Source organism: Pseudomonas sp. S4_EA_1b (genome assembly GCF_016307435.1).
In the GTDB taxonomy this organism is placed as follows: Bacteria; Pseudomonadota; Gammaproteobacteria; order Pseudomonadales; family Pseudomonadaceae; genus Aquipseudomonas; species Aquipseudomonas rhodesiae.
The window spans coordinates 1-50197 of sequence record NZ_JAEILC010000040.1; the positions used below are offsets into that span (position 1 = coordinate 1).

Annotated in this window: 41 protein-coding genes, 2 tRNA genes and 1 other RNA gene; 14 read left to right on the plus strand and 30 right to left on the minus strand. The window is 56.4% G+C overall.

The features are described from left to right. The 15 genes from pnp to rlmE form a co-directional block, all read right to left on the minus strand. On the minus strand, positions 1-1931 hold a 1931-nt coding region (gene pnp, locus YA0848_RS14045), incomplete at its 3' end, for a polyribonucleotide nucleotidyltransferase (RefSeq protein WP_198731341.1). A gap of 193 nt (positions 1932-2124) precedes the next feature. Then, positions 2125-2394: a 30S ribosomal protein S15 gene (rpsO, locus tag YA0848_RS14050; protein ID WP_003177875.1), complete on the minus strand. Its 270-nt coding sequence runs from the start codon at positions 2392-2394 to the stop codon at positions 2125-2127. A gap of 115 nt (positions 2395-2509) precedes the next feature. After that, positions 2510-3427 (minus strand): tRNA pseudouridine(55) synthase TruB, encoded by a 918-nt coding sequence (gene truB, locus YA0848_RS14055; RefSeq protein ID WP_034100709.1) that lies wholly within the window; start codon positions 3425-3427, stop codon positions 2510-2512. Positions 3428-3430: 3 nt separating this feature from the next. Further along, positions 3431-3826, minus strand: a complete 396-nt coding sequence (rbfA, locus tag YA0848_RS14060; protein ID WP_034100712.1) for a 30S ribosome-binding factor RbfA — start codon at positions 3824-3826, stop codon at positions 3431-3433. 159 nt (positions 3827-3985) lie between these two features. Then, positions 3986-6505, minus strand: a complete 2520-nt coding sequence (gene infB, locus YA0848_RS14065) for a translation initiation factor IF-2 (RefSeq protein WP_034100714.1) — start codon at positions 6503-6505, stop codon at positions 3986-3988. Positions 6506-6532: 27 nt separating this feature from the next. Further along, positions 6533-8014, minus strand: coding sequence for a transcription termination factor NusA (gene nusA, locus YA0848_RS14070; protein ID WP_034100716.1), 1482 nt, complete (start codon positions 8012-8014; stop codon positions 6533-6535). Positions 8015-8061: 47 nt separating this feature from the next. Beyond that, complete coding sequence (gene rimP, locus YA0848_RS14075; RefSeq protein WP_034100945.1) at positions 8062-8520, minus strand: ribosome maturation factor RimP; 459 nt, start codon at positions 8518-8520, stop codon at positions 8062-8064. A gap of 140 nt (positions 8521-8660) precedes the next feature. Continuing rightward, positions 8661-8720, minus strand: a tRNA-OTHER gene (locus YA0848_RS14080). A gap of 96 nt (positions 8721-8816) precedes the next feature. Further along, positions 8817-8902, minus strand: a tRNA-Leu gene (locus tag YA0848_RS14085). A gap of 22 nt (positions 8903-8924) precedes the next feature. Further along, complete coding sequence (secG, locus tag YA0848_RS14090; RefSeq protein ID WP_034100718.1) at positions 8925-9308, minus strand: preprotein translocase subunit SecG; 384 nt, start codon at positions 9306-9308, stop codon at positions 8925-8927. Positions 9309-9312: 4 nt separating this feature from the next. Beyond that, positions 9313-10068 carry a triose-phosphate isomerase gene (gene tpiA / locus YA0848_RS14095; protein ID WP_034100720.1) on the minus strand — a complete coding sequence of 252 codons (756 nt, stop codon included), beginning with the start codon at positions 10066-10068 and terminating at the stop codon, positions 9313-9315. A 66-nt stretch (positions 10069-10134) separates the two neighbouring features. Beyond that, positions 10135-11472: a phosphoglucosamine mutase gene (glmM, locus tag YA0848_RS14100; RefSeq protein WP_034100722.1), complete on the minus strand. Its 1338-nt coding sequence runs from the start codon at positions 11470-11472 to the stop codon at positions 10135-10137. A 16-nt stretch (positions 11473-11488) separates the two neighbouring features. Then, positions 11489-12340, minus strand: coding sequence for a dihydropteroate synthase (gene folP, locus YA0848_RS14105; RefSeq protein WP_047882053.1), 852 nt, complete (start codon positions 12338-12340; stop codon positions 11489-11491). Positions 12341-12348: 8 nt separating this feature from the next. Then, the gene (gene ftsH, locus YA0848_RS14110) at positions 12349-14259 is read right to left on the minus strand and encodes an ATP-dependent zinc metalloprotease FtsH (protein WP_034100726.1); all 1911 of its coding nucleotides are present in this window, start codon (positions 14257-14259) and stop codon (positions 12349-12351) included. 200 nt (positions 14260-14459) lie between these two features. Then, the gene (gene rlmE, locus YA0848_RS14115; RefSeq protein ID WP_034100727.1) at positions 14460-15110 is read right to left on the minus strand and encodes a 23S rRNA (uridine(2552)-2'-O)-methyltransferase RlmE; all 651 of its coding nucleotides are present in this window, start codon (positions 15108-15110) and stop codon (positions 14460-14462) included. A gap of 105 nt (positions 15111-15215) precedes the next feature. Here rlmE and YA0848_RS14120 point away from each other — a divergent pair, with 105 nt between their 5' ends. Continuing rightward, a complete protein-coding gene (locus YA0848_RS14120) occupies positions 15216-15524 on the plus strand; it encodes a YhbY family RNA-binding protein (protein WP_010206607.1) in 309 nt (102 codons plus the stop codon). A gap of 8 nt (positions 15525-15532) precedes the next feature. Here the strand turns inward: YA0848_RS14120 and YA0848_RS14125 are convergent, their stop codons facing one another. The 8 genes from YA0848_RS14125 to grpE form a co-directional block, all read right to left on the minus strand. Beyond that, positions 15533-15937 carry a hypothetical protein gene (locus YA0848_RS14125; protein WP_034115105.1) on the minus strand — a complete coding sequence of 135 codons (405 nt, stop codon included), beginning with the start codon at positions 15935-15937 and terminating at the stop codon, positions 15533-15535. Between the two features lie 40 nt (positions 15938-15977). Continuing rightward, positions 15978-16454 carry a transcription elongation factor GreA gene (gene greA, locus YA0848_RS14130; protein ID WP_034100946.1) on the minus strand — a complete coding sequence of 159 codons (477 nt, stop codon included), beginning with the start codon at positions 16452-16454 and terminating at the stop codon, positions 15978-15980. A 2-nt stretch (positions 16455-16456) separates the two neighbouring features. Then, positions 16457-19678 (minus strand): carbamoyl-phosphate synthase large subunit, encoded by a 3222-nt coding sequence (carB, locus tag YA0848_RS14135; RefSeq protein ID WP_034100733.1) that lies wholly within the window; start codon positions 19676-19678, stop codon positions 16457-16459. A gap of 105 nt (positions 19679-19783) precedes the next feature. After that, complete coding sequence (gene carA / locus YA0848_RS14140; protein ID WP_034100735.1) at positions 19784-20920, minus strand: glutamine-hydrolyzing carbamoyl-phosphate synthase small subunit; 1137 nt, start codon at positions 20918-20920, stop codon at positions 19784-19786. A gap of 259 nt (positions 20921-21179) precedes the next feature. After that, entirely contained in the window at positions 21180-21986 is an 807-nt protein-coding gene (dapB, locus tag YA0848_RS14145; protein ID WP_040265425.1) for a 4-hydroxy-tetrahydrodipicolinate reductase, read from the minus strand. Positions 21987-21996: 10 nt separating this feature from the next. Then, positions 21997-23121, minus strand: a complete 1125-nt coding sequence (dnaJ, locus tag YA0848_RS14150) for a molecular chaperone DnaJ (protein ID WP_034139324.1) — start codon at positions 23119-23121, stop codon at positions 21997-21999. A gap of 317 nt (positions 23122-23438) precedes the next feature. Continuing rightward, the gene (dnaK, locus tag YA0848_RS14155; RefSeq protein ID WP_034100742.1) at positions 23439-25361 is read right to left on the minus strand and encodes a molecular chaperone DnaK; all 1923 of its coding nucleotides are present in this window, start codon (positions 25359-25361) and stop codon (positions 23439-23441) included. Positions 25362-25463: 102 nt separating this feature from the next. Next, positions 25464-26117, minus strand: coding sequence for a nucleotide exchange factor GrpE (grpE, locus tag YA0848_RS14160; RefSeq protein WP_262499616.1), 654 nt, complete (start codon positions 26115-26117; stop codon positions 25464-25466). Between the two features lie 162 nt (positions 26118-26279). Here grpE and recN point away from each other — a divergent pair, with 162 nt between their 5' ends. Beyond that, positions 26280-27953, plus strand: a complete 1674-nt coding sequence (recN, locus tag YA0848_RS14165; RefSeq protein ID WP_169903474.1) for a DNA repair protein RecN — start codon at positions 26280-26282, stop codon at positions 27951-27953. An 82-nt stretch (positions 27954-28035) separates the two neighbouring features. Here the strand turns inward: recN and fur are convergent, their stop codons facing one another. Then, positions 28036-28440 carry a ferric iron uptake transcriptional regulator gene (fur, locus tag YA0848_RS14170; protein WP_010562662.1) on the minus strand — a complete coding sequence of 135 codons (405 nt, stop codon included), beginning with the start codon at positions 28438-28440 and terminating at the stop codon, positions 28036-28038. A 98-nt stretch (positions 28441-28538) separates the two neighbouring features. Here fur and YA0848_RS14175 point away from each other — a divergent pair, with 98 nt between their 5' ends. Further along, positions 28539-29066, plus strand: coding sequence for an outer membrane protein assembly factor BamE (locus YA0848_RS14175; protein ID WP_034100750.1), 528 nt, complete (start codon positions 28539-28541; stop codon positions 29064-29066). Between the two features lie 65 nt (positions 29067-29131). Here the strand turns inward: YA0848_RS14175 and YA0848_RS14180 are convergent, their stop codons facing one another. Both YA0848_RS14180 and YA0848_RS14185 read right to left on the minus strand, forming a co-directional pair. Next, a complete protein-coding gene (locus YA0848_RS14180; RefSeq protein ID WP_034115110.1) occupies positions 29132-29434 on the minus strand; it encodes an RnfH family protein in 303 nt (100 codons plus the stop codon). Next, positions 29427-29861, minus strand: a complete 435-nt coding sequence (locus YA0848_RS14185) for a type II toxin-antitoxin system RatA family toxin (RefSeq protein ID WP_034100754.1) — start codon at positions 29859-29861, stop codon at positions 29427-29429. The genes YA0848_RS14180 and YA0848_RS14185 overlap by 8 nt, the downstream gene beginning before the upstream one ends. A 168-nt stretch (positions 29862-30029) precedes the next feature. On the opposite strand from YA0848_RS14185, the gene smpB reads away from it, so the two are divergent. Then, complete coding sequence (gene smpB / locus YA0848_RS14190; RefSeq protein WP_024077453.1) at positions 30030-30512, plus strand: SsrA-binding protein SmpB; 483 nt, start codon at positions 30030-30032, stop codon at positions 30510-30512. Between the two features lie 34 nt (positions 30513-30546). On the opposite strand, the gene YA0848_RS14195 is transcribed toward smpB, so the two are convergent. Further along, the gene (locus tag YA0848_RS14195) at positions 30547-31314 is read right to left on the minus strand and encodes a GntR family transcriptional regulator (RefSeq protein WP_034115111.1); all 768 of its coding nucleotides are present in this window, start codon (positions 31312-31314) and stop codon (positions 30547-30549) included. Between the two features lie 261 nt (positions 31315-31575). Here YA0848_RS14195 and YA0848_RS14200 point away from each other — a divergent pair, with 261 nt between their 5' ends. From YA0848_RS14200 to YA0848_RS14235, 8 genes are all read left to right on the plus strand, one after another. Continuing rightward, on the plus strand, positions 31576-33270 hold the full coding sequence (locus YA0848_RS14200; RefSeq protein WP_169903476.1) for a lactate permease LctP family transporter: 1695 nt from the start codon (positions 31576-31578) through the stop codon (positions 33268-33270). Between the two features lie 70 nt (positions 33271-33340). Next, a complete protein-coding gene (locus YA0848_RS14205) occupies positions 33341-36151 on the plus strand; it encodes an FAD-binding and (Fe-S)-binding domain-containing protein (RefSeq protein ID WP_034100760.1) in 2811 nt (936 codons plus the stop codon). Positions 36152-36286: 135 nt separating this feature from the next. Further along, positions 36287-36565, plus strand: a complete 279-nt coding sequence (locus tag YA0848_RS14210; protein ID WP_040265442.1) for a hypothetical protein — start codon at positions 36287-36289, stop codon at positions 36563-36565. Positions 36566-36659: 94 nt separating this feature from the next. Beyond that, positions 36660-37049, plus strand: a transfer-messenger RNA (tmRNA) gene (gene ssrA, locus YA0848_RS14215). Positions 37050-37222: 173 nt separating this feature from the next. After that, a complete protein-coding gene (locus tag YA0848_RS14220; protein ID WP_023109106.1) occupies positions 37223-38428 on the plus strand; it encodes a tyrosine-type recombinase/integrase in 1206 nt (401 codons plus the stop codon). 140 nt (positions 38429-38568) lie between these two features. Beyond that, positions 38569-43473, plus strand: a complete 4905-nt coding sequence (locus tag YA0848_RS14225) for a DEAD/DEAH box helicase (RefSeq protein WP_032902495.1) — start codon at positions 38569-38571, stop codon at positions 43471-43473. A 483-nt stretch (positions 43474-43956) separates the two neighbouring features. Further along, positions 43957-44166, plus strand: coding sequence for a helix-turn-helix transcriptional regulator (locus tag YA0848_RS14230; RefSeq protein WP_225919174.1), 210 nt, complete (start codon positions 43957-43959; stop codon positions 44164-44166). After that, positions 44166-45221: an AAA family ATPase gene (locus tag YA0848_RS14235; RefSeq protein ID WP_017735525.1), complete on the plus strand. Its 1056-nt coding sequence runs from the start codon at positions 44166-44168 to the stop codon at positions 45219-45221. Before YA0848_RS14230 ends, YA0848_RS14235 begins: the two co-directional genes overlap by 1 nt. A 144-nt stretch (positions 45222-45365) precedes the next feature. Here the strand turns inward: YA0848_RS14235 and YA0848_RS14240 are convergent, their stop codons facing one another. Further along, positions 45366-46199 carry a hypothetical protein gene (locus YA0848_RS14240; RefSeq protein ID WP_023109108.1) on the minus strand — a complete coding sequence of 278 codons (834 nt, stop codon included), beginning with the start codon at positions 46197-46199 and terminating at the stop codon, positions 45366-45368. 128 nt (positions 46200-46327) lie between these two features. Continuing rightward, a complete protein-coding gene (locus YA0848_RS14245) occupies positions 46328-46903 on the minus strand; it encodes a recombinase family protein (RefSeq protein ID WP_017735523.1) in 576 nt (191 codons plus the stop codon). A 227-nt stretch (positions 46904-47130) separates the two neighbouring features. On the opposite strand from YA0848_RS14245, the gene YA0848_RS14250 reads away from it, so the two are divergent. Continuing rightward, positions 47131-48114, plus strand: coding sequence for a hypothetical protein (locus tag YA0848_RS14250; RefSeq protein ID WP_023109109.1), 984 nt, complete (start codon positions 47131-47133; stop codon positions 48112-48114). 527 nt (positions 48115-48641) lie between these two features. After that, a complete protein-coding gene (locus YA0848_RS14255; protein WP_031638081.1) occupies positions 48642-49007 on the plus strand; it encodes a hypothetical protein in 366 nt (121 codons plus the stop codon). A gap of 379 nt (positions 49008-49386) precedes the next feature. Here YA0848_RS14255 and mobI read toward each other — a convergent pair whose 3' ends face one another. Continuing rightward, positions 49387-49848, minus strand: a complete 462-nt coding sequence (gene mobI / locus YA0848_RS14260) for a conjugative transfer protein MobI(A/C) (protein WP_023109112.1) — start codon at positions 49846-49848, stop codon at positions 49387-49389. Positions 49849-50197: the final 349 nt, after the last annotated feature.

A 50197-nucleotide genomic window follows, 5' to 3' on the forward strand; every position in this document is an offset into this window, starting at 1 on the left:
GGCAGGATGTTGACGAATGCGCCGAAGTCGACAATGCGCTCAACCTTACCTACGTAGATTTTGCCGATCTCAGCTTCTGCAGTGATGCCCAGCACGCGCTGACGTGCAGCTTCCGCAGCTTCCTTGGTTTCGCCGAAGATCTTGATCGAACCATCGTCTTCGATATCGATCGAGGCCTTGGTTTCTTCGCAGATCGCACGGATGGTCGCGCCGCCTTTACCGATAACGTCACGGATTTTGTCGGTGTCGATCTTCATCGCGATCATGGTCGGAGCGTTTTCCGACAGTTCGGTACGCGACTGACCAATGATCTGGTTCATCTGGCCGAGGATGTTCAGGCGCGCTTCAAGGGCTTGGCCCAGAGCGATTTCCATGATTTCTTCGGTGATGCCTTTGATCTTGATGTCCATCTGCAGCGCAGTAACACCTTTAGCGGTACCGGCTACTTTGAAGTCCATGTCGCCCAAATGGTCTTCGTCACCCAGGATGTCGGTCAGGACGGCAAACTTCTCGCCTTCCTTCACCAGGCCCATGGCGATACCGGCAACCGGCGCCTTCATCGGCACACCGGCGTCCATCAATGCCAGGGAAGCACCGCACACGGAAGCCATGGAGCTGGAACCGTTGGACTCAGTGATTTCCGATACGACACGGATGGTGTACGGGAACACGTCAGCAGCCGGCAGCATGGCCTGAACCGAACGACGGGCCAGACGGCCGTGACCGATTTCGCGACGACCCGCACCGCCCATGCGACCGCACTCGCCCACCGAGAACGGAGGGAAGTTGTAGTGCAGCATGAAGGGGTCTTTTTTCTCGCCTTCCAGGGTGTCCAGCAGTTGTGCGTCACGGGCAGTGCCCAGGGTCGCAACTACCAGTGCCTGAGTTTCACCACGGGTGAACAGGGCCGAACCGTGAGTCTTCGGCAGAACGCCGACTTCGATGTTCAGCGGGCGCACGGTACGGGTATCGCGGCCGTCGATACGTGGCTTGCCGTTAACGATGTTTTCGCGAACGGTGCGGTATTCGATTTCACCAAATGCAGCTTTGACGTCGCTGGCGGAAGGCTGGCCTTCTTCACCGGACAGCTTAGCCACCACCTGATCCTTCAACTCGCCCAGGCGAGCGTAACGGTCGGCCTTGACGGTGATGGTGTAGGCGTCGGAGATGGCAGCGCCGAACTCAGAACGGATGGTGCCCAGCAGTTCGGTAGCTTCGGCTTGCGGAGCCCAGGTCCAGGTTGGCTTGGCGGCTTCAGCAGCCAGCTCGGTGACCGCTTTGATAACGGCCTGGAATTCGTCATGGGCGAACAGTACAGCGCCCAGCATCTGGTCTTCAGTCAGCTCTTTGGCTTCCGATTCAACCATCAGTACGGCTTCCGAGGTACCGGCAACGACCATGTCCAGGCTCGACGCTTTCAGTTGCTCGTAAGTCGGGTTCAGCAGGTAACCGGTGCTTTCGTGGAACGCAACGCGGGCAGCGCCGATCGGGCCATCGAAAGGAATGCCGGAGATGGCCAGGGCAGCCGAAGTACCGATCATCGCAGCGATGTCCGGATCGGTCTTCTTGCTGGTGGACACGACGGTGCAGACAACCTGCACTTCGTTCATGAAGCCTTCAGGGAACAGCGGACGGATCGGACGGTCGATCAGTCGGGAAGTCAGGGTTTCTTTCTCGGAAGGACGACCTTCGCGCTTGAAGAAACCGCCAGGGATCTTACCGGCAGCGTAAGTCTTTTCCTGGTAGTGAACGGAAAGAGGGAAGAAGCCTTTGCTAGGGTCAGCGGTCTTGGCGCCAACAACGGTCACCAATACGGTAACGTCATCATCAACGGTAACCAGCACTGCGCCGGAGGCTTGACGGGCGATACGGCCTGTCTCGAGGGTAACGGTCGACTGACCGAACTGAAATTTTTTGATAACCGGGTTCACGGTGTCCTACCTTCTTTGTGGCTCTTGGGGAACTTGTCTTCTTGCGAAATTCTTGGGCAATGCCGGGAATCGGCCCGACGCTCGTCCAGGGTAAAACGTGTATCCAGATAAAACTTGAGGCTGGGAGCCTGCCATGGGCCAGCGGGATTCCACTGACACACGGCAGACAACCAACCTCTAGCGCAATCGCTTATTAGCGACGCAGACCCAGGCGACCGATCAGAGTCTGATAACGACCCAGATCTTTGCCTTTCAGGTAGTCCAGCAGCTTACGGCGCTGGTTTACCATGCGGATCAGACCACGACGGGAGTGGTGGTCTTTACCGTTGGCCTTGAAGTGACCTTGCAGCTTGTTGATGTTGTGGGTCAGCAGTGCAACTTGCACTTCTGGCGAACCAGTGTCACCAACAGCTTGCTGATAGTCAGCTACGATTTGTGCTTTTTCTTGAACGTCGAGAGCCATGAGGCAATCCTTTTTTCAGGAAACCACCCAAAGGGAAGTTTCAACAGGCCAGGGACAAATCCCTGTATCTAAAAATGAGTGTTGACCATGCCTGTTAACAGCCACACTCGTTCGGTCATTCTGACCGAATCAGTCGACGCGGCGCGATGCGCCCGTCTTCGCTCACTTCACCGATACCGATAAAGCGACCGTTGTGATCCTGTACTCGCACCATACCGAACTTCGGGGCATCCGGAGCGCGTACCGGTTGGCCGTTGAGCCAGTAGAACGCGCTGTGTTCCGAGAAGTGCAGCAATGGCCAATCCAGCAGCCCACTGTCCGATGGCATCAGGAAGCGATCAACCGCTTCATTACCGCCTTCGGCATGCACCGCTTCCAACTCTTCCAACGTCACCGTCTGGGCCAGACTGAAAGGCCCGGCCTGGGTGCGTCGCAGTTCTGCAACGTAGGCACCGCAACCGAGCTTTTCACCGATATCTTCCACCAGGGTACGGATATAGGTGCCTTTGCTGCAGTCCACGGCCAAACGCGCGGTATCGCCTTCACAGGCGAGCAATTCCAAGCGCGCAATAGTAACAGAACGCGGTTCACGCTCCACTACTTCACCCGCACGCGCCAACTTGTAAAGGGGCTGGCCATCACGCTTGAGCGCCGAGTACATAGGCGGTATCTGGCTGATTTCTCCACGAAAAGCGGGTAAAACAGCCTCGATATCAGCACGACCAACGGTCACGTCACGAACCTGCAGAACATCGCCTTCGGCGTCGGCCGTGGTAGTGGTCTTGCCCAGTTGCATCAGGGTTTCGTAACCCTTGTCGGAGTCGAGCAGGTATTGCGAGAACTTGGTGGCCTCGCCGAAGCACAGCGGCAATACGCCCGTAGCCAGCGGATCGAGACTACCTGTGTGCCCGGCCTTCTCAGCGTTGAGCAACCAGCGGACCTTCTGCAGCGCTGCATTGGAGGTAAAGCCAATGGGTTTGTCGAGCAGAATGATGCCGCTGACGTTACGACGAATACGTTTGACCTGAGCCACCGCTTACTCCTTGGCGTCTTCAGGTGCGGACGGGTGCTGGCTGTCTTCAGCCACGGCGCGCTCAATCAGTGCCGACAGATGCGCACCACGCACCACACTTTCATCGTAGTGGAAGTGCAGTTGGGGAACGCTGCGCAGCTTCATTTCACGGGCCAACTGCATGCGCAGGAAACCTGCTGCAGCGTTGAGCACCTTGATGCTTTGCGCTATTTCTTCGCTGTTATCCTGCCCCATCACGGTGATGAAGATCTTCGCGTGGCCCACGTCACGGCTCACCTCAACAGCGGTGATGGTGACCAGGCCAACGCGCGGGTCTTTGACTTCGCGACGGATCAGTTGAGCCAACTCTCGCTGCATCTGATCGCCGATACGCTGGGTACGGCTGTATTCTTTTGCCATGTCTTGTTACCTGTTACTGCCACACGGTGAAACCCGTGGGGTCTGAAAGCGGCAAACGCCCGGCCTGACAAAAGCCAGACCGGGCGTTGCGTTTAGAGTCCGTACGCGGTGCGGGGCATTTGCATACCCACTCGCCGCGTGGCTCCGGAAGTGCGCGAGTTAGAGGCTGCGAGCAACCTGAACCTTCTCGAAGACTTCGATCTTGTCGCCAACCTTGACGTCGTTGTAGCTCTTGACGCCGATACCGCATTCCATGCCGGCACGCACTTCGGAAGCGTCATCCTTGAAGCGGCGCAGGGATTCCAGCTCGCCTTCGAAGATAACGATGTCTTCACGCAGTACACGGATTGGGCGGTTACGGTACACAGTGCCTTCGACAACCATGCAACCGGCGATCGCACCGAATTTCGGCGAGCGGAACACGTCACGCACCTCGGCGATACCCAGGATGTTCTCCCGGACGTCGCTGCCAAGCATGCCGGTAAGGGCTTTCTTGACGTCTTCAATGATGTCGTAGATGACGTTGTAGTAACGCATGTCCAGGCCTTCCTGCTCGACGATCTTGCGAGCGCCGGCATCGGCACGCACGTTGAAGCCGAACAGTACAGCGTTGGAAGCCAGTGCCAGGTTGGCGTCGGATTCGGTGATACCACCGACACCGCCACCGACAACGCGCACTTGCACTTCGTCGTTACCCAGGCCGTTCAAGGCGCCGTTCAACGCTTCGAGGGAACCACGTACGTCGGATTTGAGGACGATGTTAAGCGTCTTCTTCTCTTCCTGGCCCATGTTCTCGAAGATGTTTTCAAGCTTGCCGGCGTGAGCACGGGCCAGTTTGACTTCGCGGAACTTGCCTTGACGGAACAGAGCCACTTCACGGGCTTTCTTCTCGTCGGCAACCACGCTCATCTCGTCGCCAGCGTCCGGGGTACCGTCCAGGCCGAGAATCTCGACTGGAATGGCCGGACCGGCTTCCTTGATTGGCTTACCGTTCTCGTCGAGCATGGCACGTACACGGCCGTAGTTCGAACCGACCAGAACCATGTCGCCTTGGCGCAGGGTACCGTCTTGAACCAGCACCGTCGCAACCGGGCCACGGCCCTTGTCGAGGCGGGATTCGACCACGACACCGCGGCCAGGAGCCGATGGTGTTGCGGTCAGTTCCAGAACTTCGGCTTGCAACAGAACGGCTTCAAGCAGTTCGTCAACGCCGGTACCCATTTTCGCGGAGACCGGTACGAATGGAGTGTCACCACCCCACTCTTCGGAAGTCACGCCATGAACCGACAGTTCGCTACGGATGCGATCAAGATCGGCGCCCGGCTTGTCGATTTTGTTCACAGCTACAACCAAAGGAACGCCAGCAGCCTTGGCATGCTGAACGGCTTCGATGGTTTGTGGCATCACGCCGTCGTCCGCCGCAACCACCAGGATCACGATGTCGGTCGCCTTGGCACCACGGGCACGCATTGCGGTAAACGCGGCGTGACCAGGGGTGTCAAGGAACGTCACCATGCCACGGTCGGTTTCAACGTGGTAAGCACCAATGTGCTGGGTGATACCACCGGCCTCGCCCGCAGCCACCTTGGCACGACGGATGTAGTCGAGCAGGGAGGTTTTACCGTGGTCAACGTGGCCCATTACGGTCACAACCGGTGCACGGGAAACCGCTTCACCTTCAAACTTCAGGGACTCGGCCAGGGAATCTTCCAGGGCGGTGTCGCTGACCAGGGTCACTTTGTGGCCCAGCTCTTCAGCAACCAGTTGAGCAGTTTCCTGATCCAGTACCTGGTTGATGGTGGCCGGCGTGCCCAGCTTGAACATGAACTTGATAATTTCAGCGGCCTTGACCGACATCTGCTGGGCCAGATCGCCCACAGTGATGGTCTCGCCGATCTTCACTTCGCGCACAACAGGGCCGGTTGGGCTCTGGAAACCGTGGGCGTTGCGTTTCTTCAGCTTGGCCTTGCCGCGACCACCGCGACGGAAGCCATCGCTCTCTTCGTCGGTAGTACGTGGGGCAACGCGTGGAGCAGGCGCTTTCTCTTTGACCGAAGCACGATGCGGAGCGTTTTTACGCTCGCCATCGCCGCCGCCGCGACGATTGTTATCGTCGGCACGTGGTTTGTCCGGACGACGGGGCTCTTCACGCTTACGGTCAGCTGCAGGGGCTGGTGCAGCGGCAACCGGAGCGGCCTCACGCACAGCTTCAACAGGTGCACTTGGCGCGGCAACCGCTTCAGTGGCAGCAGGTTGCGCAGCAGCAGGCTGGCGACGCGCTTCTTCTTCGGCGCGGCGCTTGGCTTCTTCTTCAGCCTTCTGACGTGCAGCATTTTCTACTGCGCGACGTTCTTCCAGTTCACGTTTGCGCTCGGCTTCGATTTCTTCCGGGCTGCGCTGTACGAAGACTTTCTTCTTGCGTACTTCAACGCTGATGCTCTTGCTACCCGCAACACGCAGGGTGCTGGTGGTTTTGCGCTGCAATGTAATCTTGCGCGGTTCTTCCACTTTCGCCTTGTGGCTGCTCTTCAAGTGAGTCAGCAAAGACTGCTTCTCACTATCGCTCACACCTTCATCGGCGGCGGTGTGCGGCAGACCTGCCTCACGCATCTGCTGCAACAGGCGCTCTACCGGTGTTTTGACCTCATCGGCCAGTTGTTTCACCGTGACTTGCGTCATGCACTTCTCTCCTCAGGCCGCGCCTAGTTACTCGAACCAATGGGCTCGGGCGGCCATGATCAACTTGCCGGCACGATCTTCGTCAATGCCGTCGATGTCGAGCAGATCGTCAATAGACTGCTCGGCCAGGTCTTCGCGGGTAATTACGCCGCGCACCGCCAGTTCCATCGCCAAATCCTTGTCCATACCCTCAAGCGAGAGCAGGTCTTCGGCCGGATGGGCGTCTGCCAGCTTTTCCTCAGTAGCGATGGCTTTAGTCAACAAGCGATCCTTGGCCCGAGCGCGAAGCTCGTTGACGATATCTTCGTCAAAGCCGTCGATGTTGAGCATTTCTTCCAACGGTACGTAGGCAATCTCTTCCAGGCTGGTGAAACCTTCATCTACCAGAACCTGTGCCAATTCTTCATCGACTTCCAACTCTTCGATGAAGTTGCGCAGGATGTCGCCGGTTTCAGCTTGCTGCTTAGCCTGGATGTCCGATTCGGTCATCACGTTCAGGGTCCAACCGGTCAGTTGGCTGGCCAGACGCACGTTCTGACCACCACGACCAATGGCCTGAGCCAGATTGTCTGCGCCAACGGCGATGTCCATGGCATGGGCATCTTCGTCAACGATAATTGCCGCCACTTCAGCCGGCGACATGGCGTTGATCACGAACTGCGCCGGGTTATCGTCCCACAGGACGATATCCACACGCTCACCGCCCAACTCACCGGACACCGCCTGAACGCGCGAACCGCGCATACCAATACAAGCGCCCTGCGGGTCGATACGTTTGTCCTTGGAGCGGACCGCGATTTTGGCGCGCGAACCCGGGTCACGGGACGCAGCCATCACTTCGATCAGACCTTCGGCAATTTCCGGCACCTCGATACGGAACAGCTCGATCAGCATTTCCGGTGCGGTACGCGACAGGATCAACTGAGGGCCGCGGTTCTCGGTGCGGATTTCCTTGAGCAGCGCACGCAAGCGCACGCCGACACGGAAGGTTTCGCGAGAGATGATGTCTTCACGGGCCAGCAACGCTTCGGCGTTGTTACCCAGGTCGACGATCACATTGTCGCGAGTTACTTTTTTAACGGTACCGGAGATGATCTCACCCAGGCGTTCGCGATAGGCGTCAACGACTTGAGCGCGCTCGGCTTCGCGAACCTTCTGCACGATGACCTGTTTAGCGGTCTGTGCAGCAATACGGCCGAATTCAATCGATTCGATCTTTTCTTCGACGACATCACCGACCTTTGCGCCAGGGTGCGTTTCAGCAACCTTGCTCGGCCAGGTTTCGATGGCCGGATCATCAAGATCGGCTTCTTCGACGACCGTCCAGCGACGGAAAGTCTCATAGGCACCGGTGTGGCGGTTAATTTCCACACGCAGATCAACTTCGTCTTCAAAACGCTTTTTGGTAGCAGTGGCCAAAGCCAGCTCCAACGCTTCAAAAATCACGTTTGCCGGTACGCCCTTTTCATTGGATACCGACTCAACAACCAGCAGTACTTCTTTGCTCATCGTACGCCTCGCCTTTCGCAAGCCATTGGATCCGCGGGATCCGCGTCTCAGTCAAAACTGGGAATAATGTTGGCCTTGTCGACCATATCGATCGGCAACAGGAACTCATGGTCTTCTACCTGCACCACGACGTCCTGCTCTTCTACACCGCGTAGAAGGCCCTGAAAGTTGCGTCGCCCTTCAAAGGGAGATCGCAGCTTGATCTTCACTTGTTCACCGACATATTTAGCAAACTGCTCGAGAGTGAACAGTGGGCGTTCCATGCCTGGCGAGGAAACTTCGAGGGTGTACTCAACGGAAATTGGATCTTCAACATCCAACACACCACTGATCTGACGGCTGACAATGGCACAATCGTCCACCAGCACGCCGCCCTCTTTATCGATATAAACGCGCAACATTGAGTGGCGACCTTGAGCCGAAAACTCAATACCCCAGCATTCATAGCCTAGGGCCACGACCACCGGGGCCAGCAAGGCCTGCAACTCTTCTAGCTTGCTCGACACCTGAACCCCCTCGTGCATGTATGTGCATGCTGTGCAAAATAAAAAAATGGGCGAAACGCCCATCCTTGAAACGCCGTCGAACAGCGGCGTTGAAAGTGTCCAGCTAACAAAAAGCCCCTTAAAAGGGGCTCCGCTAAAACTGGTTGCGGGGGCCGGATTTGAACCGACGACGACGAGCTACCAGACTGCTCCACCCCGCGACAAAGCTGGGGCGGAAGTATACGACCGATCCTTTACAGGGTCAATGTAACCTTCCACCTACAAGAAAGCCCGCAACAGCGGGCTCTCCTGATAATTGGTACCGAGAAGGGGACTCGAACCCCTACACCCTATGGGCACAACCACCTCAAGGTTGCGTGTCTACCAATTCCACCACCTCGGCAATACAGCGTTTAAAACCCTTCTTACTTCTGCTCTTGAGCTGGAGGTACGTCAGTCGCTGGAGTAGCCGACTTTTGCTCTTGAAGCACCGGGACATCATCAGAAGCCGGTTTTGCTTTAGGTACTTCTAACACTGCGGGATCTGGCAAACCTACTTGAGTCAGCATATGAGCTTTCTCTTTAGCAAAGTAACCTAACCCCAAGCTGGTTATGAAGAAACCGGCGGCAAGTATAGCAGTAAACTTACTAAGAAAGGTAGAGGAACCTTGGCTTCCGAACACAGTATTTGAAGCACCTGCACCGAAAGACGCACCAGCATCCGCACCTTTACCCTGTTGCAACAAAACCAGGGCAACTACGCCCAGGGCAGCCAACAGATGAAAAACGACTACGACTGTTTCCAGCATTTTTTCAGTTTCCCGCGGCGCGACAAATCGCACCGAACTCATCTGCATTCAGGGAAGCTCCACCAATGAGCCCCCCATCGATATCCGGCATGCCGAACAGTTCGACCGCATTGGCCGCCTTCACGCTGCCGCCGTATAGAAGACGCACACCTTGTGCGACTTCAGAATTCTCTGCCGCCAACTGAGCGCGGATGGCTGCGTGCACATCCTGCGCCTGTTGCGGTGTAGCAGTCAGCCCGGTACCAATGGCCCAGACCGGCTCATAAGCAATGACCGCCTTTGCAAACGCGCCAACGCCCAACTCTTCAATGATGCTGCCAAGCTGACGCGAGACAACCTCAAGAGTCTTGCCGGATTCGCGCTGCTCCAGGGTCTCCCCTATACACAACACAGGAACCAAGCCACATGCTTGTGCTGCTGCGAACTTGCGATTGAGGGTGCCATCCCGCTCACCCATCATCTGGCGACGCTCGGAATGCCCAACAAGCACAAATGAACATCCCGCGTCGACCAACTGACTTGGCGCAATCTCGCCAGTCAAAGCACCTTGCATGGCCTCCACTGCAGAATTCTGCGCGCCGACCTGAATCGACTTACCTTTCAAGCCATCAACCACCTGGGTGATATGCAAGCAAGGCGGGAAAACCGCAACATCAACACCGCTAGGCAAAGCCAAGTGACGAAGGCCATTGATCAGCTCAGCGACACTGGCGCGGGTACCGTGCATCTTCCAGTTACCAGCTACCATAGTGCGACGCATGCTGTACCTCGTCGGTCAAAGTGGGCGCAGATGTTACCCAACCACATCATCACTGGCAAGCCGAATTCAGGCGCAAACTTCAGTTACCAGTTTCGCCAGGTCTTCTGCATGGCCACGGACCTGTATTTCATCTTCCCCTTCGACCATGACACGCACCAGAGGCTCGGTCCCGGACTTACGCAACAACACGCGTCCACGGCCAGCCATCGCTTGGGTCACGCGCTCGCACGCTTCCTTAACAGCGGGGTGCTCGATTGGGTTTTCGCCACCGGCAAAGCGCACATTGAGCAGCACCTGCGGGCATTTACGCATGGCCTGACGCGCTTGAGCGAGGCTCTCTTCACGACGCCGCAGCGCAAGCAACACCTGCAATGCAGCGATAATGGCATCACCTGTCGTGGTGTGCTGGAAGCAGACAACATGCCCGGAGTTCTCGCCCCCCACCTGCCAATTTCGCTCCAGGAGCTCAGCAATCACATAACGGTCCCCAACATTCGCGCGAATGAAAGGAATGCCTAATTCCGCCAGAGCCAACTCAAGGCCCAGATTGCTCATCAGTGTCCCAACGACACCGCCCTGTAACTTGTTACGCTCATGCAGATCGCGAGCAATGATGAATAACAGATCATCACCGTCTACTACAGTACCGGTGTGATCCACCATCAACACACGGTCACCGTCGCCATCAAAGGCAATCCCCAGATCGGCATGCTGAGCCAAAACTGCGGCCTGCAATTGCTCCATATGAGTAGAACCGCAATTCTCGTTGATGTTCAAACCGTTAGGCTGGGCCGACAGCACTGTCACATCAGCGCCCAACTCCTTGAATACGCTTGGCGCCACTTTGTAAGTCGCACCGTGAGCGCAATCGACAACGATTTTAAGGCCAGCGAAATTAGTACTGCTTGGCACACTGCTTTTGCAAAATTCGATGTAGCGGCCCGATGCATCATTGATACGTGACACTTTGCCCAACTTACTGGACTCGACCACTGTCATGGGGGCATCCAGCAACTCCTCGATCATTAACTCGATTTCGTCCGGCAGTTTAGTGCCCTGCCCAGAGAAGAATTTGATGCCGTTGTCGTCGTGAGGGTTGTGAGAAGCGCTGATCACAATACCGGCCTCAGCATGAAACGTGCGCGTCAGGTAAGCGATCGCCGGCGTAGGCATTGGCCCCAACAACATCACATCCGCACCTGCAGCTGACAAACCAGCCTCAAGCGCTGATTCAAACATGTAACCGGAAATTCGAGTGTCCTTCCCCACCAGGATGCGGCACGCCCCCATACTGCGGAACGCCATGCCTGCCGCCCACCCCAACTTGAGCATAAAATCAGGAGTAATGGGAAACTCGCCGACCCGACCACGAATACCGTCGGTGCCAAAATATTTTTTAGTCATAAGTGCTCCATCATTCTTATTCGGCTGATTCTACCGCGGCAATCATACGCACCACGTCAACGGTCTCGGCGACATCATGCACGCGCAAAATCCGTGCACCTTTGGTCATGGCAAGCGCCGCCAGTGCAAGGCCGCCATACAGACGTTCGCCAACAGGACGATTCAACGCCAGCCCAATCATGCTCTTGCGCGACACCCCGACCAACAGGGGACGACCAAGGGCATGCAAGGACTCCATGTGTTTGAACAAACTTAAATTGTGCTGCAAAGTCTTGGCGAATCCAAAACCCGGATCCAGGATGAGCTGCTCCGGCGCTATTCCGACTGCCGCGCACTGAGCGATTCGCTCAGCCAGGAAACCCGTTACCTCACCTACCAGATCATCGTAATGGGGGTCGTCCTGCATATTCCCGGGCTCACCGAGCATATGCATCAGGCACACCGGCAATCCTGTAGCCGCAGCCGCATCCAAGGCTCCATCACGCCGTAGAGACCGCACATCATTGATCAATCCAGCCCCAAGTCGCGCGGTTTCGCGCATGACAGCCGGAGTCGATGTATCAACGGAGATGATCACATCCAGCTCACGTGCGATGCGCTCGACAATGGGAGCAACCCGCTCCAACTCCTCAAGTGGAGAAACTATACGAGCACCAGGCCGAGTCGATTCGCCGCCGACATCGATCAAGGTCGCACCAGCCGCCACCATCGCCTCGGCATGACGCAACGCTGCATCCTGCTGACTGAATCGGCCGCCGTCGGAAAAGGAATCGGGGGTTACATTGAGAATGCCCATGACATGCGTATGGGCCAAATCAAGAACCCGGTTGCCGCAAGGCAACCGGGTGGAGGACAACACAGAAGTCATTTCAAACCTTAGTGGTCAGCCGCAGGGCCGCCGATTGGGGTCTCAGGGCGTTCATTCTGAACAACGGGCGGAGTACCCGAGGTACCTGAACCACCCTCCCAGTCACGAGGCTCGCGCGGTGGACGACCCGCCATGATGTCGTCGATCTGATCAGCATCAATGGTTTCGTACTTCATCAGAGCATCGGCCATCGCGTCGAGCTTGTCGCGATTATCCGTGAGGATCTGCTTAGCAGTGCCGTAGCACTGATCAATGATGCTGCGCACCTCGGAATCGATCAGCTTGGCAGTCTCACCGGAGAAACTGGCATTTTGACCGCCACCACCACGCCCCAAGAACACTTCGCCATCTTCCTCGGCATACATAAGAGGGCCGAGTTTTTCGGACAAGCCCCACTTGGTCACCATATTTCGTGCAATCTGGCTGGCGCGCATGATGTCGTTGGAGGCGCCGGTGGTCACACCGTCAAAACCCAAAGTCATCTCTTCGGCAATCCGCCCGCCATACAGCGAACAGATCTGACTGATCAGCGCGCGCTTGGAGAGGCTATAACGGTCTTCCTCAGGCAGGAACATAGTCACGCCAAGTGCCCGGCCTCGTGGAATGATCGACACCTTGTAGACCGGGTCGTGCTCAGGCACAACGCGCCCCACAATAGCGTGACCAGCCTCGTGGTAAGCAGTGTTCTGCTTCTCTTTTTCGGACATAACCATGGATTTGCGCTCGGCGCCCATCATGATCTTGTCTTTTGCCAGCTCGAATTCTTTCATTTCAACAATGCGCTTGCCGGTACGCGCTGCAAACAACGACGCCTCGTTCACCAAGTTGGCAAGGTCGGCACCGGAAAAACCTGGGGTGCCACGAGCAATCACCGCAGGAGCAACGTCGTCGCCCATCGGCACTTTGCGCATATGAACTTTCAGAATCTGCTCGCGTCCACGAATGTCCGGCAGGCCAACCACGACCTGACGGTCGAAACGGCCTGGACGCAGTAACGCGGGGTCAAGCACATCAGGACGGTTGGTTGCGGCGATGACGATAATGCCGTCATTCATCTCGAAACCATCCATCTCCACGAGCAATTGGTTGAGCGTTTGCTCGCGCTCATCGTGACCACCGCCCATGCCCGCACCACGATGACGACCAACGGCGTCAATTTCGTCGATAAAGATAATGCACGGCGCATGCTTCTTAGCTTGCTCGAACATATCGCGAACACGGCTTGCGCCGACACCTACGAACATTTCGACAAAGTCAGAACCGGAAATCGTGAAGAACGGCACCTTGGCTTCACCAGCAATCGCCTTGGCCAGCAAGGTTTTACCAGTACCCGGAGGACCGACCATCAGCACACCGCGCGGAATACGCCCACCAAGGCGCTGAAATTTGCCCGGATCGCGCAGGAACTCGACGAGCTCGCCCACTTCCTCTTTAGCTTCATCACAACCGGCAACGTCGGCCAGAGTGGTTTTCACCTGATCTTCGGAGAGCAGGCGTGCCTTGCTCTTCCCGAAGCTCATCGGCCCACCCTTGCCTCCCGCGCCGCCTTGCATCTGGCGCATGAAGAACATGAACACAGCAATGATCACCAGGATTGGGAAGCTGGCTACCAATAGCTGGGTCCAGATGCTCTGTTGCTCCGGCTGCTTACCTTCAACGACGACATGGTTGTCCACCAGATCGCCGATCAGACCGTTGTCCTGGATTGCCGGACGAATCGTCTTGAAGCTGTCGCCATCGGTGCGTTTGCCGGTGATCACGTAGCCATCAACCGCTACGCGCTCGACCTTTCCATCCTTAACTTGCTGGATGAAGTCGGAATAGTTGAGGGTCTGCGGCTCGTTAGGGCTGGAGAAGTTGTTCATCACCGTCACCAGGACAGCCGCGATGATCAACCACAGGATCAGATTCTTTGCCATATCGTTCAATTAACTACCCTCTGAAGCAAGCTCCGCTGCTGGCGCGCGCTTCGCATGATATTCACCGACCTAACTTACTACATTACCTACAACTCTGGCAGGCACCGTCTGTAACCCTTTGTGAAACTTTGACTACACAATATTCGTAAAGCTTCATGACGAAAGCGATATAAAAAAACCTATCGACTCCGTTGAAACCTTCAAAGACGCTCATCACTCGCGGCGCCTTCGATGCCACGGAACCCTCGAGCCAACAGATATTGCTCGCGGGATCGATCCCTTGAGGAGTCCGGCTTGCGCATCTGCACCTTATCGAACAGCTTACGGATATTCTTGTGGTACTCGTCAAAACCTTCACCCTGGAAGACTTTGACCAGGAAATCACCGCCTGGGCGCAATACACGCCCTGCCAGATCCAACGCCAATTCACACAGGAACATGGCGCGTGGCATATCAACTGCCGGTAATCCACTCATATTGGGTGCCATGTCGGAAATCACAAGGTCCACCTGCGAATTTCCTACAGCCTCAAGGATCTCGGCCAGCACGGCATCCTGAGTGAAATCACCATGAACAAAGGTCACATCCGGGATGCTGTCCATCTCCAGGATGTCGGACGCGATCAACCGCCCCTGACCACCAATCAGACGACTGGCCACCTGCGACCAACCACCTGGGGCTGCCCCCAAGTCGATAACGCTCATGCCTGGCCGGAATAATTTATCCTTGTCCTGCAGCTCCAGCAGCTTATAGCTAGCCCGGGAGCGGTAGCCGTCCTTCTGCGCCTTTTTGACGTAAGGATCGTTGAAATGTTCTTTTAGCCAGTTAAGGCTGGTTTTGGAACGGGCCACGGGCCACCTCGAAAATAAAACGGGTCGTGATTAACTGGGCGGTCCCGGACTCGCTCGGGTAAACTGGCCGCCGCTTTTTACAAGATCAGACGCAGGGGTCAGATTATGCCGCTCACTCAAGAGCAGAAGAAACAGTACAAATCCATTGGCCACCATCTGAAACCAGTTCTGATTGTGGCAGACAACGGTTTGACTGAGGGTGTGCTAGCCGAATTCGAGCGCGCACTCAACGATCACGAACTGATCAAAATCAAGGTCAACATCCTTGATCGCGAAGCACGTCTGGCCGCCATTGCAGAACTGTGCAAAGTGGGCAAAGCAGATCTGGTTCAGGTTATCGGCAAGATGGCGCTGCTGTATCGCAAGAATTTCAGCGTCAACAAGCAACTGTCGAACGTTCATCGCTTCAAATGAGAAAAGAGTCAAGGGCGTGCTTTGCGCGCCCCGCCACTCCATCCCGGCGCAGGCTGCACAACTAGCACGAGCCCCGAGAAACCTAGCACAAGATAGCTGAATAGCCGCCAGCGCAACGCCTCAGGCAGCCAGAGATGCACGACGCAGTACATCGCGCAAGCATACAGCGCCATCAGCAGCAGTTGCCCTCGAATATCCCGCCACAAACTCTCCAAACCTTCAGCCTTGATCAACACCAATGCTTGAAGCAATACGCACGCTGCCGCAAAGCCCACCAGCAACGCACTGAGCATTCCGTCGAGCTCATCGATCAGCAACGGCGCCAAGCCAATCAAACCGAGTGCCGGCAGCACCCCAATATGGAGCAGCCACAAACCACCCACCCACAACATCTGAGTGAGTTGCCAGAGCATGGCGCCCGCCCCCAGCGGGGCACGACGCGGGCGCCGCCTTTCAGATGTGACGAACTTCGACAATCTCGTACTCGATCACGCCACTTGGCGTTTTGACGGCGACCACGTCACCCTCTTCCTTGGCGATCAAGGCACGTGCAATAGGCGAACCGACAGAGATTTTGCCCTGCTTGATGTCAGCCTCGTCCTCACCCACGATGTGGTAAGTCACGCTTTCGTCCGTCTCAACGTTGGCGATTTCGACAGTGGTACCGAAAATCACCTTGCCGGTGTGCGGAATAGTGGTCACATCGATGATCACAGCATTTTGCATGCGACCTTCGATATCACGAATCCGCGCCTCGACCATACCCTGCTGCTCGCGAGCAGCGTGATATTCAGCGTTCTCCTTCAAGTCACCCAGCTCACGGGCCGTACCGATGTCCTGGCTCAGCTTCGGACGTACGACCTTGGTCAGGTGGGCGTGCTCCTCTTCCAGGGCGCGAGCGCCCTGAACAGTCATTGGATATTTGGTAATGCTCATGCCTTCAATCCTGCATGTAGATCCTGCAAGCGACGAACGGTCTTTTCTGGACCGAACTTAAGTGCTTCACAGATAGCTTCGCCAGCAGCAATGGTGGTGGTGCAGTAAATCTTGTGCTGCAAGGCGTTACGACGAATGGAGTAGGAATCCGCGATCGACTGACGACCTTCGGTCGTGTTGATGATCAGAGTGACTTCGTCATTCTTGATCATGTCGACCACATGCGGACGACCTTCCGTTACCTTGTTCACGCGGCGCACCTTAAGGCCGGCAGCCTCGATCAACTTGGCAGTCCCTGCGGTGGCAACGACTTCGAAGCCCAAGTTGATCAGATCACGCGCCACGCCTGCAACCAGCGGCTTGTCGTCATCGCGAACACTGATGAACGCAGTACCGCCGGTCGGCAGAATTTCGCTGGCCCCCATCTGTGCTTTAGCAAAAGCCTCACCGAACGTGTCGCCCACGCCCATCACCTCACCGGTAGACTTCATCTCTGGGCCCAGGATCGGGTCCACGCCAGGGAATTTGGCGAATGGGAACACCGCCTCCTTCACGCTGTAGAAGTTCGGGATGATTTCTTTGGTGAAACCGATTTCTTTCAGAGTCTTACCGGCCATCACGCGCGCAGCGATCATGGCCAGGGACACGCCGATGCACTTGGACACAAATGGCACGGTACGCGAAGCTCGTGGGTTGACCTCGATGACGTAGATGTCTTCGCCTTGCAACGCCAACTGCACGTTCATCAGACCGACCACGCCCAACTCCAAAGCCATTTTCTTGACCTGGTCGCGCATCACATCCTGAATGTGCGCCGGCAGCGAGTAAGGCGGCAGCGAGCAAGCAGAGTCACCGGAGTGAACACCGGCCTGCTCGATGTGCTGCATGATCGCGCCGATCACTACGTCGGTGCCATCGCAGACCGCATCCACGTCCATTTCGATGGCGCAGTTGAGGAAGTGGTCCAGCAGCACCGGGCTGTCGTTGGACACTTTCACGGCATCGCGCAGGTAGCGCTTGAGTTCTTCTTCTTCGTAAACGATTTCCATCGCTCGGCCGCCCAGCACATAAGACGGGCGCACCACCAACGGATAGCCAATTTTGCTGGCCGCACGAATCGCTTCATCTTCGCTACGAACGGTGGCGTTTGGCGGCTGACGCAGGTTCAAGCGCTCAACCATTTGCTGGAAGCGCTCACGATCTTCGGCACGGTCGATGGCGTCCGGGCTAGTGCCGATAATCGGCACACCAGCAGCTTCCAGGGCACGCGCCAGCTTCAGCGGAGTCTGGCCGCCGTACTGAACGATCACGCCTTTAGGCTTCTCGACACGCACGATTTCCAGCACGTCTTCCAGGGTCACCGGCTCGAAGTACAGACGATCAGAAGTATCGTAATCGGTGGAAACGGTTTCCGGGTTGCAGTTGACCATGATGGTCTCGTACCCGTCTTCGCGCAGGGCGAGAGCAGCGTGTACGCAGCAGTAGTCGAATTCGATGCCCTGGCCGATACGGTTAGGACCGCCCCCCAGGATCATGATCTTGTCGCGACCCGACGGCGCCGCTTCGCACTCTTCCTCGTAGGTGGAGTACAGATAAGCGGTATCGGTGGAGAACTCGGCCGCGCAGGTATCCACGCGCTTGTAGACCGGGAAGATCTCCAGCTTGTGGCGATGAGTGCGCAGGTTCTTCTCGGTCACACCCAGCAACTTAGCCAGGCGCTGGTCGGAGAAGCCCTTGCGCTTGAGGCGGAACATCATGTCGCGGTCGATGCTGGCCAGACCCAGGGTCTTGACCTTCTCTTCTTCCTTGATCAGATCTTCGATCTGCACCAGGAACCACGGGTCGATCATGTTCATGCCGAAGATGTCTTCGACACTCAGGCCGGCACGGAACGCATCAGCGACGTACCAGATCCGCTCGGCACCCGGCACGGTCAGTTCGCGCTTGAGCACGCTCATGCTTTCCGGGTTGCTCAGATCGAGCTTCTCATCCAGGCCGCACACGCCGACTTCCAGGCCACGCAGGGCTTTCTGCAGGGACTCCTGGAAGGTCCGGCCGATGGCCATCACTTCGCCCACGGACTTCATCTGGGTAGTCAGGCGCGCATCCGCTTTGGCGAACTTCTCAAAAGCAAAGCGCGGCAGCTTGGTCACCACGTAGTCGATGGAAGGCTCGAAGGACGCTGGGGTCTTGCCGCCAGTGATGTCGTTCGACAGTTCATCCAAGGTATAACCCACGGCCAGTTTGGCAGCGACCTTGGCGATCGGGAAACCCGTGGCCTTAGAAGCCAGTGCCGACGAACGGGAAACACGCGGGTTCATTTCGATCACGACCATACGGCCAGTGTTCGGGCAGATCCCGAACTGAACGTTGGAACCGCCGGTTTCTACACCGATCTCGCGCAATACCGCCAGGGAGGCGTTACGCAGGATCTGATATTCCTTATCGGTCAGGGTCTGCGCTGGCGCCACGGTGATGGAGTCACCGGTGTGCACGCCCATCGGGTCGAAGTTTTCGATGGAGCAGACGATGATGCAGTTGTCTTTCTTATCGCGAACAACCTCCATCTCGTATTCTTTCCAACCGATCAAGGATTCGTCGATCAGCAGCTCTTTGGTCGGCGACAGGTCCAGACCACGGGCGCAGATTTCTTCGAATTCTTCACGGTTGTAGGCAATACCACCACCGGTGCCGCCCATGGTGAAGGACGGACGGATGATGCATGGGAAACCCAAGGTCTCGAGGACCGCATTGGCTTCCTCCATGCTGTGGGCGATACCGGAGCGCGGGCAGGCCAGGCCGATGGACTTCATGGCCTTGTCGAAGCGCGAGCGGTCTTCGGCTTTGTCGATGGTGTCGGCATTGGCGCCGATCATCTCTACGCCGAACTTCTCCAGAACGCCTTCGCGCTCCAGATCCAGGGCGCAGTTCAGGGCAGTCTGGCCACCCATGGTCGGCAGCAACGCGTCCGGACGCTCTTTCTCGATGATCTTGGCAACCGTCTGCCATTTGATCGGCTCGATGTAGGTCGCGTCAGCCATCGCCGGGTCGGTCATGATGGTGGCTGGGTTGGAGTTCACCAGGATGACGCGGTAGCCCTCTTCGCGCAGGGCTTTACAGGCCTGGGCGCCGGAGTAGTCGAACTCGCAGGCCTGGCCGATCACAATCGGGCCAGCGCCGAGAATCAGGATGCTTTTTATGTCTGTACGTTTTGGCATGGGTTTGTCACTCAAATCCGCAGGTCAGTCGGCAAGCCGTCTTGAACAATCTTTAGAGAGCCCGCGAGGGCCACCGGGTTTCGGGGCCGCCCGCAGGCTGCTCAGTCAGCGTCGCTTGGCCATCTCATTGATGAAACGGTCGAACAGCGGCGCTACGTCGTTCGGGCCCGGGCTGGCTTCAGGGTGGCCCTGGAAGCTGAACGCGCTCTTGTCGGTGCGCTCGATGCCTTGCAGGGAACCGTCAAACAGCGACTTATGAATCGCGCGGACGTTGGCCGGCAAGGTGGCTTCATCCACCGCAAAACCGTGGTTCTGGCTGGTGATCATCACGACACCAGTGTCCAAGTCCTGAACAGGGTGGTTGGCGCCGTGGTGGCCGTGCCCCATTTTCAGGGTTTTAGCACCGGAGGCCAGAGCCAGCAGTTGGTGGCCGAGGCAGATACCGAATACCGGAATCTCGGTTTCCAGTACTTCCTTAATGGCCTGGATGGCGTAGTCGCAAGGCTCAGGGTCACCCGGGCCGTTGGACAGGAACACGCCGTCCGGTTGCAGAGCAAGCACGTCGCTGGCTGGGGTTTGCGCAGGTACCACGGTCACGCGGCAGCCACGCTCGACCAGCATGCGCAGGATGTTGTACTTGACGCCGTAGTCGTAAGCGACCACGTGATAAGGCAACTCGGCAGCATCGATGGTCGCATGGCTATCTGTCTTCAAATCCCAGACCGTGGAGCGCCATTCGTACTTCTCTTTGACGCTGACAACTTTCGCCAGGTCCATGCCCTTCAGGCCAGGGAAGCCTTGTGCCGCGGCGATCGCCGCCTCTTCGGAAATATTGTCGCCGACCATGATGCAGCCGTTCTGCGAGCCTTTTTCACGCAGGATGCGCGTAAGGCGACGCGTATCGATACCAGCGATCGCCACCACATTGTTGGCTTTGAGGTAATCGGACAGTGACATCGTGTTGCGCCAGTTGCTCGCAACCAGTGGCAGATCACGAATCACCAGCCCCGCCGACCAGACACGATCAGACTCGACATCTTCCGGCGTAGTACCGGTGTTGCCGATATGTGGATAGGTCAGGGTAACGATCTGTTGGGCGTAGGAAGGATCGGTAAGGATTTCCTGATAGCCGGTCATGGCAGTGTTAAACACTACCTCTCCAACGGTTTGACCGTCGGCTCCAATGGCTTCGCCGCGAAAAATGCTGCCATCAGCAAGGGCGAGTATGGCTGGCTTAGTCAAGAAGACCTCCCGTAAATAAAGCCTGAAAGGGCGATCGCAGGTTGTAAAAAAGCGGAGTGACGTATGGACACGTCACCCCGCTTGTTCACTGAATTATTCTGCGCGCTTTTAGTGGACACACTAAAGCTGTAGCTTACAGAAAAAGGCTTTTTGGGTCCACCGCTAATGAGCCTTAAAGGCAGGGGAATGCGACAGGACGTCGCTTAGCGGGTAAAAACGGGGGCTCAGGATAATCCTGAGCCCCCGTTTTGGCTACTGATTAGTGCAGATCCAGCACGTCTCGCATGTCGTACAGGCCAGGCTCACGCCCCTCCAGCCAGAGCGCGGCACGGACCGCCCCCTTAGCAAACGTCATACGACTGGAAGCCTTATGCGTGATCTCCAGGCGTTCGCCTTCGGCCGCGAATAGCACGGTGTGATCACCAACGACGTCCCCACCACGAACAGTCGCGAAACCGATGGTGTCGCGCGCGCGCTCACCGGTATACCCCTCGCGCCCGTACACCGCGACTTTTGACAAGTCACGACCCAGCGCATCAGCGATAGCCTCGCCCATACGCAGCGCAGTACCCGAGGGCGCGTCGATTTTGTGACGATGGTGGGTCTCGATAATCTCGATATCCGCCTCATCACCCAGCACTCGCGCCGCCATGTCCAACAGCTTGAGCGACAGGTTCACACCGACACTGAAGTTGGCGGCAAACACCATAGGGATCTCATTGCCTGCCTCCACCAGCAACTGCTTTTGCTCGGCACTCAACCCCGTAGTGCCAATGACCATAGCCTTGCCTGCCTTGCGACAGAACGCCAGATTCTTGAGCATCACCTCGGGTAGCGTGAAATCGATCAACACATCGAACTCATCGGCTACCTGCTCCAGGCTGCCCGACAACGAAACGCCGATACGCCCCAATGAGGCCAACTCACCGGCATCCGCGCCGATCAAAGTGCTGCCCGGGCGAACGATCGCCGCCGTCAGCCCGGAGGCCGGTGAGCGCAACTGCACCGCTTCAACCAGCGTCTTGCCCATGCGCCCGGCAGCGCCCATTACGGCTATACGTCGCATACTCAATTCCTTACAGATCGCCGAAGAAGCGCTTCACGCCTTCGAAGAAACCAGTGGTTTTCGGCGAATGGGTATCATCGCCTTCCAGCGAGCTACGGAACTCTTCGAGCAGCTCACGCTGACGGCGCCCCAGATTGACCGGTGTTTCCACCGCCACACGGCACATCAAGTCACCCGCACCGCCGCCACGTACCGGCGCAACGCCTTTGCCGCGAATACGGAACTGTTTACCGGTTTGCGTGCCTTCAGGAATCTTGAGCTTGACGCGCCCATCCAGCGTCGGAATCTCCAGCTCACCACCCAGCGCCGCGTCGACAAAACTGATCGGCACTTCACAGAACAGATGCTTACCGTCGCGCTGGAAAATCGCGTGCTCGCGCACATTGATCACCACATACAGGTCACCCGTAGGCCCACCCTGAACACCCGCTTCACCTTCGCCCGACAGACGAATTCGATCACCGGTATCCACACCCGCCGGCACTTTCACCGACAAGGTTTTGTACTCTTCGACACGACCTTCGCCATGACAGGAATCGCATGGATCGGAGATGATCTTGCCCTGGCCATGGCAACGCGGGCACGTCTGCTGCACCGAGAAGAAGCCTTGTTGCATACGGACCTGACCGATACCACCGCACGTAGGGCAGGTGATGGGCGAAGAGCCTTTCTTGGCGCCCGAACCGTCGCACGGCTTGCAGTTGACCAGCGTTGGCACACGAATATTGACGCTGGTACCGCGAACCGCTTCTTCCAGGTTCAGTTCCAGGGTGTAGCGCAAGTCGCTGCCGCGCTGCGCACCGCCACGCTGACCACCGCGGCCGCCGCCAAAGAAGTCGCTGAACACATCGCCGAAAATATCGGAGAAATTCTGCCCACCAAAACCAGCGCCACCACCACCCATGCTTGGGTCGACACCGGCATGGCCATACTGATCGTAGGCCGCACGCTTATTGGGATCACATAGGCATTCGTAGGCCTCATTGGCCTCTTTGAACATTTCTTCGGATTCTTTGTTATCCGGATTACGGTCCGGGTGGTGCTTCATCGCCAGACGACGGTAAGCCTTTTTCAGCTCCGCCTCGCTGGCACCACGCTCCACACCCAAAACTTCGTAATAGTCACGCTTTGCCATAAGTCTTTGCACTCTTAAGGACGTTCAGCCAGGCCCTCCTGAGCCTTGCCGAACTCGTTGAGCCCCAATACAGGCCCGGACCCAACTCACGTCAATTCAACGATCCTGGTCATCACTGCTTTCAGCCAGGCGCCCGGCCAAAAACGCGGTATTAAACCCTCGGAAAGCAGGAGCATCCCCGATCACACCGCCAGCATCCGACTGTTGTCGCATGCTGTAAAAATTCGCGTACCCCAGACACGCCAACGCGGGAGCAAGCTCCCGCGCGGCGACATCCTACCAGTCACCGCTTGAAAGCGGTCAACCGGGCGACCAAGTTACTTCTTCTGGTCTTCTTTAACTTCTTCGAACTCAGCATCGACAACGTCATCATGCTTGGCTTCTGGTTCTGCCTGTTGTGCAGCACCGTCTGCCGGCTGAGCTTGCTCGGCGTACATCTTCTGAGCCACTGGCGCAGAGACTTTCGACAACTCTTCAATCTTGGCTTCAATGGCGGCCTTGTCATCGCCTTTGACGGCGGCTTCCAGGGCAACCACGGCAGCCTCGATTGCAGCTTTCTCTTCAGCCGTTACTTTTTCGCCAGCATCCACGACCATTTTGCGGGTCGAGTGCACCAGAGCATCGCCCTGGTTACGAGCACCAGCCAACTCAGCAAACTTGGCATCGGCGTCAGCATTGGCTTCAGCATCACGAATCATCTGCTGAATTTCTTCATCAGACAGACCGGAGTTGGCCTTGATCGTGATCTTCTGCTCTTTGCCGGTCGCCTTGTCTTTCGCGCCTACGTGCAGAATGCCGTTGGCGTCGATGTCGAAGGTCACTTCGATTTGTGGCACACCACGTGGCGCTGGTGGAATATCAGCCAGGTCGAACTTGCCCAAAGACTTGTTCTGAGAAGCTTGCTTACGCTCACCTTGCAGCACGTGAATGGTCACGGCGCCCTGGTTGTCATCGGCAGTCGAGAACACCTGAGATTTCTTGGTAGGAATCGTGGTGTTTTTCTCGATCAGCGCGGTCATCACGCCACCCATGGTTTCGATACCCAGGGTCAGCGGACTGACGTCCAGCAACAGCACGTCTTTCACATCACCGGCCAATACCGCGCCCTGAATCGCAGCACCCATGGCAACCGCTTCGTCCGGGTTGACGTCTTTACGTGCTTCTTTACCGAAGAACTCGGTGACTTTCTGCTGCACCAGCGGCATACGAGTCTGACCGCCCACCAGAATCACGTCGTTGATGGAGCCAACGTCGATGCCAGCGTCTTTCAATGCAATGCGGCAAGGTTCGATGGTGCGCTGAACCAGGTCTTCAACCAGTGCCTCCAACTTGGCGCGAGAAATCTTCACGTTCAAGTGCTTAGGACCGGTAGCATCTGCTGTGATGTACGGCAGGTTAACGTCAGTCGACATGCTTGACGACAGCTCGATCTTGGCTTTCTCGGCAGCTTCTTTCAGACGCTGCATCGCCAGCGGATCACCTTTAAGGTTCATGCCGCTTTCTTTCTTGAATTCGTCAACGAGGTAGTCGATCAGACGAATGTCAAAGTCTTCACCACCCAAGAAGGTGTCACCGTTGGTAGCCAGCACTTCGAACTGGTGCTCGCCATCGACTTCGGCAATCTCGATCACCGATACGTCGAAGGTACCGCCACCCAGGTCATAAACGATCACGGTGTGATCGCCTTTGGCCTTGTCCATACCGTAAGCCAGAGCAGCAGCGGTCGGTTCGTTGATGATACGTTTTACGTCCAGACCTGCGATGCGGCCGGCATCTTTGGTCGCCTGACGCTGGCTGTCGTTGAAGTAAGCCGGAACGGTGATCACCGCCTCGGTCACCGCTTCACCCAGATAGTCTTCGGCAGTCTTCTTCATCTTTTTCAAGACTTCAGCCGATATCTGCGGAGCGGACATTTTATTGCCGTTCACTTCAACCCAGGCGTCACCGTTGTCAGCCTTGGCGATTTTGTAAGGCACCATCTTGATGTCTTTTTGCACGACTTCTTCGTCGAACTTACGACCGATCAGACGCTTTACCGCGTACAGAGTGTTATGCGGGTTAGTCACCGCCTGACGCTTGGCCGACTGACCGACGAGGATCTCGCCGTCATTGGCGTAAGCGATAATCGACGGCGTGGTACGCGCGCCTTCGGCGTTCTCAATAACTTTGGCCTTGCCGTTTTCCATGACCGAGACGCACGAGTTGGTGGTCCCCAGGTCGATACCGATAATTTTGCCCATGATTTGCTCTCCCGAAACTTGAATTTTGTTGCCGCAGCAGTTTTGGCTAACTGCGGTAGCACTTAAACGCTTGACTTATAAATGGGGGCCTTGCGGCGGATTTCAAGCCTGCTCATCAATAGAAGGTGCAACGGGCGCTGGCGCCTTGCTTACCACTACCATTGCCGGGCGCAGTAGGCGGCCGTTGAGCAGGTATCCTTTCTGGAACACCTTCAACACGCTGTTGGGCTCAAGGTCGTGGCTTTCCTGCATGGCCATGGCTTGGTGATGCTCAGCATTGAACGGCTCGCCGCCTTGCGGATCGATAGCTTCCAGCTGATACCGCTTGAGCGTGTCCTGGAACATCTTCAGGGTCAGCTCAATGCCTTCGCGCATCGCACGGATGTTTTCATCATCCGGGCTGGACAGCTCAAGGCCGCGCTCCAGACTGTCGATAATCGGCAGCAGGTCGCTGGCGAATTTTTCCAGCGCGAATTTATGCGCTTTTTCTACATCCTGCTCGGCACGGCGGCGGACGTTCTGCAGATCAGCGGCAACACGCAAAGACTGATCCTGCGCAGCGGCCAATTGCTCTTCTAGCACTTGCACACGAGTTGCCAGTTCATCACCGACAGCCGAATTGGCGTCTGGAGTTTGCGTATCCTGCGTCTGTTCGTCAGCCATAGATTCTCTCCTTTCAAAATCATGCGCGAACTCAACTCGCGCTTCTGTTCCGGTATATGGGGCCACAATTTCCAGGTTCAAGGGCGAAAGCATGACCAAAAGTCACGCAGAGGGTCAGGATTAATTCCTGCCCGCAAATTCCCGATTGCGCTAAAAACAGTATGGATCCAAGCAAATCGAACTAAGCATCAGGATTGTCACCTCCTGACAAAACACTGTATAAATAACCAGACATAAAGCCTGGGAGCCGCCGTCATGCTCGTGCACCTGTCCGTACATAACTACGCCATTGTTGAACATCTGGATCTCGAACTGGATCGCGGAATGAGCGTAATCACAGGCGAAACCGGCGCCGGCAAGTCGATCATGCTAGACGCCCTGGGCCTGACCCTGGGCGATCGCGCCGACAGCGGCGTAGTGCGCCCAGGCGCAGAAAAGGCCGATATCCTGGCCACTTTCGACTTGGCGGATATTCCAGAAGCTGAAACCTGGCTGGCTGAGCGCGACCTTAATCATGAAGGACCGTGCATCCTGCGTCGGGTCATCACTGCCGAAGGACGCTCACGCGGCTATATCAACGGCACGCCCTGCCCGCTTGGCGACCTGAAAGCATTGGGTGAATTGCTGATCGATATCCACAGCCAGCACGAACATCAGTCTCTGCTTAAAACCGACACACATCGGCGCTTGCTCGACGAATACGCTGGCGCCACCGATCTATCCAGGCAAGTGCAGCTTGCTGCGCAACGCTGGCGCCAGACACGCCTGGAACTGGAACGAATCTCCAATTCCGGCGATGAGCAACGCGCTCGCCATCAGTTACTCAGCTATCAGCTCGAAGAGCTGGAGAGCCTGGGTCTTGGCGAAACGGAGCTGGAGCAGCTTGAACAGGAACACAAGAACCTCACCAATGCAGAAACCCTTCTGGGTATCTGCCGTCAGGTGGTGGAGCAATGCAGCGAAAGCGATTCCGGAAATGTGCTCAACGCGCTCACGGCCAGCCTCAACCGCCTGTCCAGCGTGAATAACGCCTCGGGTTCGCTGAGCGAAGCGACAACCCTGCTGACCAGTGCGCAGATCCAGGTTGAAGAAGCAGTCGGCGAGCTGAATAGGTTTCTGGACCACTTCGATGCCGATCCGGCGCGCTTGCAGGAAATAGAAGAACGACTGGACACTATTTATACCCTGGCCCGCAAACATCGAATCCAGCCCACTGAACTGGCGGCGATGCAGCAGAAATTGCTGGATGAAATCGAAACCCTGAATGCCAACGATGAATCCATTGAAAGACTGGGCGACGAACTGGCCTCCTATGCTCGGCATTATCAAGAGAAGGCCCGCGAACTGAGCGAGTTACGCCAGCACGCAGCCACAAATCTTGCTGGGGCTGTTGAGCAAGAAATTCAGCGCCTGGGCATGCCCGGCGGACGCTTCACTATTGAGTTGCGCACCAATACCAGTAACGAATTGCAGCCCCATGGCCTGGAACAGGTAGAACTGCTGGTCAGCGCCAACCCGGGGCAACCTCTCAAAGCGCTGGCAAAAGTCGCCTCCGGGGGCGAGCTGTCGCGAATCAGCCTGGCTATCCAAGTGATTACCGCACAGACCTCCAGAGTACCCACGCTGGTATTCGACGAGGTGGACGTAGGCATCGGCGGGCCAACGGCGGAAATTGTCGGCCAACTGTTGCGCCGCCTGGGAGAGCGAGGCCAGGTACTCACAGTGACGCACTTGCCGCAGGTCGCGGCGCAAGGGCATCAACATTTGTTTGTACACAAGGTCAGAGGCAGCGATGCAACACGTACAGCTGTGTCCAGATTGAACAAGTCAGAACGCGTGGAAGAAGTGGCCCGCATGCTGGGTGGGATAGACCTGACCAAAGAGTCTCTGGCGCATGCGAAGAAGATGGTTGTAGCCGCCAAGGCATGAACCGGATTTTTCTTGCAAACAGCACGAAGGCGACCCGGGGGTCGCCTTCGTTCATTTAGCAAAGTACATCTGTAGCGTTTTTTTACTTTTTCTTACGGATGTACAACACAAGATTATGGTCAACCAGATCGAAGCCATGCTCCTCAGCGATTTCATGCTGAAGCTTCTCGATTGCCGGACTGGTGAACTCAATAACCTCATTGGTATCGAGGTCCACCATATGGTCGTGATGACCACCGTCAGCCAGTTCGAACACTGCATGACCGCCGTCGAAATTATGACGAACCACCAGCCCTGCGGCTTCAAACTGGGTCAGCACACGGTAAACCGTAGCCAGGCCAACGTCCTCATTAGACTCCATCAGCGCCTTATAAACATCTTCAGCACTCATGTGGCGCTGCTCGGCAGAATCGAGCATTTGTAGAATCTTGACTCGTGGCAGAGTCACTTTGAGACCGGCTTTGCGTAGTTCGCTATTTTCAACCATGGTTAGCTTTCTCGCGGATGCTGCTTCGCAGCTTCTCTTAATACGGGTATGATCGGCGTTTACGTTGTCCCAGCCAAGATAGTGGAAGTCGCCCACCGATGCAAAACACCAAGCTCTTGCTAACCAGTTTCACCTTTGTGGGACTGCTCGCACTCGCCGGTTGTTCATTCCCCGGGGTTTACAAAATCGACATCCAGCAGGGCAATGTCGTCACGCAGGACATGATAGACCAGTTACGCCCCGGAATGACCCGACGGCAAGTACGGTTTATTATGGGTAACCCCCTGCTGACCGACACTTTCCATGCCGATCGCTGGGATTATCTCTACAGCATTCAGCCGGGTGGCGGTGAACGCCAGCAGGAGCGCGTCAGCGTCATTTTTAATGGCAGTGACCAGCTTGTCAGCCTGTCAGGTGACTTCATGCCCGGCGTAAGCCGTGATGAGGCTTTGCTTGGCAAAGATAATGGCGCGAACGTTACGGCTCCCGCGCAAGAGGGGGAAAAGCCGAAGTCGGAGGTCCCAGCCAAGCCGGGTTCCTTGCTGGACAGAATCCAGAAGGATGTCGACGGCGTGGAAACCGTTCCCGTCCCGACACCTCAGCCGTTGGACACCAGCCCACAATAAAACTGTGCGGCACACGAAAAAAAGCCCGGCATGCCGGGCTTTTTCGTATCTGCCGATTAGCGGAGCTAAGTATTCTGCTGCCTGGCAAGCGCTGCCTTGGCTGCACGCAACCTGCGCACTTCCTTGGGATCAGCCAACAAGGGACGGTAAATCTCAACTCGATCGCCCGCTTGTACAACACGCACATCAGCGTCAGAAATAGCCTTACCGAATATCCCTAATGGACAAGTCGCCGGATCAATACCGGGGAACTGCTCCAGAACTCCCGAGAGCTGTACCGCCTTGCGCACACTCGTGCCCAAGGGCACGGCCACGGCAAGCAAGACCTGACGATCGACAGCGGCGTGCACCACTTCGATTTCAACCATGCAGCTGCTTAGCCCGCTGACAGAATGCATCCACCAAGGTATTGGCCGCCTGATTGAATAACGGCCCAAGCGTCGCTCGTACGATGGGTCCGGCATAATCAAACGACAAATCCAGGCTGATTTTGCAGGCCTTGTCCGTCAATGCTTTAAAAATCCATACGCCATGCAACTGGGTGAATGGGCCTTCCTGCAAATTCATTTCGATGGATTTACCCGGCACCAATACATTGCGCGTAACGAAGTGCTGACTAAGCCCCCCCTTGGCCACGCCCACGCTGGCGACCATGTGCTCAGCACTGCTTTCAAGCACTTCGGCAGTTGAGCACCAGGGCAGGAATTCCGGATAACGCGCCACGTCGTTGACCAGATCATAGAGCGCCTGTGCCGGATAGGGCAGCAGCGCCGAACGTTGAATATGCGTCGTCATGTGTGCGTTATTTCCACAGCTGAGCGGCAAACATCGCGAAGGAACAGCCCGATCCGCGAGAGAAAAAAACCAAAGAACTGCCCGCATTGTCCGGGATTCGTCCAACACGCTCAAGCACGCAGGTTGACCGTAGCCGCCAAGCTCGCAACTGCCTATAATGCCGCCCCTATGGCTAAACAAAAGAAACACCCCACAGGGACCATCGCGCAAAATAAAAAGGCGCGACACGATTACTTCATCGAACATCGTTTCGAGGCTGGTCTGGTCCTGGCCGGCTGGGAAGTAAAGAGTCTGCGTGCCAGCAAACTGCAGCTGGTCGACAGTTACGTACTGCTCAAGGATGGTGAAGCGTGGCTGCTGGGCAGTCATATCACCCCGCTGACCACCGCGAGCACTCATGTGATTGCCGACCCGGTACGCACCCGCAAGCTACTGCTCAACGCCCGCGAGCTGGACAAGCTTGCCGCGGCCGTGCAGCAGAAGGGCTATGCCTGCGTCTGCCTGTCCTGGTACTGGAGCAAGCACTTGGTCAAGTGCGAGATCGCACTGGGCAAGGGCAAGAAGGAATACGACAAGCGCGACACCGAACGCGAGCGCGACTCCAATCGCGAGCTGCATCGCGCGGTACGCAACAAGGGCAAGGAAGAATAACCTTGTACGATGTAGCCTCGGCCAGCACCCGCGGCTACATCCCTTTGCGTCGCTCCGCACGTGCCACGCGCTGAACCTCCTGACGAACTTCCTCCAACACTTCCTGCACGTACAACAAGTGTCGTGTAGACACCTCCCTTGCCTGCTCGGCCCGCCCCTCGATGATCGCTAGGTACAAATCCCGATGCTGATTGATCAGCATGTCACGGGTTTCTGTACGTTGCTGATACATGCCACCGATATTAGTCACCACGTTACGCTTGAGCAGATCGAACAAACCTCGAATCGTGTGCAGCAACACCGCGTTATGACTGGCCTCGGCAATGGCCAGATGGAACCGAGCATCCGCCGCCCCCTCCTCGGCCCGACTGACTTCATCGACGCGCGTGTAGCAGTCCTGCAACGCTTCAAACGCAGTAGTCAGCCGTTCCCTGTCGACTTCGGTGGCACGCAACGCCGCGTAATACGCGCATGATGCCTCCAAAGTCTGGCGAAACTCCAGCAAGTCACGCTGGGCTTCTGGATTGTTCTCCAGTAGATGCAGGAGCGGATCGCTGAAAGTCGAACCCAAAGAGTCGACGACATAGTTGCCGCCCCCCTGACGACTGACTAACAATCCTTTGGCCGCCAGCTTCTGGATAGCCTCGCGCAACGACGGACGCGAGACTCCGAACTGCTCAGCCAAGGCACGTTCAGCCGGCAAACGCTCGCCGGATTTCAACGTACCCTCAAGGATCATTCCTTCAAGCTGCTCAACAATATCGTCAGACAGACGGCGCTGCCGCACCTGATCAAACGCCATAACTCACTCTCCACCATCCCGACCACTCGCCGGGCCCTCTATTCTGGCCTATCGCCGCCGTTCCAGCACCCATCAGAGTGCCTTCGATTTTGCCGCTCAGATCCCCTCAGCCATCCCACTACGACCAAAGTTTTGCAGGCGGCAAATTGACACATCCCACGAAGGCTTTTAACCTAGCTCACATCGATTGTAAATTGGTATTACCAATTGTCCATATCGACAAAAAAGTGCCTGACCAACAACAATTAGGGGCCACCCCATATGCAAACCTGGCAACAGCTTTACAGCCCACTCGGCAGCCTCGGCTTGTCCGCTCTCGCCGCAGTCATCCCGATCGTATTCTTCTTCCTGGCCCTGGCAGTGTTCCGCCTCAAAGGGCATGTGGCCGGCAGCATTACCCTGGCACTGTCGATCATGGTGGCGATTTTTGCTTTCCAGATGCCGGTCGATATGGCTTTCGCCGCTGCCGGTTACGGGTTCGCCTACGGTCTGTGGCCTATCGCGTGGATCATCGTCGCGGCCGTGTTCCTCTACAAACTCACGGTCAAGAGCGGCCAATTCGAGATTATCCGTAGCTCGGTTCTGTCGATCACCGACGACCAACGCCTGCAAGTGCTGCTGATCGGCTTCTGCTTTGGCGCCTTTCTGGAGGGAGCAGCGGGTTTCGGCGCACCAGTGGCCATCACCGCCGCGCTGCTGGTCGGTCTGGGCTTCAACCCGCTTTATGCCGCTGGCCTATGCTTAATCGCTAACACCGCCCCCGTCGCATTTGGCGCACTGGGCATCCCCATCATCGTGGCCGGACAAGTGACGGGCATCGATGCGTTCAAGATCGGCGCCATGACTGGCCGCCAACTGCCATTGCTGTCGCTATTCGTACCGTTTTGGCTGGTATTCATGATGGACGGTCTGCGCGGCGTGCGTGAAACCTGGCCAGCAGCCCTGGTTGCGGGTTTGAGCTTTGCAATCACTCAGTACTTCACCTCCAATTTCATCGGCCCGGAACTGCCAGACATCACTTCGGCGTTGGCCAGCCTGATTGCCCTGACGCTGTTCCTGAAAGTCTGGCAACCCAAGCGCACCGCTGGCGCGCAAATTGCCGGCGCCACCTCAAACACGGTAGTGACTGCAAGTGCCGGCGGCTTTGGCCTGCCGCGCAGCACGGTCGCATCGCCGTACAGCCTGGGGCAGATTTTCAAGGCGTGGTCGCCGTTCCTGATTCTCACGGTGTTGGTGACGATCTGGACCCTCAAACCGTTCAAGGCGATGTTCGCCGCCGGCGGCTCGATGTACAGCTGGGTGTTCAACTTCGCGATTCCGCATCTGGATCAACTGGTGATCAAGGTCGCCCCCATCGTGACCAACCCCACCGCAATCCCGGCGGTGTTCAAGCTGGACCCGATTTCAGCCACCGGTACGGCGATTTTCTTCTCCGCACTGATCTCGATGCTGGTGCTGAAGATCAACGTCAAAACTGGTCTGACCACTTTAAAAGAAACCTTTTACGAACTGCGTTGGCCAATCCTGTCCATCGGCATGGTGCTGGCGTTCGCCTTTGTCACCAACTATTCCGGCATGTCGTCGACCATGGCACTGGTATTGGCCGGCACAGGGGCTGCTTTCCCATTCTTCTCCCCATTCCTCGGCTGGCTGGGGGTTTTCCTGACAGGCTCCGACACCTCGTCCAACGCACTGTTCAGCTCGCTGCAGGCCACCACTGCCCACCAGATCGGCGTCAACGACACGCTGTTGGTTGCCGCCAATACCAGCGGTGGCGTTACCGGCAAGATGATCTCGCCACAGTCGATCGCCGTGGCCTGCGCCGCTACCGGCCTAGTCGGCAAGGAATCCGACCTGTTCCGCTTCACCCTCAAGCACAGCCTGTTCTTTGCCACCATCGTTGGCTTGATCACGTTGGCACAGGCCTATTGGTTCACCGGTATGCTGGTGCACTGAGACCTGCACGTAATAGGGTAAGAACCGACGCCGGGTAACTATTCCGGCGTCCGCTATTTCTGGAGGACGAATGAGTCTGCCTGCCGCTTTCCTTAATGACGTCGCACAGCTGATCCCACCAAACCGGCGCTTCGACGACCCGCTGTCCACCCTCGCGTTCGGAACCGACGCCAGCTTTTACCGACTGATCCCACAACTGGTGATCCGTGTAGAGTCCGAAGACGAAGTCGTGACGCTGCTGCAATGGGCCCAGCGCGACCATGTACCCGTTACTTTTCGCGCCGCCGGCACCAGCCTGTCCGGGCAAGCGATCAGCGACTCGGTGCTGATCGTACTGGGCGACAACTGGAACGACCGCGAAATTCGTGGACAAGGCACGCAGATCCGTTTGCAGCCCGGCGTGATCGGCGCGCAGGCCAACGCCTGGCTCGCGCCGTTCGGGCGCAAGATCGGTCCGGACCCGGCATCCATCAACGCCTGCAAGATCGGCGGTATTGTTGCCAACAACGCCAGCGGTATGTGCTGCGGCACCGCACAGAACACTTACCACACCCTGGCGGGCATACGCTTGGTGTTGGCCGACGGTAGCCGTCTGGATACGGAAGACCCTGTCAGCGTCAGCGCTTTTCGCGCGCAACACGGCGCACTGCTGGAGCGTCTGGCAACACTGGGGCGCGAAACGCGGGCAAATACCGAGTTGGCGGCGAAAATTCGCCATAAGTACCGTCTGAAAAATACCACCGGCCTGTCACTTAACGCTTTGGTGGACTTTGACGACCCGCTGGAAATTCTCAGCCACCTGCTGGTGGGCTCCGAGGGTACGCTGGGTTTCATCAGCGCAGTGACCTACAACACCGTGGTCGATCATCCGAACAAGGCGTCGGCATTGATTGTGTTCCCGGATGTGGAGACCTGTTGCAACGCCGTCACCGTGCTGAAAACTCAGCCAGTCTCGGCCGTAGAGCTACTGGACCGCCGTAGCATGCGTTCGGTGCAGAACAAACCCGGCATGCCCGCGTTCGTACAACACCTATCGGAAAATGCCTGCGCACTGCTGATCGAATCCCGCGCGGCGACTTCCTCGCTACTGCAGGAACAACTGGCACTGATCATGGCGTCCCTGGCCCGTTTTCCTGTGGAAAAACAGGTCGACTTCACCGAAGACCCCGTGGAAAACGCCCGCCTGTGGGCCATTCGTAAAGACACCTTCCCCGCCGTCGGCGCCGTGCGCAAGACCGGTACTACAGTGATCATCGAAGATGTGACCTTCCCGGTCGAGCAATTGGCTATCGGCGTAAACCGCCTGATCGAACTGTTCGACAAACACCACTACGACGAAGCGATCCTTTTCGGACACGCGCTGGAAGGCAATCTGCACTTCGTGTTCACTCAAGGCTTCAACAGCAGTGAGGAAGTCACACGCTATCAAGCGTTCATGGATGACGTCGCGCAGTTGGTTGCAGTGGAGTTCGGCGGTTCGCTCAAGGCCGAACACGGCACCGGGCGTAATATGGCCCCATTCGTCGAGCTGGAATGGGGCAGCGATGCCTATCAGTTGATGTGGCAACTCAAGCGCCTGCTCGATCCCAACGGCATTCTCAACCCGGACGTGGTGCTCAGCGAAGACCCGCAGATCCACCTCAAGCACCTCAAGCCGCTGCCCGCCGCCGATGAGTTGGTGGATAAATGCATCGAGTGCGGATTCTGCGAACCGGTGTGTCCGTCCAAAGGGCTGACACTGAGCCCGCGCCAGCGCATTGTGATCTGGCGCGATATACAAGCCAAGAAACGCGCCGGGGTCGATACCACCGAACTGGAAACGGCATACCACTATCAAGGTATCGACACCTGCGCCGCCACCGGCCTCTGCGCCCAGCGCTGCCCTGTGGGAATTAATACCGGCGACCTGGTGAAAAAACTGCGTGCCAGGAACGCAGACCGTACGAAAACGGCCGAATGGCTGGCCACCCATTTCTCCACTGCGTTGCAAGGTGCGCGCTTTACCCTGCATGTGGCGAATGGCGCCCGCATGCTGCTGGGCGCGCCGCGTCTGGCCAAGCTGTCTGCCACAGCAACCCGTTTGTCGAAAGGGCAAATCCCTCAGTGGACAAACGCCATGCCCCAGCCGGAAAAAGCCATTCGCTTCAGTCCTCCTGTAACTGACGAGCGGCCCCGCGTCGTCTACCTGGCGGCATGCGTGTCGCGGGCAATGGGCCCAGCTGCCGGCGATAAAGAGCAGATGTCGCTGTACGACAAAACCCGTGGCCTACTGGAAAAAGCCGGTTACCAAGTGGTTATCCCAGAGAATCAAGACAACCTCTGCTGCGGTCAGCCATTCGCTTCAAAAGGTTACGCCGAACAGGCCGAACACAAACGCCAGGAACTGATCGGCGCCCTGCTCCACGCCAGTCGCGGCGGCCTGGACCCCATCTACTGCGACACCAGCCCCTGCACCCTGCGCCTGGTGCAAGACCTGGGCGAAACCCGCTTGGACCTCTATGACCCGGTGCGGTTTATCCGCACCCATCTCATGGATCGACTGGACTTCACACCGCAGGAAGCACCGATCGCGGTGCACGTCACCTGCAGCACCCAACACCTGGGCGAAAGCCAGGCGCTGATTGAACTGGCCCGACGTTGCGCCAGCACCGTGATCATCCCGGAAGGCATTCATTGCTGTGGTTTTGCCGGTGACAAGGGTTTTACCACGCCGGAACTCAATGCCCATTCACTGCGCTCACTCAAGGACGCAGTGCAATTTTGCAGCGAAGGTATTTCCACCAGCCGCACCTGCGAGATCGGCCTGAGCCAACATGGCGGCATCGATTATCACGGACTGGTCTACCTGGTGGACCGGGTCACCCAGGCCCGTGCCCATTAACGCTGCAAAAAAACAGAACCCCTGCGCGTCGGCGTAGTCAGCTGAATAGGCCTCGACAATCGAGGCCCTCACTGATGTCGCTGGCAGCCGTCGAACGCCAGCAGCGTCGAGCCCTTTTGCGCAAGGAGATACCCGATGAAGCGTTCCGCTCTAGCTGGCTTGTTCATGACTGCTGCGATGCTGGCCTCTCCCGCCTTTGCCGCCGGCGACAAAGACCTATGCCAGATCAACTTGGATAAAATCAATAACGGTAAAGCGTTACTCGCCACCGACACCAGTGGCAAAAGCGGCGAAATCGACACCGCCGTGGCCCAGGCTAAAGCGGCCCACGCCGCAGGCGATGACAAGAAGTGCATCGAGATCACCTCCAAGACGCTGCAAGACCTGCAAAACAGCGAGAAAGGTGGCGAGTAAGCGTTAAGGCCAACCTTCGGGTTGGCCTTCCGTGACGGTTTGGCGTACACTGCACAGGCTTGTCACTCACTACGAAACAACGAGTTACAAGCACGGGGCCGTTTAGGATTCGACGCCGGTTGCGAAACTTTAGGTGCATGCCGAGTTGGTAACAGAACTCGTAAATCCACTGTTGCAACTTCTTATAGTTGCCAATGACGACCAATACGGTGCTGCTCTCGCTGCTTAATTGCAGCTGACATGCACTCCTGGTGCCTTCGGGCCCAGCAATCATCAGGGGATGTCTGTAAACCCAAAATGATTGTCATATAGAACAGAATCGCCGTGCAGTACGTTGTGGACGAAGCGGCTAAAACTTACACAACTCGCCCAAAGCACCCTGCCCGTCGGGTCGCCAAGGGTTAACTTAATAGACACGGCTACGCATGTAGTACCGACAGCGGAGTACTGGCGGACGGGGGTTCAAATCCCCCCGGCTCCACCATTTAGTCTTCCCAGGAAGACCCAGAAAAGCCGTAAAGCCTAGAGAAATCAAAGCTTTACGGCTTTTTTCTTGCCCGCGTTTTCCCACCTGATCCCAGGGCATCCCACAGTTGACGGGGGCATATATGGGGGCATAAAACGCTCATCAGCTCGCTCGGAGAGGATGTGCCCCCAATGCCCCTGAAAGACACCAACTGCCGCAACGCTAAGCCCCAGGACAAGCCCTATCGGCTATACGACGAACAGGGTCTGTACCTTGAAGTGCAGCCCAACGGAGGCCGTTACTGGCGCTTGAAATACCGTTTTTTGGGAAAGGAAAAACGCCTGGCTCTTGGTGTTTACCCTGAGGTCGGCTTGCAGGAAGCTCGGCGCAAACGTGATGACGCTCGCGTCCAACTTGCCAGCGGCCAAGATCCTTCGCTGCAAAGACGCATGGCCAAGGTGGTCAGCCAACTTGATCACCAGCACACTTTTGAATCGGTTGCCACGCAGTGGCTCAATATTCGCGAATCCTCCTGGGACCCGGAGTACACCCGGACTGTACGGCAGCGCCTTGAGCTCAATGCCTTCCCCTGGCTGGGAAAACTCCCGATTAGCAGCATCAGCACGCCCATGCTGGTCGAAAACCTCCAGCGCATTATCAAGCGCGGCGCTCGCGAGACGGCGCGTCGTGTTGCCCAGATCTACAAACAGATTTTTGAGTTCGCCGAGGCTGCCGGCATCACCCCGCCCAACCAGATAGGGAATCTCTCACGGACGCTCCCAGCCAAGCGGGTGAAACACTTTGCTGCCGTGACCGATCCTGAAAAACTCGGGGCACTGCTCAAAGCACTGGATAGCTACACGGGAACAATGCCTGTTTGTTGTGCACTCAAACTGGCCCCATTGCTGTTCTGCCGGCCCGGTGACCTGCGCCACATGGAGTGGTCGGAGGTCAATCTGGATGCGGGCGAGTGGTTGATTCCCGGCCACAAGATGAAAGGGCTCACTGCCACCAAACAGGATCGGCCGGATCATTTGGTTCCTCTCAGCCAACAAGCAATCGCGGTTCTGCGCGAGCTGAAACCACTCACCGGCAGACATCGGTACGCCTTCCCCTCGGCACGAGGAGGCGACCGGCCGATGTCCAACAATGCAGTACTCAGCGCGTTACGCCGCATGGACATCAGCGGCGACGAAATGACTGGGCACGGCTTTCGTGCGACAGCGAGAACCATAGGCGCTGAGGTGCTGGGGTTTCGCCCCGATCTTCTGGAGCATCAGCTTGCTCACACGGTAAAAAATCCGCTGGGACGTGCGTACGATCGAACCACCTTCTTGCCGGAGCGGCGTGAAATGATGCAGATCTGGGCCGACTTTTTGGACTCGATAAAACGCTGAATGCAAGCGCCCCCATCAGCCAGCAAGCCTTCAAGCTAATACGAGCACTATCTTATCGCTCCAGTACTGGCTGAATTGCTAAACTGCGCCGATTTGGCGCCTGTAATGCGCCAGGCGCAGTCCAAAAGGAATTCCTACCGATGTCAGCCTTATCAGCTTTGCTGAATACCTACCGCAGCGCTTCTGTCACCGAACGCGAAAAAGGTACTTACTTCGAAGAGCTGATTTGCACTTACCTCCGCAACGAAGCCACCTACCGTGACCTTTACGACAGAGTATGGACGTATGCGGAGTGGGCGAAGGAACAAAGCCTCAGTGGCAAGGATGCGGGCATTGATTTAGTGGCTCGCACCCAAGGCACCGGCGAGTACCACGCCATCCAGTGCAAGCTGTACGCCGAGGACTACAAGGTCCAGAAGAAGGACATAGACAGTTTCTTCACCGCCTCGGGCAAGGCACCGTTCTCGCACCGCTTCATCGTCGCCACCACCAACAACTGGAGCGAGCACGCTGAGGACGCGTTGCAGGGCCAGCAGCCTCCGGTCAGTAAAATCGACCTGCAAGCCCTGGAAGACAGCCAGATAGACTGGGCCAAGTACCAGCCCAATCAGGCAGTCGCTCTCAAGGCCAAGAAGCAGCTGCGAGAGCACCAGCAAACCGCGTTGAATGCCGTGGCCGCTGGCCTCAAGGACGCAGAACGCGGCAAGCTGATCATGGCCTGCGGCACCGGCAAGACCTTCACCAGCCTGAAAATTGCCGAGCAGCAGGCCGGTAAGGGTAAGCGTGTACTGTTCCTGGTGCCCAGCCTGTCGCTGCTATCGCAGACCCTTACCGAATGGACGCAGGAAAGCGCAACCCCGCTCCACAGCTTTGCCGTCTGCTCCGACAGCGACGTTGGCAAGAAGCGCAAAGCAGAGGATGACGCGGTTCAGGTGTTCACCCACGAGCTACGCTACCCAGCCACCACTAAGGCAGATCGCCTCGCAGCGGAAATGCTCAAGCGCCATGATGCCGAGCACATGAGCGTAGTGTTCTCCACCTATCACTCCATCGACGTGATCAGCCGTGCCCAGGCTGATCATGGCCTGGCCGCTTTCGATCTGGTGATCTGCGACGAAGCGCACCGCACCACGGGCGCCACCTTTGGCGACGATGACGAAAGCAACTTTGTGCGCGTTCATGATGCCGACTACATCCGCGCCACCAAACGTCTGTACATGACCGCCACGCCGCGCATCTACGGTGACAACGCGAAGCTCAAGGCCGAGTCCGGTGAAGTCACCCTGTGCTCGATGGATGACGACGCGCTCTACGGCAAAGAGCTGTTCGTCATCAACTTCTCCGAGGCCGTTCAGCGGGGCCTGCTCACCGATTACAAGGTGCTGGTACTCACCGTCGAGGAGAGCACCATCAGCCGGCGCCTTCAGGAGATGCTGAAGGACGAGAACAACCAGCTCAAGGTAGACGACGCCGCCAAGATAGTCGGTTGCTGGAAGGCGCTGGCCAAGCAGGGATTGGCCGAAAACCTGGTGGGTGATGATCAGCCCATGAGGCGCGCTGTAGCTTTCTGCCAGGTCATCTCGCCCAACTACAAGGGCACCAAGCACAAGGTCAGCTCGATCAACATCGCCAGCATGTTCCAGTCGGTGGTGGAGGCTTATCAGGAGTCAGAAAACATCGATGAGGCCTCACGCATCATCTGCGAAGCCGCACATATCGATGGCGGCATGAACGCCAGCGCCAAGGAAGCCAAGCTCAACTGGCTTAAGGAAGAACCGCCAGCCAACACCTGCCGCATCCTCAGTAACGTGCGCTGCCTGTCGGAAGGTGTGGACGTACCGGCGCTTGACGCCGTGCTCTTCCTCACCCCGCGCAATTCCCAGGTCGACGTTGTGCAATCGGTGGGCCGGGTGATGCGCAACGCACCGGGTAAAAAACGCGGCTACGTGGTGCTGCCCGTGGTCATTCCGGCCGGCATGGAGCCCCACGAAGCGCTTAATGACAACCAGACCTACAAAGTGGTCTGGCAGGTGCTTCAGGCACTGCGTTCGCACGACGACAGCTTCGACGCCATGGTCAACAAGCTCGACCTGATCGGCTCTGACCCGCGCAAGATGGAAGTCATCGCCATCACCGACAAGGCCGATAAAAAAGCCAGGAAAACTAGCGGCACCAGCAACGGCCAGGCAGGCAAAGGCCAGTACGGCATTGGTGAGAAACGCGCTAAGTACGATGTCGAAGGCCAGATGACCCAGCAGGCGGAGCTGGCCTATGAGGTGGGGGAAATCGAGAAGGCCATCTACGCCAAAATCGTCGACAAGTGCGGCAACCGCCATCACTGGGAAGACTGGGCAAACGACATTGCCAAGATCGCCCGCACCCATATTGACCGCATCCAGGGCATCTTGGAGAACCCGGCCAACATCCAAGAAAAGGCTGCCTTCAACGCCTTCGCCGCCGAGCTGCGCGACGACCTCAACGACAGCATCAGCGATGGCGAGATTGTCGAAATGCTCGCCCAGCACCTGGTAACCAAGCCGGTATTCGATGCGCTGTTTGACGAGTACAGTTTTGCCAGCAACAACCCCATGTCCAAGGCCATGCAAGGCGTGCTGGACGCGCTTCATGAGCACCACCTGGCCAAGGAAGCTGACACCTTGGAGAAGTTCTACGCCAGCGTGCGTCAGCGCGCTGCCGGCATCAACAACGCCCAAGGCAAGCAGAAGATCATCGTCGAGCTGTACGACAAGTTCTTCCGCAACGCCTTCCCCAAGATGACCGAGCGCCTGGGTATCGTTTACACCCCGGTCGAGGTGGTGGACTTCATCCTTCACAGCGTCAACCACCTGCTGCAACAAGAGTTCGGTCAGACCCTGGGCAGTAAGGGCGTCCACATCATCGACCCCTTTACCGGCACCGGTACTTTTATCACCCGCCTGATTCAGTCAGGTCTAATTAAACCGGAAGAGCTGCCGCATAAGTACAAGAATGAAATCCACGCCAACGAGTTGGTTTTGCTGGCCTACTACATAGCTGCCATCAATATCGAAGCTGCCTACCACGGCGAAGTAATCGATGAGTACGCGCCGTTTGAAGGTATCTGTCTGACCGACACCTTCCAAATGTACGAGAAAGACGACCTGGTGGACGCCCTGTTGGAGGACAACAGCGCTCGGCGTAAGCGTCAGAAGGCGCTGGATATTCGGGTGATTGTGGGTAATCCACCGTATTCGGCGAAGCAGGATAGCGGTAATGACAACAATGCTAATTTGGCCTATCTCAATCTCGATTCCTCCATTCGTGAAAGTTATGCTGCGCGCTCAGCTGCGACCAATAAAAACGCCTTGTACGACAGCTACATTCGAGCTATTCGATGGGCCAGTGATCGTATAGGGGGAGCAGGCATTATCGGATTTGTAACCAATGCGGGGTTTGTTGAATCCAACACAGCAGATGGCGTTCGCAAGTGTTTGGTGGATGAGTTCTCCAGCCTCTATGTGTTCCATTTACGTGGTAATCAGCGCACAAGCGGCGAAACCTCCCGCAAGGAAGGTGGCAAGATTTTCGGCAGTGGCAGTCGCGCCCCTATCGCAATCTCATTGTTGGTCAAGAACCCTCAATCACCGGCTCACGGTCAGATTTATTTCCACGATATTGGTGACTATCTCAGCCGCGAGGAAAAACTAGAGCTGATCGCCAGCTACGTCAGCGTGGAAGGCATTAGGAATTGGCAAACCATCACCCCGGATGAGCACGGTGACTGGCTCAAACAGCGTGACGACAGCTTCAACCATTTCATAGTTTTGGGCGATAAGGAGGACAAATCAGCACCGAGCTTGTTTGAGAACTACTCACGAGGAGTTGAATCGGGACGAGACGTTTGGGTTTACAACTCAAGCAAAATCGCTGTGGCTGAGAATGTCAGCGATATGCTGGCCGTCTATCACAAAGAGGTGACGGCTCTCACCAACGCCGATCTGAAAGGAACAAAGAAAGATCGGATTGCCCAAGCTGTTCAATTGGTTTGTAACGACCCCACAAAAATTAGCTGGACAAGTAGCTTGTTAGCCGATGCGGCGAGCGGTATTCAGCATAGCTTCGATGGCGATGCTCTATGTCATGCCCTCTACCGACCATTTACCAAACAGTGGCTGGTTTATGATGCGTCTGTTATTCATCGAGTAGGCCAGATGCCACGAATTTTTCCAAGATCGCCTAGTCAGAATATAGGAATTTGTGTTCCTGGCTTAGGCGGGGATAAAGGATTCTCGGCACTAATAGTTAATCGTATTCCGGATCTGAATTTGGCTCCAGGCATGGGGGGATACCAATGCTTCCCCCTCTACCTCTACGACGAAGCCCCCCACCCCGCAGAGAACGATCTCTTTTCCAAGTCAACTGAAGGTGGCTTGCGCAGCCGCAATGCAATTACTGACACCGGCCTTGCTCATTTCCAAGCAGCCTACCCTGGCGAGCAGATCAGCAAAGAAGACCTGTTCTACTACGTCTACGGTATCCTCCATTCCCCGGACTACCGCGAGCGCTTTGCCGACAATCTGAGCAAGGAGCTGCCGCGTATCCCGGCAGTGAAGAACGCCGTCGACTTCTGGGCGTTCAGCAAGGCTGGCCGTGCCCTGGCCGAGCTTCACCTGAACTACGAAACCGTCGAGCCCTACCCGCTGACCATCGAGGCCAAGAGCACGCTCACCGACGCAGATTACCGCGTGGAGAAGATGAAGTTCGCCAAGAAGGGCGACAAGAGCGCCGTCATCTACAACCACCGCATCACCCTCAAGGGCATCCCTGAGGCGGCATGGGACTATGTGGTCAACGGCAAGGCCGCGTTGGACTGGGTGATGGAGCGCCAAGCCGTGCGCACCGACAAAGCCAGCGGCATCGTCAACGACGCCAACGACTGGGCCGTGGAAACCATGGGCAACCCCAAGTACCCTCTGGAGCTGTTCCAGCGCGTGGTCACTGTTAGCCTGGAAACCCAGAGAATCGTCAAGGCGCTGCCCAAGCTCGATATCGCTACAGATAACTAGTTGAGCCCGATAAACGCTGAGCTCTCAGATAACCACTGCCCTGGTTGGGCACCCTTTCCCAACCAAGGCAGAGCACTGCTGATTGCCAGCCCGGCACTCTCATGTTAAAAAGTCTCCGTCCCAAGCGATCCCTATCGATCCGCAAAGGTCCGCCACGTCGCCTTGGTAACGACGTTAAAAACTTTCGCCTCGTTCGCATCCGCTGAACGGGCCGCAGCAACTGCAATTGGTTGATTTGCGTATCTGGCAGAACACTCTCAGTCCGTTGTGCCCCTAGAAGCCTTACGGCCCTAGAATTTCTGTAGCCCACAACGACCTCCGACGCTACCGAACATTAATCTCGGAAACGCGCATATACCTATGCGTGTGGCAAATGCCCCTGCTCGCTATATAGCCAGCCGATATCCGTCTTTTACCCTTTTTAGCAGTAGTGCCGGAGGACGCTGCCTCACGCTTCAGGACCTAGGACTCAAATCTATGGCAATGCACGTTAGCAACTTTGACGACGTCAGCGACGATGACAAAATTCTTCGTTTACGCGATGTCGAGGCAATCGTCGGACTAAAACGCTCAACGATCTACCGCAAAATATCGGAGGGCCTTTTCCCGCGACAACGTCTTTTGTGCGGTTCCAGCGTCGGCTGGCGTAACAGCGAAGTCCAGGCTTGGATTCGGCAAAGGGAGGCTTTGTAATGCAGCCCCAAACACCTCAACAGCCAGGCTGGATGGTGGAACTCACAGCAGCGGTCGATATTCCAGTGGAAAAGATCCAGTGGATTTGGCCAGGCTGGCTGCCAAGGGCAAAGCTATCCATTCTTGCCGGCGCTGGTGGGTGCGGCAAAACCACGTTGGCAATCTCGCTGGCAGCCAGGCTTAGTAAAGGAGATGCCTGGCCAGATGGCAGCAAATGTGAGGCCGCAGGCAACGTCATAATCTGGAGTGGTGAGGATGGTATAGCTGACACGATAATTCCTCGCCTTACGGCTGCAGATGCAGACCTAAACCGCGTGCACATTATCGAAGGGCTCAGGGATCAGAGTGGGAATAGGCGACAATTTGATCCTGCAGCCAACTTTGCCCTTTTGAACGAGGCAGCCACACGGATTAACGGCGTTTCATTGCTGATTTTCGACCCACTGATCAACCTCATTCGGGGGGACATGCACCGAGCAAACGAAGTTCGACAGGGGCTACAAATGGTAGTGGATTTTGCAGAGCGGCATTGTTGCGCTGTCCTCGGCATATCTCACCTGAGCAAAGGTACGGCCCAGTCCTCCGCAGCTAATCGTGTAATCGGCAGCCAGGCATTCTCCGCGCTCGCTCGCACTGTACTGGTGGCAGAGAAGGATCAGAATTCAGAAGCCAGGGTGCTTGTCCGAGCCAAGTCTAACGTTTCGATTGATAGCGGGGGGATCGAGTATTTCGTTGAGCCCATCGTTATAGACGAGCAGTTGGAGACAACCTGCATCCGATGGGGAGAGGCCATCGAAGGAAGCGCTGAAGCCATTCTGGCTGCTATCGAGCAAACGAACAGCCCAATACCAGCATCAGCCATTCAAGAAGCGTGCAGCTTTCTGGAGGAGACGTTACAAGCTGGGCCTGTTGCAATCACTGCGTTGAAGTCTCTAGCTGAAGAGTCTTGCATTTCGTGGGCATCAGTTCGTAGAGCTCGGAAAAAGCTCGGTATACGGTCACACAAAACAGGTATGCAGGGCGGATGGGCATTGGGACTGCCCACCTCTTCCTGAAGGTGCTCAACGAATATCGAAGGTGCTCAATACTCGTCTTGAGCGCCTTCGCTTTTATTGAACACCTTCGACTCGCGCGAGAGTCTGTATGACTGATTCCGCAGATAAAATCCCGACACGCCAGTAGCACTGGTCGACCACGAACTACTTCCCAATGAAATAGAGATTGCCGTTCTTGTTGTAAATCGCGGCAGGCCGGAAGTCCTTAGGCCAATTCCGCCCAGGATAGTATGCATACATCCATTCGGGCAGGTGACGAGCAATACCCGCCAGCGCATCCATGCCGTCCTTATCAGCTCTGCTAGCGTCAGCAAATAGTTCGCCTGAGGGATCGGTCAGGAAAATCGGGCCGTAGGCTTTCTCGGCCGAAATGAACGCTGGCGCAGCGCTCGCCGGAGCGTCGAACGGCGCGGGGTTCCCAGCAGCCAAATCTGCAAGCCTGTCGTATTTCTTGCCTGATCCGTCAGCGTACTTAGCCGGCTCATGACGCAACTTTGAGATTTTTCCACCAAAGTATTTTTCTCTCGCATCAAGCCAGGCCGACCTGACCAACGCAGATGCCTCCTTCGGGTTAGACGCGAGTTCCTCAGGCACCCACGCAGCAACCTGGTAGCGATAGACAGGGCCAGCACTGCCACCACCCAGCAAGAATAACCCGACGCCAAGAGAGGCTGCGCCTGCGCTGCTAAAACCAGTTGGAGGCGACACGTATCCCAAACCCGCCGTTGCTAAACCTCCAGAGCTTCCCGAAGATCGCGGCGCGCTCAGGTTATCTACTTCATTCCCGACCATTACCCTTGGAATATCGCGCTGACCATCGATGCGCATGGCTTCCAGAACCAACATGGCATCGGACCATTTTTCGCGAGGAACATCTTTAGGTTCTGGCAACGTTACCTTCGGGGTACTGGAGCAACCCACCAACGCAACCAACAGCAAGGTACCAACGCATCCCTTCACAGAAAAAAGCACCGACATGAAAACGCCCTATTTTTATTCAGTGGTAGTCCGGCACACTTAGAACGCCGGAGATATCCTTCACTTGCCTGCTAGGTCATAGCGCCCAAAATTTTCTGGGCAACTTCAGCGGAAAACAACACCACCACTTAAACGACCGCAGATGATTTCGGCGAACCGACGTAGCGGTAAAGCGTTGTTCGAGAAACGCCATACCGTCGGGCAACATCGGTTACCTGTATCTCAGGATCTCTGAGAAGAGCTCGTATCTCACGCACCTGACGATCATCCAGCGCAGGCTTGCGTCCACCTTTTCTCCCACGGGCACGAGCCGCAGCCAGTCCTGCACGAGTTCGTTCTCGAATGAGGTTGCGCTCAAACTCAGCCAGGGCAGCGAACACGTGAAAAATCAGCTTGCCGGCAGCGCTGGTGGTTTCGATTCGTTCAGTTATGGATTCGAAGGCCACCCCTTCCTGCTCCAAGCTACTGACAATCCCAACCAAGTCAGGCAAAGAGCGACCGAGGCGGTCCAGTCGCCAGACAACCAGAGTGTCACCGTTACGCAGAGCTTTAAGGCAATGCCCCAGCTCCGGCCTGTCCGCCGACTTGCCGCTCATGGTCTCCTCGTAGACTGTTGAGCACCCAGCCAGAGCAAGTGCATCTCGCTGCAGGTCGAGGTTCTGATCATCAGTCGACACTCGGGCATATCCAATCCGCTTTCCCATACGTTTTTCTCTCACTGATTTCGGTACAGGAAAAGTGACAGGAAAGCGGTAAATCCCAAGTCCAAAAGATCAGCTGGAATATGTGTGCCGTAAACGACCGTTTACGGGATGGATGCGCTCGTCAATTTCAGGCGCTAAATGCGACCGAAAACGAAGCCCAGGATATTTTTTCTCGCTCAACATTTCCTTTAGCAGCTCAGCACCTGAGCTGAATGGAGAAATGACCCATGAAGCAGAGTTTCCACTCACATTTTGATCGGGACTTGACCAAGGCCGGCTCGGCGGTACTCGGGGAGGCAGTCCGACGCGGTCTACTTGGGCAACACGAGGCCATGATCCACGACCAGCAATGGGCGCAGTTCTGTGTTTATGCCAGGGACTCTCATGAGGTGGATATCCTGGAATTCGTCAATAAAAAACTTGTGAGGGAGTACGGGGAAGAGCTGTACATCCAGGCATACCAAGGGAACCTTCCGCAGCAAAACGTAATCGCTCTGCTTGAGACTGTACATTCAGTAATGAGCTTCGCAAGTGATGGACGCTGGAAGGGCTCAGCCGCTGATGCTGGTAGCCGGCTTGGCTTTCCAAGCCATGCACGGATTACGGTACCTCGCGGTCTTGACCGAACTAGGTTTGAAGCCGCGATGGTAGATATTCAGGCTCTCCACTCAGAGCAGCTAGCAACATTGATCAGATTGGTTCGATACCTCGGCATGTCAATGCTAGACGCTTTTTTCTTCGACGCAGAAGATGCTCATAAAGAAGCCGAGGCGGAAAACATCTTTTATGCGTTCAGCAAAGATAAGCGTGAGCATCGGATCATTAATATTTCTGATCCTGAGCAAATTGTCATTCTGGATAAGGCCGCAGCATTTCAAAAACGACATGGCAGCAGGCGCCCGAAGCCTGCAGCTTGGCGTACATGGAAATCAAAGAACCTACCTGCAGCGCAAGAGCTTTTACTTTCTCACGGACTAAACATTGATGACTGTCGCGCAGCATATGCCTGCGAGCTCTACCAGCGGACGTCTGGTCACCACGCCCCGATTCTTGGAGGAAAAGCACCCGACGATGAGGATCTGGAGGCTCGGAATGACGTCGCCTACGAGTTAGGGCATTTGCATATTTGGGAAACTGATGCGTACGTCGGTGCCAGGGCCTACATGCGGAAAGAGCCTGCAGGCACCGGGCGCAAAGCCGTCACACAGTAGATTTGGGATTCGATCAAAAGCCCTTAACCTTTAGACCTCAAATCAAAGGAGTAAGGGCATGGATCGTTTTGAGCTGCTTGTATATGCCGTGCTTGCCGTCGTCAGTGCGCTGACCATCGCAGGCGCTATTGGCTACATGGTCGCAGCGCGTCTGGACAAAAAGCGTGGCGACGACTGAGTCTTCAGCGGTACGGCCAGCTACCTGCAGCAAACTGCCCGCTGCCTCTTTTGGCAGCGGGCGCTGATCCAAATCCAACGGCAGGGCACCCTACCGCTGCGATACGCAGTATTTTCCCAAGCCTGTGAGGTCATGGGATGACTTCGGAAGGGCTGTCAGTTTCGGCACCCTAGCGAAAGTGAGCAAAACGCCGAAGCGTTTAGATCAGCTACATGCACGCACGCCATGTGGCGAGCTAGCTTGCCCAGCAAGATAAACTCGTGCGCCGACTCGCTGACAACAGCTGACCTTGGGTTTTCAGGAAGCTACCGGAGAGTGTCTAGCGACCTCATCTATCCGGAGCACCACCATGGAATTTCGTCACCTCGGTAACGGGCAATACTTCCCACCTATTGCACCAAACGGTCGGGTTTACGCTGTACCTCTTGGGCAGGAAACCCAGGTAGAAATTTTTTGCCTGACCCCAGTAGGCATCATGGGCGCGGGCATCCAATCGCACTGGTCAGAAATCGTTGGCTGTTACTACGACGACGAAACATGGGAGATCATCCCGCGCAATTACTCGGGACGAGGAATGCGCTTCCGCAGAGGCCTATCCTGCATCATGGTGATCGCAGGCAATGAGGCCCTCACGACACACATCCAGGGCTACCCCATCCCCATGTGCGTAATTAACCGCATTGCATTCGAGCAGCAGCGTGGCAGTGAGAGATAGCGCGTTACCGCCACCACCCGCTACGCGACACAGGTACCAGCTGGAACGGCACCTACCAATGTTTATTTTATGAAAGTGAAGCCTTTCACTACTAATACAAACGAAAGCTGGCCGGCTGACTTGGTCGTAAGCGTCACTGCTAATAGCAAATACGGCCTCCGCCCCCGCCTGCATGGTCCTGCTGGCTGACAACGAGTAGATTTAGCGCCCTACACTGCTTATAGCCCGAACCCGTCGCCTTCCCTGATCAAGCGCAGCAATATATCTCGCCATAGTTCACTGCTGGTACGAGAAAGCCCCGCCAGACCAAGCTGCACGGGGCTTTCGGGATTTACAATCGGGTCAAATCTGTTCGGCACTGCTTATAGGTACTCAGCCGCTACCCTGCCGAATAGAGGTCGCCATGATTAAGCGTTTGGTATCTAGACAGCTTCTTCTCATAAGCGACCAACGTCCGACGTAGCTGACGATTCTCGCTCGCAACGCGGCGAATCTCCGCAAGCCGCCCCTCAACTTGCAGAACGAGGTGACGGTATGGATATTCAACAAACTCAAACGAGGAAGCCGGGTATTTATGTTTGCCATTCCCCTTGGCAATAGTCAGGGGCGCGAATTTGTTTTTTTGTCCTTGCAGCGGCACCAGTTTGCACCAGTAGATCGAATACGCATTCGGGCTCACCTGCTTGATTGATACGCCGGCCACAACAGATTTGACCCCGGTCTTTTTGTACAGCTTCATGGACGTATCCACATAGCTTGCTACCAAGCATCTAGCGTCCGTAAGCAGCTGCTCGTACTGCTGATCCAGCAGGGTGACTATCGTTTGTGCTTCTTTGCTCATGACGAAAGCTCTCTTCTTTGTAAGAGCCAAATGGTGACCGATCGCTGAGCACCCGGGATTCGATTTCAGACCGTTCTACCGTCGGAAATCTACGGTAAGTGGGCGGACTGGCTCAGGCTGTGACCCAGCTTCGCATCAGATGACCGACGGATGACGACATGTCAGTCGCAGAAAAACATAACATGCAAAGGATGCACGATAGATGACGACGGCAACCTTGACCCTTTGCGAAACAAGGTCGACATGTTAGAAGCAGATGACAGCGAGCGGGCGTGTATCCCTAGCAAGCTGCAACTGGCCAATTTCTGCCAGTTACGAAAGGCAGAAATCGGCCCAGAGTGTGTAAAAA

What these genes read in the sequence shown, in the direction of transcription:
- rpsO (WP_003177875.1), bottom strand. Translation starts at nt 2,394, where the DNA reads ATGGCTCTCGACGTTCAAGAAAAAGCACAAATCGTAGCTGACTATCAG.
- rbfA (WP_034100712.1), bottom strand. Translation starts at nt 3,826, where the DNA reads ATGGCAAAAGAATACAGCCGTACCCAGCGTATCGGCGATCAGATGCAG.
- infB (WP_034100714.1), bottom strand. Translation starts at nt 6,505, where the DNA reads ATGACGCAAGTCACGGTGAAACAACTGGCCGATGAGGTCAAAACACCG.
- nusA (WP_034100716.1), bottom strand. Translation starts at nt 8,014, where the DNA reads ATGAGCAAAGAAGTACTGCTGGTTGTTGAGTCGGTATCCAATGAAAAG.
- secG (WP_034100718.1), bottom strand. Translation starts at nt 9,308, where the DNA reads ATGCTGGAAACAGTCGTAGTCGTTTTTCATCTGTTGGCTGCCCTGGGC.
- tpiA (WP_034100720.1), bottom strand. Translation starts at nt 10,068, where the DNA reads ATGCGTCGCACTATGGTAGCTGGTAACTGGAAGATGCACGGTACCCGC.
- glmM (WP_034100722.1), bottom strand. Translation starts at nt 11,472, where the DNA reads ATGACTAAAAAATATTTTGGCACCGACGGTATTCGTGGTCGGGTCGGC.
- folP (WP_047882053.1), bottom strand. Translation starts at nt 12,340, where the DNA reads ATGACTTCTGTGTTGTCCTCCACCCGGTTGCCTTGCGGCAACCGGGTT.
- ftsH (WP_034100726.1), bottom strand. Translation starts at nt 14,259, where the DNA reads ATGGCAAAGAATCTGATCCTGTGGTTGATCATCGCGGCTGTCCTGGTG.
- YA0848_RS14120 (WP_010206607.1), top strand. Translation starts at nt 15,216, where the DNA reads ATGCCGCTCACTCAAGAGCAGAAGAAACAGTACAAATCCATTGGCCAC.
- YA0848_RS14125 (WP_034115105.1), bottom strand. Translation starts at nt 15,937, where the DNA reads ATGCTCTGGCAACTCACTCAGATGTTGTGGGTGGGTGGTTTGTGGCTG.
- carB (WP_034100733.1), bottom strand. Translation starts at nt 19,678, where the DNA reads ATGCCAAAACGTACAGACATAAAAAGCATCCTGATTCTCGGCGCTGGC.
- dapB (WP_040265425.1), bottom strand. Translation starts at nt 21,986, where the DNA reads ATGCGACGTATAGCCGTAATGGGCGCTGCCGGGCGCATGGGCAAGACG.
- dnaJ (WP_034139324.1), bottom strand. Translation starts at nt 23,121, where the DNA reads ATGGCAAAGCGTGACTATTACGAAGTTTTGGGTGTGGAGCGTGGTGCC.
- dnaK (WP_034100742.1), bottom strand. Translation starts at nt 25,361, where the DNA reads ATGGGCAAAATTATCGGTATCGACCTGGGGACCACCAACTCGTGCGTC.
- grpE (WP_262499616.1), bottom strand. Translation starts at nt 26,117, where the DNA reads ATGCTTTCGCCCTTGAACCTGGAAATTGTGGCCCCATATACCGGAACA.
- recN (WP_169903474.1), top strand. Translation starts at nt 26,280, where the DNA reads ATGCTCGTGCACCTGTCCGTACATAACTACGCCATTGTTGAACATCTG.
- fur (WP_010562662.1), bottom strand. Translation starts at nt 28,440, where the DNA reads ATGGTTGAAAATAGCGAACTACGCAAAGCCGGTCTCAAAGTGACTCTG.
- YA0848_RS14175 (WP_034100750.1), top strand. Translation starts at nt 28,539, where the DNA reads ATGCAAAACACCAAGCTCTTGCTAACCAGTTTCACCTTTGTGGGACTG.
- YA0848_RS14180 (WP_034115110.1), bottom strand. Translation starts at nt 29,434, where the DNA reads ATGGTTGAAATCGAAGTGGTGCACGCCGCTGTCGATCGTCAGGTCTTG.
- YA0848_RS14185 (WP_034100754.1), bottom strand. Translation starts at nt 29,861, where the DNA reads ATGACGACGCATATTCAACGTTCGGCGCTGCTGCCCTATCCGGCACAG.
- smpB (WP_024077453.1), top strand. Translation starts at nt 30,030, where the DNA reads ATGGCTAAACAAAAGAAACACCCCACAGGGACCATCGCGCAAAATAAA.
- YA0848_RS14195 (WP_034115111.1), bottom strand. Translation starts at nt 31,314, where the DNA reads ATGGCGTTTGATCAGGTGCGGCAGCGCCGTCTGTCTGACGATATTGTT.
- YA0848_RS14200 (WP_169903476.1), top strand. Translation starts at nt 31,576, where the DNA reads ATGCAAACCTGGCAACAGCTTTACAGCCCACTCGGCAGCCTCGGCTTG.
- YA0848_RS14205 (WP_034100760.1), top strand. Translation starts at nt 33,341, where the DNA reads ATGAGTCTGCCTGCCGCTTTCCTTAATGACGTCGCACAGCTGATCCCA.
- YA0848_RS14210 (WP_040265442.1), top strand. Translation starts at nt 36,287, where the DNA reads ATGAAGCGTTCCGCTCTAGCTGGCTTGTTCATGACTGCTGCGATGCTG.
- YA0848_RS14220 (WP_023109106.1), top strand. Translation starts at nt 37,223, where the DNA reads ATGCCCCTGAAAGACACCAACTGCCGCAACGCTAAGCCCCAGGACAAG.
- YA0848_RS14225 (WP_032902495.1), top strand. Translation starts at nt 38,569, where the DNA reads ATGTCAGCCTTATCAGCTTTGCTGAATACCTACCGCAGCGCTTCTGTC.
- YA0848_RS14230 (WP_225919174.1), top strand. Translation starts at nt 43,957, where the DNA reads ATGCACGTTAGCAACTTTGACGACGTCAGCGACGATGACAAAATTCTT.
- YA0848_RS14235 (WP_017735525.1), top strand. Translation starts at nt 44,166, where the DNA reads ATGCAGCCCCAAACACCTCAACAGCCAGGCTGGATGGTGGAACTCACA.
- YA0848_RS14240 (WP_023109108.1), bottom strand. Translation starts at nt 46,199, where the DNA reads ATGTCGGTGCTTTTTTCTGTGAAGGGATGCGTTGGTACCTTGCTGTTG.
- YA0848_RS14245 (WP_017735523.1), bottom strand. Translation starts at nt 46,903, where the DNA reads ATGGGAAAGCGGATTGGATATGCCCGAGTGTCGACTGATGATCAGAAC.
- YA0848_RS14250 (WP_023109109.1), top strand. Translation starts at nt 47,131, where the DNA reads ATGAAGCAGAGTTTCCACTCACATTTTGATCGGGACTTGACCAAGGCC.
- YA0848_RS14255 (WP_031638081.1), top strand. Translation starts at nt 48,642, where the DNA reads ATGGAATTTCGTCACCTCGGTAACGGGCAATACTTCCCACCTATTGCA.
- mobI (WP_023109112.1), bottom strand. Translation starts at nt 49,848, where the DNA reads ATGAGCAAAGAAGCACAAACGATAGTCACCCTGCTGGATCAGCAGTAC.